Origin of the sequence: Streptomyces sp. NPDC008092 (genome assembly GCF_042957285.1) — a bacterium.
Taxonomy (GTDB): domain Bacteria; phylum Actinomycetota; class Actinomycetes; order Streptomycetales; family Streptomycetaceae; genus Streptomyces.
In genome coordinates this window covers 280471-337458 of record NZ_JBIBHY010000009.1, presented here as the reverse complement: position 1 = coordinate 337458, position 56988 = coordinate 280471, and the positions used below count along the sequence as shown (strand labels likewise).

Below are 56988 nucleotides of genomic sequence, written 5' to 3'. Positions count from 1 at the left end.
GGTACGGCGTTCCTGGAGCTGGCGCAGCACGCGGGCGGGCAGCTCGGCTGCGACACGGTCGAGGAACTGACCCTGGAGGCGCCGCTGGTGCTGCCCGACCGCGGCGGACTCGCGGTCCAGCTGTCGGTGGGCGCGCCCGACGCGTCGGGGCGGCGCCCGCTCAACCTGTACGCGCGGGAGGAGGACGCACCCGCCGACCAGGAGTGGACCCGGCACGCGACCGGCGCGCTGGCCACCGGTGCCGCAACGGCCGACGCCCTGGGCGGACAGTGGCCCCCGGCCGGCGCCGAACCCCTGGACACCACCGACCTGTACTCCCGCTTCGCCGAGCAGGGATACCAGTACGGTCCCGGCTTTCAAGGACTCCGGGCGGCCTGGCACCGCGGTGACGACGTCTACGCCGAGGTCGCCCTGCCCGAGGCACAGCGTGATCGCGCGCGGTCGTTCGGCCTGCACCCGGCGCTGCTGGACGCGGCGCTGCACGCCCTGTGGCTGGCGGCCGTCGAGGCCGGACCGTCCGCGGGCGAGACCGGTGGCGTCCGGCTGCCGTTCAGCTGGGGCGGGACGAGCCTGTACGCGTCGGGCGCGACGACCCTGCGGGTGCGGCTGATGACGACGGGCACCAACGAGGTCGCGATCACCGTCGCCGATGCCGCCGGATCCCCGGTCGCGGCCGTCGAGTCGCTGGTGATGCGCCCGCTGGTGGCGGGGCAGCTGGAGGCCGCCCGGGTGCGGTCGCTGTACCGGGTCGACTGGCATCCGGTGACGGCCGACGGCACCGCCGTGACGCCGTACGAGGTGGCGGACTTCACCGGATCCGGCGACGACGTGCACGCCGTCGCGCATCGGGCGCTCGCCCGGGTCCAGGAGTGGCTGGCCGAGGAGCACGACGACGACCGGCGTCTGGTGTTCGTCACCCGCGGCGCCGCCGGGCCCGACACCCGGGACGCGGTCCACGCGGCGGTGTGGGGCCTGGTCAGGACGGCGCAGAGCGAACACCCCGACCAGTTCGTCCTGCTGGACCTCGGTCCGGCCGACGACGTCACCCGGTGCGTGCCGGCCGCCGTGGCCTGCGGTGAACCGCAGCTCGCGGTCCGGGACGGTGCCGTACTCGCCGCCCGGCTGGTGCGGGCCGCGCCGAGCGGCGAGGAGCCGAAGTGGGACCCGAACGGCACGGTGCTCATCACCGGAGCCGGCGGCGTCCTCGGCGGGCTGACCGCGCGACACCTGGTGGACCGGCACGGAGTACGCGACCTCGTACTGGTCGGACGCTCCGGGCCGGACCCGGAACTGGTCGAGGCACTCACGGCCGCGGGCGCCCGGGTGGTGGCCGTCAGCTGTGACGCAGCCGACCGGACCGCGATGGCCGGCGTCGTCGCCGGCATCCCGGCCGACCGGCCGCTGACCGGGGTCGTACACGCGGCCGGGGTGCTCGACGACGCCCCGGTCACGTCGCTGACGCCGGAGCAGGTCGACCGCGTCCTGCGGCCCAAGGCCGACGCGGCGCTGCTGCTCGACGAGTTGACCCGTGACCAGCGGCTCACCGCGTTCGTGCTGTTCTCCTCGGCGTCGGCGACCTTCGGCGCGGCCGGCCAGGCCAACTACGCCGCCGCCAACGCCTTCCTCGACGCGCTGGCCGAGCGGCGGCGCGCCGCGGGCCTGCCGGCCCAGTCGCTGGGCTGGGGCTTCTGGGAGCAGCGCAGCGCCATGACCGGCGGGCTCGGCGACCGCGAGGTGGCCAGGCTGACCAGTGGCGGTGTACGGCCCATCGGCTCGGCAGACGGGTTGGCGCTGTTCGACGCCGCGTCCGCCATGGACGACGCCGTGCTGGTGCCGATCCACCTGGACCTGTCACCCCGCGGCGGGGAGATCCCGCCGCTGCTGCGGCACCTGGTGCGGCCCGCCGTGCGGCGGACCCCGGCCGTGGCCGCGGGACCGGCGGACGGGACGACGTTCCGGCAGCGGCTGGAGGGGCTGCCGGAGGAGGCGCAGCGAGACAGCCTGCTGGATCTGGTGCGCTCGACCGTGGCCGCGGTCATCGCCTACGACGGGCCCGCCGCCGTCGACCCGGACGTGACGTTCATGAGCCTCGGCTTCGACTCGCTGATGGCCGTCGAACTGCGCAACCGGCTCTCCGCCGCCGTGGGCACCCGGCTCACGCCGACCCTGGTGTTCGACTACCCGACCGCATCGGGACTCGCCGGATACCTCTACGACAAGCTGGGACTGGCCCCGGCCGCATCTCCCGCATCTCCCGCCTCTCCCGTGTCTCCGGCATCTTCCACGGCGCCGGGCGGGGACGCGGACGACGACGAGATCCGCGAGGCCGTCGCGTCCGTCTCCGTGGCGCAACTGCGCGCGGCCGGCGTGCTCGACGTGATCCTGCGGCTGGCGGAAGCGGGGCGGCAGCAGACGACGGCCGACCGGATCGACCACATCCAGAACATGGACGTGGACGATCTCGTCCGCTGGGCCAGCGCCCTCGGTAATGACGAATCCTGATCCGGATCGACGTGTGTGGAGCCCATGATGACTGCCCCTCAGGACCAGGTGATCACTGCCCTGCGCAGCGCACTGGTGGACAACGAACGCCTCAGAGAGGCCAACCAGCGTCTGTCGAAGCGGACCGACGAGCCGGTCGCCATCGTCGCCATGGGCTGCCGCTACCCCGGCGGGGTCGCCTCGCCCGACGACCTGTGGACCCTGGTCGGCGAGGCGAGGGACGCCATCTCCCCGTTCCCGGAGGACCGCGGCTGGGACACCCGCCGGCTGTTCGGGGAAGGGGCGCCCGGCACGCTCACGTCCAGCGCCCGCGAGGGCGGCTTCCTCGCCGAGGCGGCCGACTTCGACCCCGGTTTCTTCGGCATCAGCCCGCGCGAGGCGCTGGCGATGGACCCGCAGCAGCGGCTGCTCCTGGAGACCAGCTGGGAGACGTTCGAACGCGCGGGCATCGACCCGGGCACCCTGCGCGGCAGCAGGACGGGCGTCTTCGTCGGCCTGATGGGCACCGACTACGGCGGCCCCCTGCACCACGTCCCGGACGGCGTCGAGGCGTTCCTGGGCATGGGCACCCAGTCCAGCGTGGGCTCCGGCCGGATCGCGTACGCCTTCGGCCTGGAGGGCCCGGCCGTCACCGTCGACACCGCCTGCTCCTCCTCCCTGGTGGCGATCCACCTCGCCGCGCAGTCCCTGCGCGCGGGCGACAGCACGCTGGCCCTGGCCGGCGGCGCGACCGTGATGGCGGGCCCCGGCCTGTTCGTGGGGCTCAGCCAGCAGGGCGGCGTCGCCGCCGACGGCCGCTGCAAGTCCTTCGCGGAGGGCGCCGACGGCGCCGGTTTCGGTGAGGGCGTGGGTGTGGTCTTGCTGGAGCGGCTCTCGGACGCGCGGCGCCATGGTCATCCGGTGCTGGCGGTGATCCGTGGCAGTGCGGTGAATCAGGACGGTGCGTCGAACGGTCTGTCGGCGCCGAACGGTCCGTCGCAGCAGCGGGTGATCCGGCAGGCGTTGGCGAATGCCGGTGTGAGGCCGTCCGAGGTGGACGCGGTGGAGGCGCACGGTACGGGTACGTCGTTGGGTGACCCGATCGAGGCGCAGGCCCTGCTGGCCACGTACGGTCAGGAGCGGGAGACGGACCGGCCGTTGTGGCTGGGGTCGCTGAAGTCGAACATCGGCCACACCCAGGCGGCCGCTGGTGTGGCCGGTGTGATCAAGATGGTGCAGGCGATGCGGCACGGTGTGCTGCCCAGGACCCTGCACGTGGAAGCGCCGTCGACCCACATCGACTGGTCGGAGGGCGACGTCCGGCTGCTCTCCGAGGCGGTCGACTGGCCCGAGTACGGGCACCCCCGGCGCGCCGGCGTCTCGTCCTTCGGGGTGAGCGGCACCAACGCCCACCTCGTCCTGGAGCAGGCCCCAGAAGCCGACGACGAGCCCGCCGCAGCGGCGCCCGCGCCCGGCACGGCGGTTCCCTGGCTGCTCTCCGGGCGGACGGCCGACGCCCTGCGCGACCAGGCCGACCGGCTGCGCACCCACTTGGCGACCCGCCCCGGCCTCCGGCCGGCCGACATCGGGTTCTCGACCGCGACCGCCAGGGCCGCGCTGGCACACCGAGCGGTCGTCGTCGGCGCCGACCGCCACGCCCTCGACCACGAACTGGACCTGCTGGCCCGCGGCGAGCTCTCCGACCACGCCGTCCGCGGCACCACGGCACCCGCCGGGAAGAGGGTCTTCGTCTTCCCCGGCCAGGGTGCGCAGTGGGCGGGGATGGCGGTGGAACTCCTTGAGTCGTCGCCGGTGTTCGCGGAGCGGTTCGCGGAGTGTGAGCGGGCGTTGGCGCCGTTTGTCGACTGGCAGTTGACGGGGGTGGTGCGGTCGGGGGAGTTCGGCCGGGTGGATCGTGTGCAGCCGGTGTTGTGGGCGGTGATGGTGTCGTTGGCGGCGTTGTGGCGGTCGTTCGGTGTCGAGCCGGCTGCGGTGGTGGGGCATTCGCAGGGTGAGATCGCGGCTGCTGTGGTGGCGGGTGCGTTGTCGTTGGAGGACGGGGCGCGGGTGGTGGCGCTGCGGTCGAAGGCGATCACGGCGTTGGCGGGACGCGGTGGGATGGTGTCGGTGCCGCTGCCGGTGGACGAGGTCCGTGGGTTGTTGCCGGAGGGTGTGTCCGTCGCCACGGTCAACGGCCCGTCGTCGGTCGTGGTCTCCGGTGATCCGGCCGGTCTGGAGCAGGTGCTGGGCCTGGTGGAGCGGGCGAAGCGGGTGCCCGTGGACTACGCGTCGCACTCGGCGCACGTGGAGGAGATCCGCGAGGAGATCCTGCGGGTGCTGGAGGGCGTGTCGCCGCGCAGCGGTGAGGTCCCCTTCTACTCGACGGTGACCGGGGGTCTGCTGGACACCGCGGCGCTCGATGCCGAGTACTGGTATCGCAACCTGCGGCAGACGGTCGAGCTGGAGACCGCTGTGCGGGCGTTGGGCGCGGCGGGGCACGGTGTGTTCGTCGAGGTCAGTCCGCATCCGGTGCTGACCTCGGCGGTCGAGGAGACGGTCGGCGGGATCGTGGTGGGCACGCTGCGGCGGAACGCGGGGGGCCGGGACCGGTTCCTGCTCTCCCTCGCCGAACTCCACGTGGCCGGCGTGCCCGTCGACTGGAGCGCGGCCTTCCCCGCCGCCCGGCGGGTCGAACTGCCCACCTACGCCTTCCAGCACCAGCGGTACTGGCTGGACCCGGCCATCGAGCACCTCGGCGCCGCGGCCGACGGCCACCCGCTGATCGGACGGCCGCAGCCGGTCGCCGACAGCGGCACCCTGCTGCACACCGGCAGCCTGTCGCTGCGCACCCACCCGTGGCTGGCCGACCACGCCGTCGGAGGCACCGTGGTCGTGCCCGGCGCGGCCCTGGTGGAGACGGTGCTGCACGCCGGCCGGGACCTGGGGTGCGGCCTGCTCGAAGAGCTGACCGTGGAGACCCCGCTGCTGCTCGGCCCCGCCGGGCCGCTGACCGTCCAGCTGTCCGTGGAGGGCCCCGACAGCGGGGGGCGGCGCCCGTTCGCCGTCCACGCCACGTCCGGCGGGCAACCCTGGACCCGGCACGCCACCGGATGGCTCGCGCCCGGCGGGGCCGAGGACACGGCCGAGGACCCGGCCGCGGACCAGGACGGCGCCCAGTGGCCGCCGGCCGGCGCCGAACCCGTCGACATCGACGACCTCTACGGCAGGTTCGCCGAGGGCGGCATCGAGTACGGCCCGGCGTTCCAGGGGATGACCGCCGCCTGGCGCTTGGACGACCGGATCTACGCCGAGGTGACGCTGCCCGAGCAGCAGCGGTCCGGACTGCGGCGGTTCGGCGTCCACCCGGCGCTCCTCGACGCGGCGCTGCAGACCGTCGGCCTGTCCCGCGACGGCGACGGGGGCGGGCCCGTCCTGCCGTTCTCCTTCGGCGGTGTCGTCGTACACGGCGAGGCCGGCGGCGACCTGCGGGTCGAGACCACGGTGCGGGGCGAGAACGAGGTGTCCGTGCGCGCCACCGACCGCGACGGCCGGCCCGTGCTCACCGTGGACTCCCTCGCACTGCGCCGCCTCACCGGCCTGGTCCGCCACGACTCGCTGTACGAGGTGTCCTGGGTGACGCGCCCGCTGCCGCAGGCCGTGGAGCGCACCGACACCGTGGTGCGCGTCGACACCGTGGTGCGCGTCGAGCCGGGCCCGCCCACCGCGGCGGCGGCCCACGAGACCACCGGCCGGATGCTGGGCCGGCTGCAGGAGTGGCTGGCCGCCGACCACGCCGACGGCGCCCGCCTGGTCGTCGTCACCCGGGGCGCGGTGGCCACCGCGCCCGACGAGGACGTGACCGACCTGGCCGGCTCCCCGGTGTGGGGGCTGCTCAGGTCCGCCCAGTCGGAGAACCCCGGTGTCTTCGTCGTCGTCGACACCGACGAGGAGAGCGAGCACCTGCTGGACGCCGCGCTCTCCTGCGACGAACCCCAACTTGCGCTGCGCGGCGGCGAGTTGCGCGTACCCCGGCTGCACCGGTCCACCCACGAGAACACCGAGCGGGAACTCGACCGGGACGGCACCGTTCTCGTCACCGGCAGTGCCGACGGCCTGGCCGGTCTGGTGGTCCGCCACCTCGCCACCGAGCACGGCGTCCGCCGCATCGTGCTGGCCAGCCGGCGGGGCCCCGGCGCGGCGGAGATCCAGCGGCTCGGCGCGGACCTCGACGCCGAGATCGTCGGCGCCGCCTGCGACATGGCCGACCGGGACGCCGTGGCCGAACTGCTGGCGTCCGTACCGGAGCGGTCGCCGCTGACCGCGGTCGTGCACACCGCGGCCGTGCTCGCCGACGGTGTCCTCGCCTCGCTCACCCCCGAGCAGGTCGGCACCGCGCTGCGGCCCAAGGTCGACGCGGCGCTCAACCTGCACGAGCTGACGCGCGGCCTCGGGCTGCGCGAGTTCGTCCTCTTCTCCTCGGTCGCGGGCGTCCTGGGCGCCCCCGGCCAGGGCAACTACGCGGCGGCCAACGCCTTCCTCGACGCCCTGGCACACCACCGGCGGGCCCAGGGCCTGCCCGCCCAGTCCCTCGCCTGGGGCCTGTGGGAGCACAGCGGCGGCCTCACCCAGAACCTGGACGAGGCCGACGTGGCGCGGATCTCCCGTGGGGGAGTGGTGCCGTTCGACACCAAGCAGGGGCTGGCGATCATGGACCTGGTGCGCGGCACGGACGCGCCCGCGCTCGTCCCGGTGACCCTGGCGGCCACCATGCTGGACACCACACCCGAGGAGGCCCCCGTCCTGCTCAGGGACCTGGTGCGCGCCCCGGCCAGGCGTGCCGGGGCCGGCCCCGAGCGGCGGAGCGCCGACGAGCTGCGGAGCACCCTCGGCGCTCTGGACGAGGCGGGCGGCGACGCGCTGCTCGGCGAGATCGTGCGGGGCCACCTCGCGACCGTGCTCGGTCACGCCTCGGCCGACGACGTCGACGAGACCGCCGCGTTCCTCGCGCTGGGCCTGGACTCGCTCACCGCCGTCGAACTGCGCAACCGGCTGACCTCGGTCACCGGCCTGCGGCTGCGGCCCACCGTCGCCTTCGACTGCGCCACCCCCCGGGAACTCGCCCGGTTCCTGCGCACCGCGCTGCTCGCCGCGCCCGTGGCGGAGCCGGCGGCGCCGGCGGTCTCGTCCCGGCGGGCCGGCCCGCTGGACGCGGCCGGCGAGCTCTTCCGGTACGCCGCCGAGCGGGGCCAGCTGAAGACGGGCGTCAAGATGCTGCACCAGGCCGCCCAGCTGCGGCCCATGTTCACCGCGACGGAGGGCCGCGAGGGCATACCCGGACCGCTGCGGCTGACCACCGGCGCCCAGCGGCCGCGGATCATCTGCCTCTCCGCCTTCGTCGCCCTCGGCGGCGCCCACCAGTTCGTCCGGTTCGCCTCGTTCTTCGGGGACGAGTACGACGTCGCCGCGCTCGACGTCCCCGGCTTCCAGAACGACGAGCCGCTCGCCGCCGACGCGGAGGCGCTGGCCGACGTGTACTGCGACATGATCGCGGAGCTGGTCGGCGACGACCCGTTCGTCCTGCTCGGCTCCTCCTCCGGAGGCGTGCTCGCGCACGCGACCGGCGAACGGATGAGCCGGCGCGGCGTCGCCCCCGCCGGAGTCGTGGTCATCGACGGCTACCCGATGACCAGCCCGCACATCAACCGGGTCCAGGACCAGCTGCTCAAGGGCATGTTCGAGCGCGAGGAGCGGTTCGTCAGCCTGGACGGCACCCGTCTCACGGCCATGGGCTGGTACTGCGGGATGTACGAGTTCTGGGAGCCGCGCGCCGTGCGGACGCCGACGCTGCTGCTGCGGGCCACCGTTCCCCTGGAGGGCATGACGGACGACCCGTCGAGTGAGGAGTGGCGCGCCGTGTGGCCCGCCACCGAGGTGCTGGACATCCCCGGCGACCACTTCACGGTCATGGAAGACCACCTGGAGACGACCACACAGGCCGTCAAGGACTGGCTGGCGGCCCTCTGACTGGCTGGCGGCCCTCTGACGCAAGGGTCCCGCCCGGCCGGGCGGGACCCGCGCACCACGATCCACCCCCGGCAGCGCCCCCGCGCGCCACCGAGGTGCAGTTCCCCCTTCGGACAACCGGACCGGCCGGGTCCGGCACACCATGTATGGAGATCCCCATGGCACTGGGTTACTTGCTCGGCGGCGGAGTCGGCACCGAGCCGCACGGCATCGAGCTGCACCGCGCCTACCCCGTGATGCAGCGGCTGTACGAGCAGATCGCCGAGTGGACCGGCCTGACCGTCGGCCAGATCCTGGAGGAGGACCTGCCGGAGGCCCAGGAAGAGCGGCAGAGCGCCGGCTCCATCAGGGAGACCGCACTCGCCCTGGCCGTGCACGACATCCTCGCCGAGCAGGGCGTGCACCCCTCCGCCCTCGGCGGCCTGAGCCTGGGCGCCATGACGAGCAGCTGCCTGGCCGGCGCCCTCACCCGTCAGGAGCTGTTCGGCCTGCTCCGCAGCACCCGCCTGTGCCCCGACCCGGACCCGTCGGAGCCGGCCCACGCCCTCGCCATCGCGGCCGTCCCGGCCGGGCAGACCATAGAGGCGTTCGTCGGGGGCGCCGAGGGCGTCTACGTCGCCGGTGACATGGGCGACACCGCCGACGGCGCGCTCCGCATCTACATGCTGGGCGGCCTGCACGAGCCCATGGCCGCGCTCGCGGGCTCGCTGCCCGAGGGCCTGGTGACGCTGATGCCGGGCCGGGGCATCGCCCAGCACACCCCGCTGCGCGCCCCGTTCCGGGAGTTCGTCGAGCCGCACATCGACGCCATCGGCTTCGGCGCCCCCAAGCTGCCGGTGCTGTCCTGCCTGGATCCCCGGCAGCTGGCCTCGGCCGAGGACGTGCGGGACCTGTTCAAGCGCAACCCCACCACCCCGATCAGCCTGCCGTACGTGTACGACGGCATGCACGAGCTGGGCGTCCAGCTCGGCGTGGTGGTCGGCCCCGCGATCCCCGCCGGACTGCTGCGCATACCCTTCCCCGTGGTCCACGTCGAGCAGCCCGAGCACATCGAGAAGGTCGTCTCCACCGTGTTCGAGCTCGGCATCGAGTACCCCGAGACCGGACTCGCACCGTGCTGACCTCCGGCCTGTCCGCGGCCGACTGCGACAAGCTCGTCGACGGCTGGCTGGACACGGATCCCGACGACTGGACCCGGCGGGTGGTCCGGCGGCACTTCGACCCGGAGACCGGCAGCCCCTACTGGCTGGAGCGGGCGAAGGAGCTGCCGTTCGACCCGCGGGACATCGAGCGCCACGCGGACCTGACCGCGTTCGGGCCGTTCGACCTCGACGTGCTGCGCACGCGCGACCCGCGGGACTTCGTGCCGCTGGCCGTGGACCGCCCGCTCGCCGGCCGGGTGTGGGAGTCGGGCGGCACCACGGGCGCGCCGTGCCGGGTCTTCTACACCCCGGACATGATCGTCCACCGGGGCGTGTGGCGCCGCTGGTCGTTCGCCACCGAGGGCTTCGAGCCGCACCGCACCTGGCTCCAGGCGACACCCACCGGACCCCACCTGATCGGCAACGGGGTCTGGGAGGCCGGGGACCTGCACCAAGGGGTCGTGTACGCGATCGACATGGATCCCCGCTGGGTGAAGCGTCTGCTGCGCACCGCGCGGATGCCCGTCGCGCGGGACTACACCGAGCACCTGCTCGACCAGATCCTGGACGTCCTGGGGACCCGCGAGGTGGACTACGTCAACACCACCCCGGCGCTGATGGTGGCGCTGGTCAAGCGGGCCCCCGAGCGGGTCGCGGCGCTGCGCGGCGTCCGGCTGAGCGGCACCCACCTGGTCCCCTCGGTCTACCGGCAGATCGTGGCCGCCCTGGACGGGGGCATCTGCGGCCTGAGCTACGGCAACACCTTCGGCAACGCGGCCGGTCTGCCGGTGGAGCAGGACGGCGGACTCATGCCGTATCTGCCGAACTTCCCGCAGGTGACGATGGCGGTCGTCGACAAGGCCGACCCGATGACGGCGGTGCCGTACGGCTCGGTGGGCCGGGTCCGGCTGACCGTGCTCCACGAGGACCTGTTCCTGCCCAACGTGCTGGAGCGCGACGAGGCGGTGCGGTACGACACCGGCGGCCGCTTCCCCACGGACGGCGTCGCCAACGTCCGCCCGCTGGAGACCGCGAGCACCGCGGTCGAAGGGCTCTACTGATCCGCCTGCGCACGCCTCCCGAGCCGGTACCCGGGTACCCGGCCGGGAGGCCCGCTCTCTGCTTCGGGGACCTCACGGGCAGCTGATCCCGCACCCGCACCCGGCGGCAGGGAGAAGGGCCAACTAGCTTTCCTCGGCCGGGTGTTGATTGAATCAGGCAGCATGCCCCTCGTATCGGATACCGACCTCTGGTTGCGCCGTTTCCACGATGAGCCGCAAGGTCCCGCGCCACGCGTGGTGTGCTTCCCGCACGCCGGTGGCGCCGCCAGCTGGTACCGGCCGCTCTCCACCGCACTGGCATCGCGCGCCGAGGTGCTGGTGGTGCAGTACCCGGGCCGCCAGGACCGCCACACCGAACCCCTCATCGACGACATACACGTCCTGGCCCGGCGCATCACCGACCTGGTCGCCCCGCTGCGCGACCGCCCGCTGGTGCTCTTCGGGCACAGCATGGGCGCCTCCGTGGCCTTCGAGGTCGCCACCGAACTGCAGGCCAGATCGCTGGAGGTGGCGCACCTCGTCGTATCCGGGCGCCGCGCCCCGCAGCACCCCCACGAAGAGAAGGTGCACCGTCTCGACGACGCAGGCGTGATCGCGGAGGTGCGCCGCCTGGCCGGCACCGACTCGCGCATCTTCGACGACGAGGACCTGGTACGCATGGTGCTGCCCGCGATCCGCGGCGACTACCGGGCCGCCGAGACCTACCGCTACCGGCCGGGACCCCCGCTGACCTGCCCCGTCACGGCACTCACTGGCGACGACGACCCCAAGACCACGGTCAAGGAGGCAGCGGACTGGGAGGAGCGCACCACGGGCCCCTTCCAGCTGCGGGTGTTCCCCGGCGGGCACTTCTTCCTCACCGAACACAAGAAGGCGGTGGCGGAGCTGCTTGCCTAGCGGCTGCGCCGGGCGGGCACCGACCCCCTGCGGCGGCGTCTCGAAGTCCACGGCCCACCACCGGTGTCCGGGGGCCTCAGGAGACGACCGCCGCCCGCACGCACAGCACGTCCGGCAGATGGGAGGCCAACTGGCGCCAGCTGTCGCCGTCGTCGGCCGAGGCGAACACCTCGCCGTTGCGGTTGCCGAAGTACACCCCGGCCGGGTCCGCGTCGTCCGTGCAGAGCGCGTCGCGCAGCACCGTGCCGTAGTGGTCCTCCGGCGGCAGGCCCGCCGACAGCGGCTCCCAGCTCCTGCCCGCGTCGGCCGTGCGGAAGACCCGGCACCGGTGCTGGGCGGGCACCCGGTCGGCGTCCGCGTTGATCGGGAAGACGTACGCCGTCTCCCCGCGGCGCGGATGAGCGGCCGCCGCGAACCCGAACGTGGACGGCAGCCCCTCGCCGATGTCGGTCCAGTGCGCCCCCGCGTCGTCGCTCCGGTACACCCCCCAGTGGTTCTGCAGATACAGCCGGTCCGGATCCCCCGCGTCCTGGGCGATCTTGTGCACGCACTGGCCGAACTCCGGATCGGGTTCCGGCAGGAACACCGCGGAGACACCGGAGTTGGACGGCGTCCAGCTCGCGCCGCCGTCGGCGGTGCGGAACACGCCGGCCGTCGAGACGGCGACCGTCACCGCCTTCGGGTCGCGCCGGTCGGTGACCACGGTGTGCAGGCCCTCACCGCCGCCGCCCGGCACCCACCTGTCGCGCGTCGGGTGCTCCCACAGCGGCCGGACCAGCTCGAAGCTCTCCCCGCGGTCCTCCGACCGGTACAGCGCGGCCGGTTCCGTGCCCGCGTAGACCACGTCCGGCTCGGCGGCGGCCGGGTGCAGCTGCCAGACCCGCTCCAGCGAGGCACCGGTGTCCCTGGGGAACTTCACGGCGGGCCGGGCCGGTTCGGTCCAGGTGCGGCCCAGGTCGTCGGAGTGGAAGACCGAGGGCCCCCAGTGCGCGCTGTCGCCGCCCGCCAGGAGCCGGGGCCGTTCGCCCCGGGTGTCGACGGCGACCGAGTAGATCGCCTGCGCGTTGAAGTAGGGGCTCTCGTCGAACTCCCAGGCGCCACCGCGCCGCCTCCCGAGGAAGAGCCCCTTGCGGGTGCCCACGGCGAGCAGTACCTCGGTCATGCCGATCACCTCCACGACGTCCTTGTCACAGCCGGCCCTCAGTCGTCAGCCAGTCTGCACCCCACCACTGACAGTCAGCCGGGGGCCGGCATCGGCGCAGGTCGCAGCCGCCGTGTCGGCCGGCCGGACAAGTCGGCGGAACGCGTTCCGGGAGACGCCTGCGCGAGCGGGGTCAGTCGTGCGACCGTCGACTCGGAGTTCGCCGTGAGCAACAGGGCGGCCGCTCCCGTATGGGAGGGCGGTCCGGGCTGTCCGTGCGCGCGTGAGGAGGATGCCTTTGAAGGCGTTCCGTGGTCCGAAGGTCTGGCTGTGGCGCTGGCGGCGCAACCCGCTGAAGCGCCGTGCCGACACGATGGAGGCCTGGGTGCTGCTCGGCGCCTGGCTGCTCACCCTGCTGGCCGGGGTGCTCGCCGGGCTCGCGGCGGCCCGGTCGGTCGAGGGCGGACTGGCCCGCGAGCGCGTCGAATGGCACCCGGTCGTGGCCCGTGTCATGGACAAGGCCCCCGGCTCGGCGCGACCCGAGTCCGGCTCGTCCTCGGACTCCTCGAACGGCGAACGGGTCTGGGCACGCGTGGGCTGGACCGTCGCCGACGGCTCCGCGCACAGCGGCCAGGCACGGGTCCCGGCCGGCAGCACGGTGGGCACCCCGGTCACCGTCTGGACCGACCCCCAGGGGCACCTGGTCTCCCGGCCCGCCACCGCCACCGAGGCCCACTTCCGCTCCGCGCTGGTCGGCGGCCTGGTCGGGCTGAGCGCGGCCGCCGTCCCGTTCGTCGCCGGACTGGTGGCGCGCGGCCGGCTGGAGCGGCGGCGGATGGACCGCTGGGACGCCGAGTGGGCACGGCTCGGACCGCAGTGGGGCCGGATGACCGGCTGACGCCGGCGCCCTGCGGCCCCGGCGCCGGTGCCCTGCGGCCCGGCCGCCGGTCACCGGGACTGCCGAGCCAGGGCCCGGCGGCAGTCGGCGAGCAGCCGCTCGTCCTGGGCGATGTCGTGGCTGCCGTACCCGCCCGGCCGCGCCGTGTGCCGCCGGGCGTCGGCGAGTTCGGCCGTCACCAGGTCGTGCAGCGGGGCACCCGCCGGGCCCATCGCGGCCAGACACCCGGCGATCGCGCCCCGGGTGTACGGGTTCTCCGACCAGGCGGCCCGGAACACCGGAAGTACGGGTTCCGGATCCCCGTCGATCCGCCACCACGCCTCGGCCGCCGCCGCCCGCTCCCACACCCGGCCCGACCCGGCCAGCCGGCGCAGCGCGGGCAGCGCACCACGCGCGGCCGGCCCCAGCCGGCCCAGCTGCTCGGCAGCCGTCCGGGCGCTGCGGGTCCGGCCGTGCGTCAGCTCCCGCAGCAGCACCGGGAGTACGGCGGCCGCGTCCCCCTCCGCCGACCACAGGGCCCCCGCCGCCAGGGCGGCGTGCCGGGTGTCCAGCAGCCCGCGCAGGACCGGTGCCGCCGCCCGGGCAGCCGTACCCAGGACATCGAGCGTCCGTACCGCCTGCCCGACAAGGGCTTCCCGGGCCCCCAGCCCGTCCGGTGCGCCGCGCAGCAGCCGCAGCACCTCCGGCACCGCCGCCGGATCCCTGAGGGCGGTGACCGCCGCCAGCAGCGGAGCGGCCAGTTCGGCGGCCTCGGGCGAGTCCGGGTCGACCTGGCCGAGCCGGCGCCGCAGCGCGGGCGCGAGCGGGGCGGCCGCCGGGCCCAGGTGGACGATCTCGAAGCCCAGCCCGCCGGGCACCACCGGTCTCGCCAGCAGCTGGGACAGGGCCGGCACCGCGCGCGGATCGCCACTTCTGGCCAGCGCCTTCAGCGGACCGCCCAGCGAGGGTCTGCCGCGCTCCCAGGTGTGCACCCACAGGTCGGGCCGCACCGTCACCAGCGCGTGCAGCTCGTCGGCGGCCGGCGCGGCCAGCCCGAACAGCTCCACCAGCACCGTGACCGCCGCGTCCCGCAACTGGTCCTGTTCCCGGCCCAGTTGCCTGCCTATCAGCGCCACCGGCGCCGTGAAGTCCGCCCGCCAGCCACGGAACAGCCCGGCGGACATCCACACCGCGTTGCACCGGTCCATCGGGTCCGGGCTGCTCAACTGGCCGACGAGGAGCGCGATCCGGTCCGCCACCCGGTCGCCCAGCGCCCGGTGCAGGGTGCGCAGCAGATACGAACCCTCCTCGTCGGAGGGCCGCAGCCGTCGGATCCGGCCGACCAGCGTGTCCGTGTCCGCCCGCTCCGGACCGGCCGGCCGCCGCTCCGACCGCTCCCTGAGCAGCCGGACCGCGGTCGGCACCAGATCGGCGGGCAGCCGCTCCGGCGCGCCGAGGCCCAACTGCCCGAGGGCGGCCAGCCGCGCCGTCGGGGCGTACGGCGGCCGGCTCTGCGCGGCCAGCAGCCGCACCGCCCCGGCGGCCCGGTCGGGACGGCACCGCACGAACAGCCCGAGGGCCTCGGTCAGGGCGAGCAGCACCTGTTCGTCGCGCTCGACCGTGATCCGCCGCCGTAACAGCGCCAGCACCCGCTCCGGTTCGTCGAGGAACCGGACCAGCGCCCCGGGCACCGCGCGGCGCACCCCGGGGCACGCGTCGTCGGCCAGCGGCACCAGCGCCTCGGCGCCGGCGCGGACGGCGGCCCCGGCCCGCGAACCGGCGCTCTCCGTACCGATGCTGACCAGCAGCTCCACTATGGCGCCCCGGTCCTGCACCTCCGGACGGGAAGCCAGCGCGAAGAGGAACGGGACGCAGGCGAGCGTCGAGTCGTACACGTTCCCCTGGTGGTGCACCGAGCCGTACATCCCGTCGAGCGCGACCTCCCGTTCGGCCGCGTCCGCCGAGGCCAGTCCGCGCAGCAGACCGGGTACGTCCGCCGCGCTGCCGTACGCGTGCCGCAGCGAGGCCCAGTCGACCTCGTCGATCCCCGTGAACACCGTTGTCCTCCCCAGGCGAGTACCACCTGTTCCGGAGTCTGCACCACGGGACTGACAACGATGCGGAATCGGACGGCGACTGTGCGCGATCCGTCCGCGGTCAGCGGCCGGCGGCGCTTCGCACAGGGATCAGTTCCGGCCAGGCAGCGCCCGCTCCAGGATCGCGTCGAACCCGGTACCGGCCGGCAGGGTGCCGAACGCGTACCCCCAGTCGCCGCCGAGCCGGGTCGCGCAGAAGGCGTCCGCCACGGCGGCCGGGGCGTACCGGACCAGCAGCGAGGCCTGCAGCGCCAGCGCCATCCGCTCGACCAGCCGGCGCGCCCCCGCCTGGTCGGTCTCGGCCAATTCGTTCTTCAGCCGGGTCACGGCCGCGTCCAGCCGGGCGTCCGCGCCGCGCGCGTGCGCGAGTTCGCCGAACAGGGCGTCGGCGGCGCCGGGTTCGCGGGACAGCGCGCGCAGCACGTCGAGCGCGTTGACGTTCCCCGAGCCCTCCCAGATCGACAGCAGCGGAGCCTCGCGGTAGTGCCGGGGCATGCCGGAGTCCTCGACGTAGCCGTTGCCGCCCAGGCACTCCAGGGCCTCCGCGGTGAAGGCCGGACCGCGCTTGGTGACCCAGTACTTGCCGACGGCGGTCGCGATCCGCCGGAAGGCCCGCTCCTCCTCGTCCCCGCGCACCGCGCGGTCCGCCGCGCCCGCCAGCCGCAGGGTCAGCGTGGTCGCGGCCTCCGACTCGACGGCCAGGTCGGCCAGCACGTTGCGCATCAGCGGCTGGTCGACGAGGCGTGCGCCGAACGCGCTGCGATGGCGCACATGGTGACCGGCCTCGACGAGCGTCTTGCGCATCAGGGTCGCCGAGTTCATCACGCAGTCCAGCCGGGTGCAGTTGACCATCTCGATGATGGTCTTCACCCCCCGCCCCTCGGGTCCGACCAGCCAGGCCACGGTCCCGTCGAACTCCGGCTCGGAGGACGCGTTGGAGCGGTTGCCGAGCTTGTCCTTCAGCCGCTGGATGCGGAACGCGTTGCGGCTGCCGTCCGGCAGCACGCGCGGGACGAGGAAGCAGGACAGGCCGCCCGGTGCCTGGGCCAGCACCAGGAAGACGTCGCACATGGGCGCCGAGGTGAACCACTTGTGCCCGCGCAGGGTGTAGACGCCCGGCTCGGCGGTGGGCGTGGCGGCCGTCGTGTTCGTCCGGACGTCGGAGCCGCCCTGCTTCTCGGTCATGCCCATCCCGGCGAGCAGCCCCGGCTTCTCCGCCGGCACGCGCAGCCCCGGCTCGTACTCCCGGCTCGTCAGCAGCGGTTCGTACACCTTGGCCAGTTCGGGCTGGGCGCGCAGCGCCGGCACGGCGGCGTACGTCATGGACGTGGGACACCCGTGGCCGGATTCGGTGTGCCCCCAGACCAGTCCGCCCGCCGTCCGCGCGACATGGGCCCCCGCCCGGTCGTCCGCCCAGGCGGCCCCGGCCAGCCCCTCCGCCACCGCCGTCCGCATCAGGTGGTGCCAGCTGGGGTGGAAGTCGACCTCGTCGATCCGGTTGCCGTACCGGTCGTGGCTGCGCAGCTCCGGCTCGTGCCGGTTGGCCAGCTCACCCCACTCCTGCGCCTGCGCGCTCCCGGCGCGTACCCCGAGCAGCCGGATCCCCTCCTCGGCCCACTCCGCGCCCTCCCGGCGCAGCCCCTCAAGCAGCGCCCGGTCGTCGGAGGCGTCGTAGGGGGCGAGCGGGGGTGCCTGGTTGGTGACGTCGTGGGTGGCGTACTGCGGCTGCGGGAGCGCGGCGGTCGAGTCCATGGCTCCATGTTGCAGTAATCCTGCGACCGCAGCAATAGTGCAACATGGCACCGCACGTACAGTACGTGACCATGCGCATGAAGGATGTGTCCGCCGAGGCCGCCGAGCCCGCCGACGCCGGCCTGCGGCCCCTGTCCGCCCGGTCGGTCGTGCTGAGCCTGCTGCTGGGCACGCATCCGCCGGAGCTGCCGGTGAAGGACCTGATCCGGTTCGTGGAGCCCTTCGGGGTCGGCGGCTCCACGCTCCGGGCCGCGCTCAGCCGCATGACGGCGGCCGGCGACCTGCGCCGTGGCGACGACGCCGTGTACGGCCTCAGCGACCGGCTGCTGGCCCGCCAGCGCCGCCAGGACGAGGCGGTACGGCCCCGTACGCGCGCGTGGCGGGGCGACTGGGAGATGCTGGTCGTCACGGCCACGGGCCGCGGCCCCGCCGCACGGGCCGACCTGCGCACCCGCCTGGCCGCCTTGCGGCTGGCCGAACTCCGCGAGGGCGTCTGGCTCCGTCCGGCGAACCTGGCGAGGCCGATTCCCGCCGACCTGGCGGCGACCGCCCAGGCCTACACGGCCCGCCCCGACCGCCCCGCACCCGGACTGGCCGCCGACCTCTGGCCGTTGACCACCTGGTCGGCCACCGCCCGCGCCCTCCTGGCCCGGGCGTCGGAGTCCCGCCTCCCCGCCGACCGCTTCACGGTCTTCGCCGCCGCGGTACGGCACCTGCTGGCCGACCCCGTCCTGCCCCCGGAGCTCCTGCCCGCCGACTGGCCGGGCGACGAACTGCGGGCCGCCTACGCGGAGTACCGCGCGGAACTGAGCCGGCCGGCTGAGCACCCGGCCGGCTGATCCCCGGCGGCAGGCTCGGGTGGCAGGTTCCGGTGGCAGGTTCCGGCACGGCGGCTTGACCTTACCCTCGGGGGCAGGGTTTAGCGTGCGTCGAGGTGAGAGACATGCGGATCAGTGAGCTAGCCCGCCGGGCGGGCGTGACGGTCAAGGCGGTGCGCTACTACGAGTCGCTGGGACTGCTCGCGCCCGACCGGCTGGCCAACGGCTACCGGGACTACGGCGAGGGCGACGTACGGCTCGCGCGGGAGATCCGGGCGCTCGGCAGGCTCGGCATCCCGGTGGAGCGCACCCGTCCCTTCCTGGACTGTCTCGTGGTCGGGCATCGGCACGCCGACGACTGTCCCGCCTCGCTGGCCGAGTACCGGGAGGCGATCGACGAGATCACCCGGCGCATCGACGGGCTCACCGCCCGCCGGACCGCTCTGCTGGCGCACCTGCACGAGGCCGCTCACCGCAACAGCCGTGTCCCACCGCCCGGCCGTGCCGAAGGAGAGGACCCGATGACCGACTACCTGCGTCTGCCCGCCGACCTGCCCGTCCCCGAGGACGACGGCGCCGCCGCCCATCTGCCCGGCACGAAGCTGCCGCACCTCGAACTGCGGGCCACCGGCGGAGCGACGGTCGGCCTCGACGCGCTCGGGGCGGGCCGGACGGTCGTCTACGTCTACCCGCTCACCGGACGCCCGGGCACCGACCTGCCCGAGGGGTGGAACGCGATCCCCGGGGCGCGCGGCTGCACGCCGGAGGCGTGCGGCTTCCGCGACCACCACCAGGAGCTGCTGGCCGCCGGAGCGGCCGGCGTGTTCGGCCTCTCCAGCCAGGACACCGACTACCAGCAGGAGGTCGTCGAACGCCTCCGCCTGCCGTTCCGGATGCTCTCCGACCCCACGCACAGCCTGACCCGCACCCTCGGCCTGCCGACGTTCGACACCGCCGGGCAGACGCTCTACAAGCGGCTCACGCTGATCGTCCGGGACGGCGTGATCGAGCACGTCTTCTACCCGGTCTTCCCGCCCGACGAGCACGCCGGCCAGGTGCTGACCTGGCTGCGTGCCAACCCCCGATAAGCCGAACGACCCTTGGAGTCAACCGTGTTCACCGGTCTGAGTGCCTTTCCGCTGACCCCGTTCGCCGCCGGCGGGGACATCGACGAGGAGGCGTTCGCCCGCCTGGTACGGCGCCTCGCCGTGGCCGGCGTCGACTCGATCGGCGCGCTGGGCTCCACGGGGTCGTACGCCTACCTCACGCTCCGGGAACGGGCCCGAGCCGCCCGTATCGCGGTGGAGCAGGCCGACGGCGTCCCGGTCCTCGTGGGCATCGGGGCGCTGCGCACCCGGGACGTGCTCGCGGCGGCCGAGGACGCGCAGCACGCCGGGGCCGCGGGCGTGCTGCTGGCCCCGGTGTCGTACCAGCCGCTGACCGACGACGAGGTGTTCGGGCTGTACGAGGACGTCACCGCGCACCTCTCTGTGCCGCTGGTGGTCTACGACAACCCGCGCACCACCCGGTTCACCTTCACCGACGAGCTGTACGCGCGGGTGGGCCGGCTGCCCCGCGTCGCGTCGGTCAAGATTCCCGGGGTCCCCGCCGACCCGGCCGCGGCCCGGGCCCGGGTGGCGCGGCTGCGCGAGATCCTGCCGCCGCACGTGACCGTGGGGGTGAGCGGGGACGCGCTCGGAGCGGCCGGGCTGGTCGCCGGCTGCGACGCCTGGTACTCGGTGACCGCCGGTACCTTCCCCGGACCCGCCCTCGCCATCACCAGGGCGGCCCGGGCGGGGTGGGCGGACCGGGCCCGGGAGGAGTCGGAGCGGCTCCGGCCGCTGTGGGACCTCTTCGCCCGGCACGGATCCCTGCGGGTCATCGCGGCAGCGGCCGCCGAACTCGGCCTCACGCCGCACGACAGCCTGCCCCGCCCGCTGCGCGACCTGTCGGGCGACGACCACCAGCAGGTCGCCGACGTACTGCGGCGGCTCGGGCTCGACGTGTGAGACCGGGCGGAGAACGGTTGCCCCGCGGGCCCGTCGCACGGACGTGCCGGTGCTGGGGGAGCGGTGTACGGTCGATCTACCGTGTGCATGCGCTTCGCAGCCGACCTCAGGCCAGTGGCCCAGATGCTCCGGGAGTGCCCATGGCTCAGCAGACGAACATCGCCGCGCAGACCGCTTTCGGAGAGGCCGTCGTCGCCGGCGACCTCGATGCCCTCGACGGGATCGTCGCGGCCGACTCGACCGACCACGATCCCGCCCCGGGGCAGACGCAGGGGCCCGAAGGGTACAAGACCATGTTCGGCGAACTGCGGACGGCCTTTCCCGACTTGACTCTCCAGGTGGAGCACCTGGTGGCCACCGACGACGAGTTGGCCTTCGCCTACATCATCTCCGGGACGAACCTGGGGCCGCTGATGGGGCATCCGGCGACCGGCAGGAAGGCCAGTTACCGGGGCATGCAGATCAGCCGGTTCGACGGCGACGGCAGACTCGTCGAACGCTGGGGCAGCAGCGACGAACTCGGCATGCTGCGGCAGCTCGGCCTCGTCGAGGTGTGAGACGGGCGCGGGCCGGCGGGGTCGCCGCCGGGCAGGAGGCGGCCCCGCCGCTCCGGCTCACTTGTAGGTGATGTCGGAGCTCGCGTACCTGCAGTACGTCCCGTCCGGCCCGCTCCCGTTCGTCGTCGGTTCCGCGCCCGTGTTGTTGCCGATGTACTTCTGGCAGGGCACGACCTTCCTGCTGCTGTCCCCGACGATCGTGATGTTCTTCAGCGTCGCGCTGTCCCCGTAGTTGGTGTTGATCCCGACCAGCGCGCTGCCCTTGTACGTCGCCTCGATGGTGTTGAGGTTGATCGTGCGTTTGTACTGCGTGGAGCAGTTGCCGCAGGAGCGGACCAGTTTGCCGAAGTTCTGCACCGCGAAGCCGGACACGTTCAGCGTCCCGGCGCCGTTGAACTGGAACACCTTGTCGCCGGCTTCCTTCGCCCCGCCGCCGGAGACGGTGTAGACGTTGGACGAGGAGGAGCCGCGGAAGGTCGCGGCGTCCTCGCCGACGTCCTCCCACCACACGTTCTGCAGGGTGCAGCTGCCCTCGCAGTGGATGCCGTCCGCGGCGGGCGCGCCGATGATGACGTTCTTCAGGACGGTGCCGGCCGCCAGATCGAGGATCGGGTCCTGGTCCTCGCTCTGCCCGCCGGTGCCCAGGTCACCGCTGCCGTACAGGCGCTTCATCCCGTAGTCCTTCGTGCCGGACAGCTTGATCGTCGCGGTGACGGCCTGGCTGCCGGTCGCTGTGGGCCAGGTGGCCGCGCTCGCCGACGGTCCGTCGGTCATGAGCATGCCAAACGAGAGCCCCAGGACCGCCAGGCCGCCCATCAGCGCGCGTGCACTGCTCCGTGCTCGTGAAGTCATGTCCCGTATGCCTTCTCTCGGGTGGGGGGTTCTGTCGACGTTCCGTCTGGATGGTCAGCAGAGTGAAGCGTGTTCATCCTCTGGAACATCGGGGACTGGCACCTGCGCGAATGGAAGCCCTTCGAGGCTCATCGGTCAGGTTCCTGAACGGAACGTAGGATGCAAGCGCTTTCTAGTCAACGCCTCGCGCGCCATCCGTTCCAGTCGTTCGCGGCGTCCCGCAAAGTGACGTGGGAGCGCTTCCATGGATGGCCGTGTCCATGCCACCATGCCGGGAGTTCCCCGCACGCCGCCGCACCGGGCCGCGCTCGGAAGGGTTCCCCGCACGGCCAGTTGACGACAGATCAGCCACCGCCCCCGCGCGCCAGGAAGGCCCCCGTGAAGCCACAGCCCGGCAGAACGCCGCTCGGCACGCTCCTCGGCACCTGTGTCCTCGCCCTCGCCCTGGTGGTGACCGCCACGGCCGTCACCGCGCTCGTGCGCAGTCCGCACCCGGTCGCGCCGGCCACCCGCCAGGGCGGTCACTGGGTGAACACCTGGACCGGGATGCCCCAGCTCACCGAGACCGGCAACCTGCCGCCCGCACCCTTCACGGGGGAGCACTCGGTGCTGGCCGACACCACTCTGCGCCAGACTGTCCGCGTGACCGTCGGTTCCCACCGGCTCCGGCTGCGCTTCTCCAACGCCTACGGCGACACCGCGCTCCCGCTCACCTCGGTGACCGTGGCGCTGCCGGCGGGGGGACGGGCCGGGGTCGGCGCGATCGTTCCGGGCAGCCTGCACCGGGTGACGTTCTCCGGGCGCGCCGCGACCGTCGTACCCGTCGGGGCCCAGGTCGTCTCCGATCCCGTGGACTTCGAGCTGGCCCCGGGGTCCAACCTCACGGTCACCGCGTACACCGCGCAGGGCCAGCCCGATCTGGCGCTCACCTCGCACCCGGGCTCGCGCACCACGTCGTACCTCGTCGCCGGTGACCACACCGGGGACCCGGAGCTGACGGGCGCGACCGCGGTCGACCACTGGTACCTGCTGAGCGACGTCGAGGTCCTGGCGCCCGCCGCGACCCGGGCCGTGGCCGTCCTCGGCGACTCCCTCACCGACGGCCGGGGCTCCACGACCAACGGCAACGACCGCTGGCCGGACCAGTTCTTCGACCGTCTCCAGTCCCGCGCCGGTACGTCCGGCATCGCCGTGCTCAACCAGGCGGCCGGCGGCAACCGTGTCCTCGCCGACGGCCTCGGCCCCAACGTCCTGGCCCGCCTCGACCGCGACGTCCTGTCCCGCAGCGGGGTCTCCTGGCTGATCGTCTTCGAGGGCGTCAACGACATCGGCACCGCCGCCGCCACCCCGCAGGCCCAGCAGGCCGTCGCCGACGACCTGGTCGCCGCCTACCGGCAGATCGTCGTCCGCGCCCACGCCCAGGGCATCCGCGTCTACGGCGCCACCCTGCTGCCCTTCGGCGGCAACGCCTACGACGACGGCGCGGGGGTACGCGAGGCGGCCCGGCAGCGCGTCAACGACTGGATCCGCGGGCCCGGGCACTTCGACGCGGTGATCGACTTCGACCGGGCGGTACGGGACCCGGCCGATCCGGGCCGCCTGCGGGCCGACCTCCAGGTGGGGGACTGGCTGCACCTCAACCCGACCGGGTACGGGGCGCTGGCGGCCGCGGTGCCCGCGGGACTGTTCGGCGGGCGGTGAGCGCTAGGCGGACTCGGCTCCGGTGGGGACCGCCCCCGGGGCCGCATCCGCCCGCGACGGCAGGTGGTTGAAGAGCAGGTTCAGGACGATCGCCGTCAGGCAGCCCGCGCTGATGCCGCTGTTCATCACCGTCTGGAACCAGTCGGGGAACTTCTCGTAGACCGTCGGCACACCCACCGGCAGCATGCCGACCGCCACCGAGACGGCCACCACCGTCAGGTTGTTGTTGCCGTGGAAGTCGACGGAGGCGAGGGTCCGCAGGCCGCTCGCCGCGACCGTCCCGAACATCACCAGGCCCGCGCCGCCCAGCACCGGAGCCGGGACCGCCGCGACCACCGCGCCCAGCTTGGGCAGCAGACCGAGCAGCACCAGGATGCCGCCGGCCGCCGCGACCACCCAGCGGCTGCGCACCCGGGTCATGCCGACCAGGCCCACGTTCTGCGCGAACGCCGTGTACGGGAAGGTGTTGAAGACACCGCCGAGGACGGTCGAGAGGCCGTCCGCGCGCAGGCCGTCGGCGAGGGAACGCGGCTCGACGGGGCGGCCGGTCAGCTCGCCGACCGCGAGCAGGTCACCGGTGGTCTCGGTCATCGTGACCAGGGCCACCACCAGCATGGAGACGATCGCCGAGGCCCGGAACGTCGGCGTCCCGAAGTGGAACGGCGTGCTGATGCCGAGCCAGTCGGCGTCCCCGACCCCGCTGAAGTCCGTGAACCCGAAGGGCACCGCCACCGCCAGACCCACCGCGATGCCGATCAGGACCGCGATCCGGGCGAGGTAGGCGGGCGCGAACCGCTGCACGCCGAGCACCACCGCGAGCACGAAGGCCGCCAGCGCCAGGTTCTTCGGCTCCCCGAAGTCCTTCGCACCGGCGCCGCCCGCCGCCCAGTTGCCGGCCACCGGCAGCAGCGAGACGCCGATGACCAGGATCACCGTGCCGGTGACCAGGGGCGGGAAGAAGCGCAGCAGCCTGCCGAAGACGGGTGCGAGGAGCATGATCGCGAGGCCCGCCACGATCACCGAGCCGTAGATCGCGGGGAGCCCGCCGCCCGTCGTGCCGATGAGGACCATCGGCGAGACCGCCGCGAACGTGCAGCCCTGCATGATCGGCAGCCGGACGCCGAAGCGCCAGAAGCCGACGCACTGGATGAGCGTGGCGATGCCGCACACCAGCAGGTCGGCGGTGATCAGGTACGCCAGGTCGGCGGGCGACAGCTTCATCGCGCCGCCCACGATCAGCGGGACGGCGACCGCGCCCGCGTACATCGCGAGCACGTGCTGGAGGCCGAACGCGGTCAACTGCCGTACGGGTGGGACCTCGTCGACGGGATGGACGGAGGCGCTGGTGGTGGCCATGGGGACTCCAGAGCGGGGACGACATCCGGACAGCACGAGACCGTAAGCGGTTTGAACAGTTTGTTGATTTCCGGTCTGTTGCCGATACGTGTCATGCCCACCTGGACGCGGGCGGATTCGGCTCCGCTACGCCCCGGTCCGCGCCGCCGACAGCAGGGAGTCCCAGTCGGCCAGCTTGACCACGCTCCGGCCGAGCCGGGCGCCGAGCGCCGCCTCGGCCCGCTCGATCGCCTGCCATCCCGTCCACGGGACGGGCTCGACGCCCGCCGAGCGCAGCGCGGCGACCGGATCCTCCGGCACCTCCTTGCGCAGCAGCGCGGGCGCGTCCTCCAGCAGGGAGGCCACCGTCTCCTTGGCGTCGGGCCGGTTGGTGCCGATGACGCCGGTCGGGCCGCGCTTGATCCAGCCGGCCACGTAGTCGCCGGGCACACCGAAGCAGCTGTCCAGGACCCGGCCCGCCTCGTGCGGCACGGTGCCGCTCTCCTCGTCGAACGGGAGCCCGTCCAGCGGCACTCCGCGGTAGCCGACCGACCGCAGCACCAGCTGCGCCTCGACCGTCTCGTACCGCCCGGTGCCGCGCACCCCGCCCCTGCCGTCCGGCTCGGTGCGTTCGAAGACGACCGCGCCCACCCGGCCGCCGTCGTCGAGCAGTTCGACCGGGCGCAGGAAGAAGCGCAGCCGGATGACGCGGTCCGCGCCCCGGCCGCCGGCCTCGCCCCAGCCGCGCAGCACCTCCACGTTGCGGCGCTGGGCGGCAGGCAGCGCGGACGGGTCGGCGCAGGCCGGGTCGAGCGCCAACTCGGCTTCCTCCACCCGGACTTCGGTCTCCGGCAACCCGGCCAGCTCGCGCAGCTCCTTCGTGGTGAACCGGGCCTGCGAGGGGCCCCGCCGGCCCACCACGTGGACCTCTCCTATCCGGCTCGCCGCCAGCGCCGTCAGGGCCGCCTGCGGCATGTCGGTGGGGCTCAGCTCCGCCACGCCGCGGGCCAGCATCCGGGCCACGTCCACTGCGACGTTGCCGACCCCGATGACCACCGCCGACCGGGCGTCCCGCACGAACCCGGCGTCGATCGCGTCCGGATGCGCGCTGTACCAGGACACGAACTCGGTGGCCGACCAGCTGCCCGGCAGCTCCTCGCCGGGAATGCCGAGCCGCCGGTCGGTCGCCGCGCCCACGCAGTACACGACCGCGTGGTACAGCTCCCGCAGCCGCTCCACGGGCAGCCCGCCCGTGCCCCCGACCCGGACCCCGCCGAGGAACCGCACCCGCTCGTGCTCCAGCACGGTGCGCAGGTTCCCCTGGAGGGACTTGATCTTCTCGTGGTCAGGGGCGACGCCGTACCGCACCAGTCCGTACGGGCACGGCAACCGGTCCAGGACGTCCACACGCACCGTGGGGTCGAGCTGGACGAGGTTCTGGGCGGTGTAGCACCCGCTCGGCCCGGAGCCGACGACGGCGACACGCAACACAGGGGGACTCCTTGCCCGAGGGGCTGGTGTCTCCAGCATCCCACCGGCCCGGTCGTCCAGACAGGGGCCGCTGGGGTGACGTGGACGCGCGTCCGGGTGCCGTGAGTGTGATCATGTGATTACGCTGCGCGTCTGCCGGAAACCGCAAGCCGGAAGCCGGGAGTCCGGCCCGCCTTCGGGGTCAGCGGTTCGCCCGTTCCGCCGCGCTGCGTTCCACGCAGAACTCGTTGCCCTCCGGGTCGTACAGCGTCACCCACCCGGTTCCGTCGGGCCGCCGGTGGTCCCCCTGGAGCGTGGCGCCGAGCGAGAGCAGGCGCTCGACCTCCTCGTCCCGGGTGCGGTCCTGGGGCTGCAGATCCAGATGCACGCGGTTCTTCACCGCCTTGCGGTCCTCGACCCTGACGAACAGCAGGGTGGCGGCAGCGGTCGTGACCACGGCCTCCGGATCTCCGGGAAAGTCGTCGTCGGCCAGCGAGCCGTCCAGGGCCTCGGCCCAGAAGCCCGCAAGGGCGAACGGGTCGGCGGCGTCGACGGTGACATGGCGTATCAGGGAAGTCATGCCCGAAGCCGATCATGAATGCCTGTCACCGTCCAGAGGCGGCCGGCCCGGACGTTCCGACATGGGCTTCGACTCGGGCTCGGGCTCGTACTTGGGCTAGGGCTCGGACCCGGGCTCGGTCCGGTCCTCGGTGGCGAAGAACCGGGAGAGGTCCCGCCGTTCGCTCGCGGGCGTCGACTCGGGCGGCAGGCCCAGCTCCCAGCCGAGCCCGTAGCGCTCGAACAGCTCCGCGCGCAGCGCCGGGATCGGCATCGGCACACCCGGCACCAGCGCCGCGTACACCGCGCCCATCAGCATGGCGCGCAGCATGGGGTAGTCGGCCTCGACGTGGTGCGAGCCGTACCGGGCGACGGTGTCGCCCAGCAGCTCCGCCAGCCGCCGCTGCTCGGGGCACTGCACGAAGCCCTCGGCCTGCAGCAGGCCCGCCATGTGCTGGCGCATCAGCACCGGCCGGTCCTGGGCGAGACCCAGGATCGAGTCGATGGCCCGGGCCAGTCGCTCCCGCCCGTCCTCGGTGTGCGGCTCGTGCTCCAGCGCCTCCTCCAGCGTGCGGTGCATCAGCCGGTGCACGGCGGACTGGACCAGCTGGCGCTTGCCGGGGAAGTAGTACGACACCAGTCCGCGCGCCGACCCCGCCCGGTCCGCGATGGCGCCCAGGGTGGTCGCTTCGAAGCCGTGCTCGTCGACCAGCTCGACCGCGGCCTGGAGCAGCCGCTCGCGCGAACGCCTGCGCAATTCTTCATTGACCGAGGGGCTGCGCGGGGACATCCTGGAACTCCTGCGTTGACTGGCTGCCAGCCAACTATAATCGACGCAGCGGGCACCGCCCTGCGCGGGGCCTGTTCAGGGCTGCCGTCCGTCCGGGGCGACACGGGGGAGCGTCTCGGGCGGACGGCGCGACGGATCAGGCCTGGGTGGGCGTGGCCGGTCGGCGGGCCGCGCCCACCAGGTCCAGGACGGGCAGCAGCGCGTCCGGCCGTTCGGCCACGGGCAGGTGGTCCACGAAGTGCACCCGGCAGCCGAGCGCCGCCGCGCCGCCGTCGGCGGGCCTGCTGTCCCCGACCATCACCGTCTCGCCCGGCTCGGCCCCGAGGGCCTGGAGGGCCACCGTGAAGAGCCGCGGATCCGGCTTCTGGACGCCGTGCTCGTACGACAGGACGTACGTGTCCACGTAGGCGTCGAGCCCGTGCTCGCGGAAGACCGGGCGCAGGTCCCAGCCGATGTTGCTGACCACGCCGACGCCGATGCCGTGCTCGCGCAGCGTGCGCAGGACCAGGGCCGCGTCCGGGTACGGCGACCAGGCCTCCGGGTCCATGTGCCGTTCGTAGAGGGCGTCGTGCAGGCCGGGGTCCGGCAGCGGCACCCGCCGGGACAGGCCGGTGTACGCGGCCCGGTGCAGCTCCGCGCTCTCGTCCCGCACCGCCCACACCCCGGACAGCTCCTCGGGCACCGCGACCGGGAAGGCCCCGCCGGGCTGCGCTCCGGCCACTTCGAGCGCGGCTGCCGCCTCCGCCAACCGGCCTTCGGAAAGCAGTACTCGGGACCTGGCGAGCACCGCCCGCAGCCAGGATTCGGTGGACTCGATGCGGAAGAGGGTTCCGGAGAAGTCGAAGAGCACAGCAGTCATGCGCCGGACTCTACCGACGGCCGCCGTGGCGCGGGCTACGGGTGAGGGGGTTCCCGGCCGTCGCGCTCCCACTCGTACGCCAGCACCGCCAGCGCCACCACCAGGGCCCCGAGCAGCCAGCCGCCCAGCACGTCCGAGGGCCAGTGGACACCGAGCCACACCCGGGTCAGGCCGACGCCCAGGACCGAGATACCGCCCGCGACCAGGGCGGTGCGCCGTATCGCGGGACCGGCGCCGCAGCGGTGCAGCAGCCACAGCAGCAGGCCGCAGACCACCGTCGCCGTCATGGCGTGCCCGGACGGGAAGGCCGCGTAGCGGGCGGAGTCGACCGGGTCGGGCCACACCGGTCGCGGGCGGCCGACGGCGGCCTTGAGGGACTGCTGGGCGACCGTCCCGAGCGCGCAGGTCAGGGTCAGCCAGAGCGCGGTCCGCCACGCCGAGTGCCGCCACACCAGCCACACCGCGACCGCGGCGCACAGCAGGCGCATGGTCAGCGGGTCCCAGACCCAGTCCGCCAGGACGCGCAGCACCTGTGTGGTGCCGTGGTCCGCCACGGCCCAGCGGTGGGTGGCGTCGGCGATGCCCTCGTCCACCGCGACCAGGGGAGGCCACTCGCCGGCGACGAGGGCCAGCAGCAGCGCCGAGGACAGGGCGAGAACGGCGGTCGTGAGAAGGGGGGCAGGGCGGTCGCCGGGCGGGGGAAACATGACGTGATCTTTGCCGAATCATTGCCCGCAGGGCAATTCCCCTGACGGGTACGGCTTTACGCGAGGGCGCGCAGGCTCGGTACGAGCGCCACCAGCACCGGGATCACCGGGACCAGGGCGGCCGTCGCGGTCAGCCGCAGCCGGTGCCACGCGGGGAGCCGGTCCGGGGCCGCGAGCAACCGGTCGACGCGCTGCGGGACATGGGCGTGCGGGGTCGGCCCCGGGCCGAACACCCCCCGGTCCTCGTTGAGTTCGACCAGGGCGAGCGCGGTGGTGAGACGGCCGTGGCGCCGGGAGGCCACGTCGTCGGCGGCCAGTTCGACCAGCCGGTGCATCTCGTCGCGGAACGCGGCGAACACCGGGATCTGCGGGAACCCGCCCGCCAGTGCGGCCGAGCAGTGCAGCAGCCAGTCGTGCCGGGCCCGGGCGTGGCCCTGCTCGTGGGCGAGGACCGCGTCCAGCTGACGCCCCTTCAGGCGACGCAACGCGGCTGTCGTCACGACGAGTTGGGGCGCCGCTCCGGGGAGCCACCAGGCATCCGGGCGCTCGCCCTCCAGCACGACGAGCCTGCCGTCGGCCGGTTCCTCGCCGGGCAACAGCGGCGACCGGACCAGCAGTTCGGCGTGCTGCCGGTTGCGCCTGGCCCTGGCCCGCGCGATCTCCCGTACCAGCATCGCCCCGCTCCACAGCCCGGCGCAGGCGAGGGCCACCGCGGTCACCGCCGCCCACGGGCCGGCCGTACCGAGCGCGTAGGCGTCCACCACCCCGCTCGGGGCGGTCGCGAACACGTGCCCGCGCACCGCCTGCCAGGCCGCCGCCGCGCTCAGCGTCATCGACAGCGCGCAGCACAGCAGAACGGCCGCCACCACGCACTGCCACACCCACAGCGAGACCACCGGCTCCCGGTCCGTCCAGTCGGCCCGGGCGAGCAGCCGGGGGCCGACGACGGCGGTCAGGGCGCCGAGCAGCAGCAGTGCCGCGGGGACCATCATGGCCAGCACCCTATGAGCGGAGGACCGTTCACGGGTACAGGCCATTACGCCAAAGTGACGCAGGCAACGTCGGCGCCGCGCGCCGTCACGTCCTCACAGCGCGAGCAGCATCGCCACCATGCCGATCCCCATCGACAACCGGCACGCCCGCGCCAGCTCGGGCCGGTCGCCCCACCTGACCGCGCCCGGCCCTGCGGCCACCGTGACCGGCCCGGCGGCCACCGCGCCCGGCACGAGCCGCGCGCCCGACAGCAGCACGTAGCCCGTGAAGTAGACCAGCAACGGCCCGGTCACCAAAGGGACTCCGGCACCGCCGTGATGGTGGGCGCCGGGGGCCGCCGCCATCGCCACCGCCATGTAGACCATCGCCGCCGCCCCCACCAGATGGTGCAGATGGTGCGCGCTGCCGCGGGCGCTCCACAGGGCGTGCAGCGCGGCCGCGCCGAACACCGCCGCGTACAGCGGCCACGCCCACCCCGGCGGGGTGAACACCGTCGCGGGCACGGCCATGACGGCCATGCCGAACCCCATCAGCGCCTCGCCGCCCGCGGCGCGCCGCTGTTCCCGGACGCTGCTGCGCATCCGCAGCAGGCAGTAGGCCCCGGTCGCCGCGCACAGCGCCACCAGCAGCCAGCCGGGCGAAGCCGGTCCGTGCACGGCGCACCTCCCCGCTCGACGTCGCGTCGATGGATGCGATGCCCCGGCCGTACGGCGCGCACGCGAGCGCAAGGGTGTACACGGGGAGCATTCGCCGGAGCACAGCCTGTGACCAGGACCGTTCGAGAATGTTTTACGAGTAAAACACATGCTAAATTGATGGGTATGAGCACCGCGACCCCTGCGACCACCCGCCGTCTGCCCCTAGCCGGTGTGCTGCGCCTCGGCCGGCCCTCCGACATCTGGTTCAAGCCCGCCTTCAGCGTGGTCGCCGCGGTCGCCCCGCCCAACCTGGCCCTGCTGGCCCTCGGCCGCCTCGACCTGGCGATGTACACGATGGCCGGATCCCTGTGCGCCCTCTACGGCCACAACCGCCCCTACCCCGCCCGCGCCCGCACCCTGGCCCGGGTGGTCCTCGGCATGGCCGGCGGCCTCGCCGTCGCCCTGATCGCCGCCTCGCTCACCACGGACGCCGTCGTCCTCGTCACCGTCGGCGCGCTCATGGCCGCGGTGCAGAAGGTCCTCTGCGACGCCACCCGCGTCGGCCCGCCCGGGAACGTGGTCCTCACCTTCATCAGCTCCGCCTCCCTGTTCGCCCCGCAGACCCTCGGCCAGGTGCCCGGCCACGTCGGCCTCGCCCTCGCGGCCGGCGCCTGGGCCTGGCTGGTCGGCATGGCCCCCGGGCTGCTGCGCCCGCACGGCCCCGAACGCCGGGCCACCGCCCACGCCCTGAACGCCACCGCTGCCTACGCCGACACCCGCCGCACGGGCCCAGGCACCGGCACCGGCACAGGCACCGGCACCGGCCACGACCGGGCCCGCGCCGCCGCGGCCGCCGCCGTGCAGGCCGCCTGGCAGTCCCTGCTCGCCACCGGCGCCCGCACCGACCGCACCCGCCGCGCCCTCGAACACCTCGTCGTCCGCGCCGAGGTCGCCCTCGCCGCCCCGGCGGACGCCGACCCGGCGCTGCTGCGCGGCTGGGCCCGCGCGCTGCGCGGCACCGGACGCGTCCCGCGCGTCGCGGGCGCCGACGACGACCTCCTCGGCATCGACGCCGAACTCTCCCTCCCGCAGCGCCCGTTGTGGCACCGGCTGGGCCCGCTCGCCCCCCTCGCCGCCCGCACCGCGCTCGGCTGCGCCCTGGCCGGCTACGCCTCCCTCGCCCTCGGGGTCGGCCGCCCCTACTGGGCGCTGGTCACCGCCGCCTCCCTCTACCAGGCCAACGTCACCCTCACCTGGAGCCGGGGCGTACAGCGCGTCGTCGGCAACCTCCTCGGCGTCCTTGTCTTCGCCGCCGTCGTACCGCTCGCCCACCTCCACCCGGCCGCGCTGGTGCTGTGCTGCCTCGCCTTCAACTTCGGCGCCGAGGCGCTGATCGGCCGCAACTACTGGCTCGGCAGCGTCTGCGTCACCCCGATGGCGCTGCTCGTCACCGAGTTCGCCCGCACCCAGGACGCGGGGCAGCTGATCACCGAGCGGGTCGTGGACACCCTGGTCGGCGCGCTCGTCGGTTTCGGCACCGCCGTGGTCGTCACCAACCGCCGGGCCGGCGACCGCATCGAACACGCACTCGGCGCCGTCGAGCGGGCCCGTGAACAGGCCGCCCGCCTGCTCGCCGGACCGCAGCCGGCGCCGCGCGCCCTGGAGGCCGCCCGCCGCACCCTGTCCGCCGCCCTGGCCGACCTGCGCGCCACGGCGGACGCCGCGTCCGGCGAGTGGTGGCAGCGCGCGCTGCCCCAGGAGCGGGTCGTGCTCGCCGAGCAGTCCGGACACCGTACGCTCGCCGCGACGGTACGACGCCAGGGAACGCACTCCTGGGACGGCGCGAGGACAACGGAGGACGTACGGCCATGACGGCGACCAACGGACGACCGGCGGCCGGGAGCGACGCGGGCAGCGGCCCCGGAGAGGGTGCGGGCCGGGGCGTCGGCAGGGACGACACGGTCGCGGCCGTCGTCCGGCAGTGGCGGAGTGTCCATCCCGCGCTGGACACGGGTCCCATGGAGGTCATCGGCCGCATCAACCGCTGTGCCGCCCTCCTCCAGCAGGCCGAGGACGCCCCGCTGCGCCGGGCCGGTCTCAGCCGCCCCGAGTTCGACCTGCTCGGCGCGCTCCGCCGCACCGGCCACGAGCTGACCCCGAGCGAGCTCGCCAAGGAGACCTTCTCCTCCGGCGCCGCCGTCACCAAACGCCTCAAGCAGCTGACCGAACGCGGCCTGGTCGAGCGGCGCGGCGACGCCCGTGACCGCAGGGTCGCCCACCTCCGCCTCACCGACACGGGCCGCGACCTCGTCGACGGCATCCTGCCCGAGCAGCTCGCCTACGAGACGGCCGTGCTGTCCGTCCTCGCCCCCGAGGGACAGGGCGAACTCGCCGGGCTCCTTGCGGAGTTGCTGGGCCGCCTGGAGGGCAGGACGGGCGCCCTGCGGGCCTGACCGCCGACCCGGGGCCCGGAGGCCGGGGGAGGAACAGCGCGACCGGCCACCACGGCGCCGCAGGCGACCGACGGCCTGGCACGGAGCTTCGAGCCGGGCGGTCAGATCCCCGGCCGGTAGCGCAGCGGATGGTCGGCCGGCACCTCCACCAGCACGATCCTGATCCCGTCCGGATCGGCGGTCCACATCTCGACCAGGCCCCACGGCTCCTTCACGGGCGGGCGCACGATCGCGACGCCCTTCGCCACCAGCTCCTCGTGCGCCGCCGCCACGTCCGCGACCTGCAGCCACAGCTGCACGGCCGGTGCGGGCGGGGTGTCCGAGCGTCCGGATACCTCCAGGAACCCGCCGCCGAGGAAGTAGACCGTGCCGCGCTCCGGGCCCTCACCGAACTCGCGGTAGACGGCCAGGCCGAGCTGCTCGCCGTAGAAGGCGCGGGACCGCTCGGGATCGGTGGGGTGGATCAGCGTGCGGCCGCTCAGTACATGCACCATGCCACCGGAGCGTAGTGGCAGGGTGGCGGGGGAGCCGGAAGGGGCGGCGGCCGGTCAGCGGTGCCGCGGGGCGGGGATAGGCTCGTGGGCGGCCGAGTCGCGCCCGAGAATCGGAGAACCCACCCATGGAGAACGCCGCCGCCGGACTGATCTTCCGCGACGCCACCGACGCCGACGTGGACGTCCTGGTCGCGTTGGTCGAGTCGGCCTACCGGGGCGACGACAGCCGGGTCGGCTGGACCACCGAGGCGGACATCCTGGAGGGGCAGCGCACCGACCCGGAGGGCGTCCTCGAAGTGATCAAGGCGCCGGACGGCAAGCTGCTCGTCGTCGAGCGGGACGGCGGGGTCGTCGCCTGCTGTCAGCTCGAACACCGCGGTGACCACGCCTACTTCGGCATGTTCGCGGTGAGCCCCGCCCTCCAGGGCGCCGGCCTCGGCAAGGTCGTCATCGCCGAGGCGGAGCGCCGGGCACGTGAGGACTGGGGCGTGACCGACATGCACATGACGGTGATCTCGGTGCGCGACGACCTGATCGCCTGGTACGAGCGGCGCGGCTACCGCCGTACGGGAAAGATGACGCCGTTCCCGTACGGCGAGGAGCGCTTCGGCATTCCCCAGCGTGACGACCTGCAGTTCGAGCTGCTGGTCAAGCCGTTGGCGTGAGGCGCGGGCCGGCGTTCAGGCCGTGAAGCGGGCGGTGCGTTTGATCTCCGGGTAGTCGGTCGTCGCGCCGTCCAGCTGCAGCGCGCGCACCAGCCGCAGATCGTCCTGGGTGTTCACCACCCAGCCGAGCACCCGGAGGTCCGCCTTGCGGGCGTGCTCGACGACCTCCAGGGTCAGCCGCCGGATGTTCAGGCACAGGGTCGCGGCCCCCGCCTCCTGGGCCCGCTCCACCACGTCGGTGCCGTAGCGGCTGGCGATCAGCGCGGTGCGCACCCCCGGCACCAGCCGGGCGATCTCGGCGACCGCCTCGTCGTGGAACGAGGAGACCTCCACCCGGGAGACCAGGTCCCGCCGCTGCATGACCTCGGCCAGCGCCCGGGCCGCCGCGATGTCCTTGATCTCGGCCTGCAGCGGGGTCCGCACCGAGTCCAGGACCTCCTCGAACACCGGCACCCGCTCGCCCCGGCCCGCGTCCAGCGCGCGCAGCTCCTCCAGGGTCTTCTCGGCGATCGGGCCGGTGCCGTCGGTCGTGCGGTCCACCTCCGCGTCGTGCATGACGACCAGGGCGCCGTCCTTGCTGAGGTGGAGATCGAGTTCGATCAGGTCGAGGCCGGCCTGCTGGGCGGCGACGAAGGAACGGAGGGTGTTCTCGGGCTCGACGCCCATGACTCCGCGGTGACCGATGGTAAGGAAGTTCAAGATTCAACTCGCTTCCGTCGACGGCGGCGATGGGTGCAGGCGCGCGAACCGTACGACGGACGTCGCTGTCCACGCGGCTGGGCGCAGCCTAATGGCCGCCCGTCGGGATGAACCCGTACGTACACGGGGGGATTGGCGTGCCGGGTGCGCGGCGCCTGGCCCGTGCCCCGGTCGGCGGTCACCCGGTGGTGGGCGCGTCCCCTCGCGCATTGACCGGCCGGATCCGTGCGGTCCTCCGGAGCTGACGCCTCGTCACCGGTCGTAGTGAATGTGAGCGCCTTCACGGTTTCACACAGGAAAAAGCGCGGTGAAGTCGGGATGCCGCAGGATAATTTCCTGAGCACCCCCTTGCTGGGAGAAAGCCCGTATGCATACGGTGTCCTTACGGAAGCTTCTCCCGTGGAGGATGGGTCATGACGGAAATTCTTGTGCAGGTGGGTTCGGAGGAGCAGGTTCCTCCCGTGACCAGGGTGGTCGAGCACCCGGCGTGGCCCGTGCTCAAGGATGCCGTGGAGCAGATCCGGCCATGGCAGTCGAAGGACGGCTCCATCGACTTCGAGGCCGAGGGCGCGCCCGCGCGGGCCGGCGCCGAGGCGGCCGTACGGCGTGTCGTCGAGGCCGTGGAGGAGCTGTCCCCGCTGCTCCCGCACGACGCCGACTACCACCACGCGCTGGTCACGGACCTGCGGCGCTGGGCCGTCGGCGGTTTCCAGGTGCCCGACTTCCTCGACTCGCTGCTGGCCTTCCAGCCCGCCGCGGGCCGCGCGGACGGCCTCCAGCACCTGGTCGTCTTCCCGATGTACACGCAGAACGGCAACCCGGACCGCAACCTGGAGGCGGTCGTGCTGCGCATGGTCTGGCCGGACTGGCTGGCCGAGCTGGAGCGCACCCGGTACGACAACCCGCTCTTCTGTGGCATCAAGTTCGAGGACTTCACGGCCGGCTACGACACCAACTCGGCCGTCCTCTTCCCCGAGACCATCGCCGTACGCGAGGCGCCGGAACGATTCTCCTGGGGCGGTATCTTCTGCGACCGCGAGGCCGCCCGCTTCCGCCGGGTCACCGACGCGGCCGTCGGCATCCTGGGCCTGAACCTGCCCGAGGACATCGCCGCCATGGTCCACGACCAGAAGCGCTGCGAGGAGGCCTTCGTGCTGTGGGACATGGTCCACGACCGCACCCACAGCCACGGCGACCTGCCGTTCGACCCGTTCATGATCAAGCAGCGCCAGCCGTTCTGGATGTACGGCCTGGAGGAGCTGCGCTGCGACCTCACCGCCTTCAAGGAGGCCGTGAAGCTGGCGGCCGACGGCGTCCCGCAGGCCCGTGACGTGCAGTACGCGGTCCTCTTCGACCGCATGTTCCGGTTCCCGGTCACCGGCGACCGGGTCCGCAACTACGACGGGCTCGGCGGCCAGCTGCTCTTCGCCTACCTGCACAAGCACGACGTGGTCCGCTGGACCGACAACAAGCTCGCCATCGACTGGGAGCGTGCCCCGCAGGTCACCAACCAGCTGTGCGCCGAGATCGAGAAGCTGTACAAGGACGGCATCGACCGCCCGAAGCTCGTCCACTGGTTCGCCGGGTACGAGCTGGTCGCCACCTACCTCGCCCCGCACCCCGGCTCCAAGTGGGCCAAGGGTCCCGACGCCCTGGACCTGACCCTGCCGCCGCGCAAGCTCGTGGACGACGTGCTTCCCGACGAGTTTCCGCTGAGCATGTTCTACGAGGCCCTGTCCAAGAAGCTCAAGAACGTGATCGCCGAGACCAAGGGCATCACCGCGGACAGCGCCGAGCCGGTCGCCGCGTGAGCGACCGGCTGCGGAACACTGTTCAAGAGCTGCGGAACACTGGTCAAGAGGGGAAGCACATGGCGGGCAACGGGTCTCTCAGTGGTGCGGTGATCGCGGTGGCCGGGGCGGGCGGACCCGCCGGGCACGCGACCCTGGTCAGGCTGGCCGAGGCGGGCGCGACCGTCGTCGGCGCCGACAACAGTCCCGAGCGCCTCGCGGAGGCCGTGGACGCGGCCCGCTACGCGGGCGGCGGCGCCGTGGTCACCGGTGAGACGGTCGACCTGCTCGACCTGGACTCGACCCGGGCCTGGGCCGGCCGCATCGAGAAGGACCACGGCCGCATCGACGGCCTGGTCCACCTGGTCGGCGGCTGGCGCGGCAGCGCCGCCTTCACCGAGACCGACCTCGCCGACTGGGACCTGCTGGAGAAGCTGCTGATCCGCACCGTCCAGCACACCTCCCTGGCCTTCTACGACGCCCTGGAGCGCAGCGAGCGCGGCCGGTACGTGCTGATCAGCGCCGCCGGCGCGTCGAAGCCCACCGCCGGCAACGCCGCCTACTCCGCCGCCAAGGCGGCCGCCGAGGCCTGGACGCTCGCCATGGCCGACGGCTTCCGCAAGGCCGGGGGCGAGGCGGGCCCCACCTCCGCCGCTGCGATCCTGGTGGTGAAGGCGTTGGTGCACGACGCGATGCGCGCCGAGCGGCCCAACGCGAAGTTCGCGGGCTTCACGGACGTCAAGGACCTCGCCGAGGCCGTCGAGGGCGTCTGGAGCAAGACCGCCGCCGAAGTGAACGGAAACCGTCTGTGGCTGACCGAGAAGCCGTGAACCCTCCCAGGACCGACGCGCGTCGCCACCACGACCCGCAGGTCCGCGGTTTCGCCAGTGACAACTACGCCGGAGCCCACCCCGAGGTGCTGGCCGCCCTGGCCCTCGCCAACGGCGGCCATCAGGTGGCCTACGGCGAGGACGAGTACACCGAGAACCTCCAGCGGATCGTCCGCAGCCACTTCGGGGCCACCGCGGAGGCCTTCCCGGTCTTCAACGGCACCGGCGCGAACGTCGTCGCGCTCCAGGCGGTCACCGACCGCTGGGGCGCGGTGATCTGCGCCGAGAGCGCGCACATCAACGTCGACGAGGGCGGCGCCCCCGAGCGCATGGGCGGCCTCAAGCTGCTCACCGTGCCCACCCCGGACGGCAAACTCACCCCGGATCTCATCGACCGGCAGGCGTACGGCTGGGACGACGAGCACCGCGCGATGCCGCAGGCGGTCTCCATCACCCAGAGCACCGAGCTGGGCACCCTCTACACGCCGGACGAGATCCGCGCGATCTGCGAGCACGCCCACGCGCACGGCATGAAGGTGCATCTGGACGGCTCCCGGATAGCCAACGCGGCGGCCTCCCTGGACGTCCCGATGCGCACGTTCACCAACGCCGTCGGCGTCGACATCCTCTCCCTGGGAGGCACCAAGAACGGCGCCGTGTTCGGCGAGGCGGTCGTGGTGATCAACCAGGACGCCGTCAGCCACATGAAGCACCTGCGCAAGCTGTCCATGCAGCTCGCCTCCAAGATGCGCTTCGTGTCGGTGCAGCTGGAGGCCCTGCTCGCCAGGGACCTGTGGCTGCGCAACGCCCGGCACGCCAACGAGATGGCCCAGCGGCTCGCCGAGGGCGTCCGGGCCGTGCACGGCGTGGAGATCCTGTACCCGGTGCAGGCCAACGGCGTCTTCGCGCGGCTCCCGCACGACGTGAGCCTGCGCCTGCAGAAGCGCTTCCGGTTCTACTTCTGGGACGAGGCGGCCGGGGACGTGCGCTGGATGTGCGCCTTCGACACGACCGAGGAGGACGTGGACGCGTTCGTGGCGGCGGTCAAGGAGGAGATGGCGCGCTAGCCCGGCTCGATGCATAGGTATGCGATCACCTGAAAAGTCATTGACGCTCGGGTGATCGCATTCCTATGCTCTGCGGACATGGAGCTGATCCAGAACACCGCCGACCTCTCCGCCTACCTGGCCGCTGACGAGGTCATCGACCATCACCATCCGCTGGTCCGGGAGACGGCCGCCCGACTGGCGGCGAGTGCCGACGACTCGTATGACTATGCACGCGCCGCGTACGAGTTCGTACGGGACGCCATCCCGCACTCCCAGGACTCCGGCGACCTGCGCGTGACCTGGCGGGCGTCGGACGTGCTGGCGCAGCGCACCGGCATCTGTTACGCCAAGGCCCACGCCCTGGCCGCACTGCTGCGGGCCGAGGACATCCCCGCGGCACTGTGCTACCAGCGGCTGGCGGCCGACGACGGCGCGGGCCATGTCGTGCACGGCCTGGTCGCCGTCCGCTTCAACGGTGCCTGGCACCGGCAGGACCCGCGCGGCAACAAACCGGGCGTCGACGCCCGGTTCTCCCTCGACGGCGAACAACTGGCCTGGGTCCCCGACCCTCGGTCCAGTGAGATGGACTATCCGGTCCTGTACGCTGAACCTCATCCGGTCGTGCTCGGCGCCCTCGAAGCGGCGCCGGACCGCCCGCACCTCTGGAAGACGCTCCCCACTGCACTCTGAGGCAAGCCAGATGACTCTCTCGCTCACCGTGTCCGACGAGGTGCGCGCCCTCGTACCCGGCTTCACGCACCTCGTCGTCGAGGCCCACGGCCTGGTCAACGGACCCAGTACGGAGGAGAGTTCGGCCCTCCTCGACGACGCGGCCCGCCGGCTGGCGGTACGTCTGGAGGGGCGCGCCCCGCACGAGGACCCGCACATGGTGGCCTGGCGGGCCGCCTACACGGCCTTCGGCTCCAAGCCCTCCCGCACCCGCAACTCGGCCGAGGCGCTGGCCAAGCGGGCCCTCGCGGACGGCGGCCTGCCCCGGATCAACGTGCTCGTGGACCTCTACAACGCCATCAGCGTCGCCCACCTGATCCCGGTCGGGGGCGAGGATCTCGACCTGATCCAGGGCGGTATGCGCCTCGTGCGGGCCACGGGCGAGGAGGACTTCACGACTGTGGCCGGGGGTGAGGAGACCGTCGAGCACCCCGACGCCGGCGAGATCGTGTGGTGCGACGACGCCGGAGTGACCTGCCGCCGCTGGAACTGGCGCCAGGGCCCCCGCACCCGCCTCACCGAACGGACCGTCTCGGCCCTCTTCCTGCTGGAGAGCCTCGCCCCGATGCCGGTGCCGGAAGTGGCGGCGGCGGGCGCCGAACTCGCCGAACTGCTGGAGAAGTTCAGTCCGGGCGCCCGCATCGAGGTGCGCGCGCCCGAGTCGGCGGGCTGAGGCTCAGACCGCCTCGGCGGCCTTCAGCTGATCCGCCGTGGGGGCCGTGCCGCCCAGGTGCGCCGGGAGCCACCAGCTGTCGGCCGCGTCCTTCGGCTGGGCCGGGTAGGCGCGCTGGGCGGCGTCCAGGAGATCCTGGACGCGCTCGCGCAGCCGGCGGGTGATGGCGCCCGCGTACTGGTCCCGGGGGGCGTCGACGGGCTCGCCGACCCGGATGGTGACGGGCAGGTGGTTCCGCTTGAAGTTGCGCGGCTGGCCCTTGGTCCAGATGCGCTGGGTGCCCCACAGTGCCATCGGGACGAGCGGGACGCCGGCCTCCTGCGCGAGGCGGGCGGCACCCGACTTGAAGCTCTTCAGCGTGAAGGACTGGGAGATCGTGGCCTCCGGGAAGACACCCACGATCTCACCGGACTTCAGCGAGTCCAGCGCGTGCTGGTAGGCGGCCTCGCCCTGCTTGCGGTCCACCGGGATGTGCTTCATGCCGCGCATCAGCGGGCCGGAGATCCGGTGCCGGAACACGGACTCCTTCGCCATGAACCGCACCAGGCGCTTCTGCGGAAGGGCCGCGAGGCCGTCGAAGACGAAGTCCAGGTAGCTGATGTGATTGCTCACCAGCACGGCGCCGCCCGAGCGCGGGATGTTCTCCGAACCCTGGCAGTCGATCTTGAGGTCCCAGACCTTGAACAACGTCTTGGCGAAACCGATGACGGGACGGTAGACCAGCTCTGCCATGGGCGGGGCGGACCCTTTCTGCTCTGCCTGGGAAAGGGGCTCCCGGCGGGAAGTTACGGAGCCGTAGGTTTACGGCGTCTCGCAGATGGTGCCCGAAGAACGGACGGGGAGCCAGCCCTGGTGCCCTGGCGCGGCGAGATCCTCGTCACGTTGGGCCCCTTGATCCACCTCGCGCTTTTAACGCACCTTTACTCCGGACGGGCCGCCAACCGCCGCATGAGCAGGAACATCTCGCAGCCCAGGCAGTACCCGAACGCCGCATTGAGGAAGGCCGCGGCGAGCGCGAACCCGGTCGCCACGAGGCCCAACCACGCCGGGCCCAGCCCGAATCCGACCAGACCGAGGCCGGCGAAGACCAGTCCGACCGCCTGTGCGAACCGCGGCGGCTCCGGCGGCTCGAACTCCGTCGGGGGAGCGAGGCGCGGCCGTACGAGCGTCCGGAACGCCCAGCCGTACGGCGACCTGGCCACGCCGCCGGCCGCGCCGAGCGCGAACACCAGTGTCTGCCAGGCGAGGAGCCAGGGGCTCCGGGTGATGAGCGCGGCGGCCAGTACGGCCGTCGTCACGGCCGCCGCGAACCGCGGCCCACGTGCGTCGATGTCCATGAACCAAGGATTCCGCCTCGCGGCCCGGCAGGGGAGCCGGGAATCTTTGCAGTCTCGTGAACGCTTTTCGCTGTGGTGAGCCGTCTCGTGGATGCTTGTCCGGTGATGACCGGACTCGTGGTGTGCGTGGCGGTGCTCGCGGCGGCGAGCGTCTACGGAGTGCTGCACAGGCGGCGGAGCGGGAGGGTACGGGTGCGCGGGCGGGACGACGGCAAGCGGCTCGGGGCGGCCGAACTCGGCGGCGAACTGGGCGAACGGGCCACACTGGTGCAGTTCTCCAGCGCCTTCTGCGCCCCCTGCCGGGCCACCCGGCGGGTGCTGGGCGAGGTCGCCGGGATGGTCCCCGGCGTCAGTCACCTGGAGATCGACGCCGAGGCCCGCCTGGACCTGGTGCGCGAGCTGGGGATCCTCAGGACCCCCACCGTGCTGGTGCTCGACGCGGACGGCCGGGTGGTGCGCCGGGCCACCGGACAGCCCCGCAAGGCGGACGTCATCGCGGCGCTCGGCGAGGCGGTCTGACGGCCATGCCGATGACGGTGAGGCACCTCCCATATCCCGGAACGTACTTGACTGGGCGTACCACCTATCGTCAGCCTGACCGTATGCCTCAGGAACTCCTTCTCTTCGGGCGGGTCCACGTGGACCTGGCCCGCACCGCGAGCGCGCGCTGTCCGGGCTGTTGAGCAGCTCCGGACCCGAAGACCGCCTCCCCCAGAAGGACAAGTCCATGACGGCCTCGCCCGACCTCGGCACTCCCCGGCTCGCCTCTCCCGACCTGCTCCGCTCCGCCTTCCGGCGGCACGCGGCCGGTGTGGCGGTGATCACCGCGCGTGGCGCCGACGGCCCGGTCGGCTTCACCGCCACCTCCCTCACCTCCGTCTCCGCCGAGCCCCCGATGGTCTCCTTCGGGGTCGGCACGGGCGCCTCCAGCTGGCCCGCGATATCCACCGCCGAGCACATCGGCGTCCACATCCTCGGGGAGCACCAGGCGGAGCTCGCGGCCACCTTCGCGCGCAGCGGCGCCGACCGGTTCGGGGCGCCCACCGGTTGGCGCGACGGCCACGAGGGCGTCCCGGTCCTCGACGACGTACTGGTGTGGCTGGTGTGCCGGATCGTGGCGCGGGTGCCGGCCGGCGACCACCGCATCGTGCTGGCCGAGGTGCTCGCCGGCGACCCCTCCCGCGCCGGCCGGCCGCTCCTGTACCACCAGGGCGCCTTCAACGGGCTGCGGGACTGATCACACAGGTCCCGTTCTGGGGATCACACGCCCCTCGTTCTGCGAACGCGTCGAGTTCCGGTTACGCTGCGTTGCGAAGGTCACAGTTCAAAGCGCTTGCTTAGCGGGCGTGAACTGGCTGTACTGGTGAGTAATATTTCGTTCGGAGCGCGCGGCCGCCCCGACCGGGATGAGCCGCTTGAGGCGCCTATGCTGCCTGCAAGAGGCAGCCCAGAAAAGACGATGCAGTAGGAGAGCCGGCGTGAGCCTGAGGATCGTTGTCACTGTGAAGTACGTGCCCGACGCCACTGGCGACCGGCACTTCGCCGATGACCTGACCGTCGACCGTGACGACGTGGACGGTCTGCTCTCCGAACTCGACGAGTACGCGGTCGAACAGGCGCTGCAGATCTCGGAGAACTCGGACGACGACGTCGAGGTCACCGTTCTGACGGTGGGTCCGGAGGACGCCAAGGACGCGCTGCGCAAGGCGCTGTCGATGGGCGCGGACAAGGCGATCCACGTCGAGGACGACGACCTGCACGGCACCGACGCCATCGGCACCTCGCTGGTGCTCGCCAAGGCGATCGAGAAGGCCGGCTTCGACCTGGTGGTCTCCGGCATGGCCTCCACCGACGGCACGGCCGGCATCGTCCCGGCCCTGCTCGCCGAGCGGCTGGGCGTCCCGCAGGTCACCCTGCTCTCCGAGGTCTCGGTCGAGGACGGCACGGTCAAGGGCCGTCGCGACGGCGACGCCGCGAGCGAGCGGCTGGAGGCCTCCCTGCCGGCCGTCGTGTCCGTCACCGACCAGTCGGGTGAGGCGCGTTACCCGTCCTTCAAGGGCATCATGGCCGCCAAGAAGAAGCCGGTTCAGTCCTGGGACCTGTCCGACCTCGACCTCGAGGCGGAGGAGGTCGGCCTGGAGGGCGCCTGGACCGCGGTCCAGGACGCCACCGCGCGTCCGGCCCGCACCGCGGGCACGATCGTCAAGGACGAGGGCGAGGGCGGCAAGCAGCTCGCCGAGTTCCTCGCGGGCCAGAAGTTCATCTGAGCCCCGCAGTCGCCGACCGCCCCTCAACTGATCCAAGCAGGAGAGCATTCCCATGGCTGAAGTCCTCGTCTACGTCGATCACGTGGACGGTGCCGTCCGCAAGCCCACCCTGGAGCTGCTGACCCTGGCCCGCCGTATCGGCGAGCCCGTCGCCGTCGCGCTGGGCAACGGTGCCGCCGACACCGCCGCCGCGCTGGCCGAGCACGGCGCCGTGAAGGTGCTGACCCACGACGCGTCCGAGTACGCCGACTACCTGGTCGTCCCGAAGGTGGACGCCCTGCAGGCCGCCGTCGGGGCCGTCTCCCCGGCCGCCGTCCTGGTCCCCTCCTCCGCCGAGGGCAAGGAGATCGCCGCCCGTCTGGCGCTGCGCATCGGCTCGGGCATCATCACCGACGCCGTCGACCTGGAGGCCGGTGACGAGGGTCCGGTGGCCACCCAGTCGGTGTTCGCCGCGTCCTTCACGACCAAGTCCCGTGTCTCCAAGGGCACCCCGGTCATCACGGTCAAGCCCAACAGCGCGGCCGTCGAGGCCGCCCCGGCCGCCGGTGCGGTCGAGGCCCTCGCGGTGACCTTCTCGGCGGCAGCCACCGGTACCAAGGTGACCGGCCGTACCCCGCGCGAGTCGACCGGACGTCCGGAGCTGACCGAGGCCGCGATCGTGGTCTCCGGCGGCCGTGGCGTCAACGGCGCCGAGAACTTCGCGATCATCGAGGCCCTCGCCGACTCCCTCGGTGCCGCTGTCGGTGCCTCGCGTGCCGCCGTCGACGCCGGCTGGTACCCGCACACCAACCAGGTCGGCCAGACCGGCAAGTCGGTCTCCCCGCAGCTGTACATCGCCAACGGCATCTCCGGCGCGATCCAGCACCGCGCGGGCATGCAGACCTCGAAGACCATCGTGGCCGTCAACAAGGACGCCGAGGCCCCGATCTTCGAGCTGGTCGACTTCGGCGTGGTCGGCGACCTCTTCGACGTCGTCCCGCAGCTGACCGAGGAGGTCAAGGCCCGCAAGGGCTGACCGCCGCCCCCAGGCTGTCCGAGGCCCCCGTGACCGGTTCCGGTCACGGGGGCCTCGCCGTGTCACCGCAGGCTCAGCGAGACCTGCACGGGCAGGTGGTCGCTCGGGAACTGGCCCTGCCACGAATAGGTGTCCATCGTCGCCCGGTGCGTGGTCACCCCCGGCGAGGTCAGGATCCAGTCGATCCGGTCGCCGTCCGGCTTGAGCCGGTGGTAGCCGTGGAAGGTCGCGTACTGGGGGCCGCGGTGCTCCGCCGCGTCCCAGGTGTCGACGAGCCCCGAGTCCACCAGGGTGTCGTAGGCCCGGTTCCGGTGGGCGTAGGCGTTGAAGTCCCCGGTCACCACGACCGGCAGTTTCGGGTCGAACTCCGCGATCCGCCGCACCAGGAGGGTGGCGCTGCGCTCGCGGGCGTACTGGCTCTTCTGGTCGAAGTGGGTGTTGGCGACGTAGAACTCCCGTCCGTCGTCGGCGAGGTCGCGGAAGCGGACCCAGGTGACGATGCGGGGGAAGGCGGCGCCCCAGGTGTTGGAGCGGATCACCTCCGGGGTGTCGGAGAGCCAGAAGGTGTAGTGCTCCAGCGGTTCCAGGCGCCGGAGGTCGTAGTAGATCGCGGTCGACTCGTCCCGGCTGCCGCCCTCGCGGCCGGTGCCGACCCAGTCGTAGTGCGGTCCGAGGTCGCTGTCGATGTCCCGCAGCTGCTGGTAGAGACCCTCCTGGGTGCCCATGACCTGGGGCTGTGCGCGGCGCAGCAGTTCGGCCATCACGGGCCTGCGGTCGGCCCAGCTGTTGGGTTCGGCGGTACTGGCGTACCGCAGGTTGAAGGTCATGACGTCGAGGCGGGGCGCCGGCCGGGACTGTGCCGCGCGGGTGGTGGCCCGGCGGACCCGGGACATGGCGGAGGAGGCGGAGGAGGTGGTGATCGCGGCACTGGAGAGGGGCACGGTGACCGCTGCGGCCAACAGGGCCTGCAGTCCCAGCCGGCGGGTGACTCGGCGCTGGTTCGGCACGACGGCTCCTTCAGGGGGCACAAGCCGGACGGGCGGGCGTTGAGCAGTCTGATACCCAGGTGTGTGATGAGCGTGAACATGCCCAGATGGGGGCGTGTCGCCCTGTGGACACGGTGTTGACCGCCGCGAAGGCGCCCGGATACCTTCATTCAACGGATTGTTGATTCCGTACAGTGGAAAACAGGAGGGTGCGGGATGGGCCAGAGTCGGCAGGAGAAGGTGGCTACGAGCCTCGCGGGCGCCGTCAGCGAGGAGATCAGCGCCTCCCTGGCACCCGTCGACGCCGAACTGGAGCGCCGCTATCCGGGTGATCCGGGGACCCGTCAGCCCGTCCACACCGTGTACGTCCCCGGCGACGCCTTCACGGTCGGCACGATCCGCTCCTGGGGTGACCAGGCCCTCGCCGCCCTCGACGAACACGCCCCCGACGCCGCCGCCTTCGCCGCCGTCCTCGGCCTGCCGGACGACCTCGCCGAGCCCGTCCACTCCCGGGTCCGCGCCAAGCTGGAGCAGGAGCCGATCGAGGACCTGCGCGTCGACTTCGAGGACGGCTACGGCCCCCGCCCCGACGCCGAGGAGGACGAGACGGCCGCCCGCGCCGCCCGGCTGATCGCCGAGGCGTACACCGAGGGCACGGCGGCCCCGTACATGGGCATCCGGATGAAGTGCATGGAGGCCGCGGTCCGCGACCGGGGCATCCGCACCCTCGACATCTTCCTCACCGGGCTGATCGAGGCCGGCGGCCTGCCCGACGGGCTGGTGCTCACCCTGCCCAAGGTGACCTACCCCGAACAGGTCACCGCGATGGTCCGGCTCCTGGAGGCCTTCGAGAAGGCCCACGGACTGGAGCCCGGCCGGATCGGGTTCGAGATCCAGATCGAGACCAGCCAGGCCGTCCTCGCCACCGACGGCACCGCCACCGTCGCCCGGATGATCCAGGCCGCCGAGGGCCGCGCCACCGGACTGCACTACGGCACCTTCGACTACAGCGCCTGCCTCGGGGTCTCCGCCGCCTACCAGGCCAGCGACCACCCGGCCGCCGACCACGCCAAGGCCGTCATGCAGGTCGCCGCCGCCGGCACCGGCGTACGGGTGTCGGACGGCTCCACCAACGTCCTGCCGGTCGGCCCGACGGACCGGGTGCACGACGCCTGGCGGCTGCACTACGGCCTCACCCGACGCGCCCTGGCCCGCGCCTACTACCAGGGCTGGGACATGCACCCCGGTCACCTCCCGACCCGGTACGCGGCCGTGTTCGCCTTCTACCGGGAGGGCCTGGAACAGGCGGCCGACCGGCTCGCCCGGTACGCCGACCGCGCCGGCGGCGACGTCATGGACGAGCCCGCCACCGCCAAGGCCCTCAGCGGTTACCTGCTGCGCGGCCTCGACTGCGGCGCCCTCGACGACGCCGAGGTGGCCCGGCTGACCGGTCTGACCCGGGCCGGCCTGGAGGGCTTCGCGATGCCCCGGCGCGGCGGCCTGACGGCCTCCGGGAAGTAGCGCGTACCGGTCAAGTCACAGCTTTTCCAGCCGACTTGAACCGACCCTGTCATTGCCCCGTACTCTGGTGCGCCATTCACGGACGTGTCTTGAGGAACGGGGCAGTGGTGTCGGGTTCGTACGGACAGGCTGACGGGACCGGTCGCCTGCTGGCAGGGCGGTACCGGGTCGTGGCCCGGCTCGGGCGCGGTGGTATGGGTGTGGTGTGGCGCGCCGTCGACGAGGTCCTCGGCCGTGAGGTCGCCGTCAAGGAACTGCGCGCCTACACCGACAGCGCCGGAGCCGAACTGGCCGACCTGCGGCTGCGGATGCAGCGCGAGGCGCGGGCCGCCGCCCGGGTGCGGCATCCCGGGGTGGTCATCGTGCACGACATCGCCGAGGTCGACGGCCGCCCGCTGATCGTCATGGAACTGGTCGACGGGCCCTCCCTGGACGACCTGCTGCGCGAGCGCGGCACGCTCGGGGCGCAGGAGGCCGCCCGCGTCGGCGCCGAGGTCATGGACGCCCTGGCCGCGGCCCACCGGGTCGGCGTCCTGCACCGCGACGTCAAGCCCGGCAACATCCTCCTGGACCGCTCGGGCCGGGTCGTCCTGACCGACTTCGGCATCGCCACCATGGCAGATCCCGGCGACGGCTCCGCCACCCAGCTGACCGGCAGCGGCGAACTCGTCGGTTCCCTCGACTACCTGGCGCCCGAACGGGCCAAGGGCGCCGCCCCCGGGCCGGCCTCCGACATCTGGGCTCTCGGCGCCGCCCTGTACGCGGCCGTGGAGGGCGACTCGCCCTTCCGCCGCACGTCCACCTTCTCCACGCTCACCGCGATCATCGACGAGCCCCTCCCGGAGCCCCGCAGGGCCGGCCCGCTGGCCCCCGTCCTGCGGCGCCTGATGGACAAGCTCCCCGACGCGCGCCCGGACGCGGAGGAGGCCTGCGCGCTGCTGCGGGCGGTGGCGCGGGAACCGGTCCCGGACAAGCCGACGACGGTCCTGCGGGAGCCCGCTCGGCCGGAGACCGGAACCGGCGTACCGGCGGTGCCCACGGGGTCCGCGGCCGCCGGGGGCGCCGGAGGCGCGGACGAGCAGCGCGCCGAAGGGGCGGTGGCCGGACCCGCGCAGGGGCTCGCCGAAGGGGATGTGGAGGGGCCCGTGCACGGGTTCGCCGCGAGGGCCGTGGAGGGCTCCGCCCGGGAATCCGCCGCCGGGGCTGCTCCGGAGCCCGCCGACGGGCGTCCGGTCCCCGTACCCGCTGCCGGACCCGCCGCGGGAGCCGCAACCCCGGAGCCCGGTTTCCTCGCCGCCGCGCGAAGATTAGATGCCGCGCCCGGACCGGGCGCACCGGACGAACAGCTGAGCCCCACCGGGCCGATCCGCACCCGCCGTCGGGCCCGGATGCTCGTGGTGGTGTCCGCGGCCGTCGTCCTCACGGCGACCGGGCTGACCGTCGCCCTGCACAACGACGGCGGGCAGACGGCGAAGCCGGACGCGGGGCCGCCCGCCCCGACCGTCACCGGCGCCTCGGAGAGCGGCCGCGGCTCCGGTGCCGGCCACCGGGCCGGGGCCGATCCCGTGGGGCAGGGCGAGGAGACGGGCGCCGTCCCCGTCTCCGGTGCCACGCGCTCCGCCGGAGGCGCACCGGCGGGCCCGGCGGACCGCGCCTCCGTCACACCGTCCGCGGCACGGACCTCCGGCCCCAGCCCCTCCGGCGGTTCCGGTACCGCCGGGGCCACCGCCCCCGCCACCGCGACGGCCAGTGCCTCCGCCACCCCCGTCCCGGTCTGCGTGTCCGCAGGAGACGGCACGTACACCTGCCGGGTGCGCAACGGCGGCGCCAAGTCCTACACCGCCGACGGCGTCAAGGCCGGCAAGGTCCGCCAGGGCGTCCACGCGTTCTACTGCCAGGCCGACCTGGGCCGCCGGGAGACTCACGGGCAGCGGACCAACGTCTGGTGGGCGCTGACCGATGACGACAAGGGCAACACCGGCGTGTACATCAGCGACGTCTACATCAAGGGCGGCACGAACGACGAGCCGCTCCCCGGACTCCCCGTCTGCTGACCGCGGACGTACCGCTCCAGACCCGACGCGACCGCCCACCTCCGCTCCGCGAACAGCCGGGTGCCCCGCCCGCACAGCGCCGCGTCGGATCGCGCCCGCGCGCAGAACTGCTCGGGTGTGACACCGAACAGCTCTCTCAACTCGGCATCCTCGGAAAGGAGTTCGGTGAGGAGGGCGCGCTCGCCGGGATGGCGGCGGGGCGCGCCGGTGCCGTCGTGCAGCACGCCGTGCCGGTTGACGTACGCGTGCACACCGGGGAGCGTCGTGCCGTCCGCGAGAGTGGCGCGGACGGCCGGGGCGGGCAGCCAGGCCCGCTCGAAGTTGCCGTTCGGCAGCGGTACGCCCTCGCTCGCGTCGACCACCTCCAGCTGCCGCCCGTCCAGCCAGAGGACGAACAACTCCCGTACCGCGGAAGGGGATGCGACCGGGGACGCCGACACGTAGCCGAGGCGGCTGACATGCGCGGAGACGCCCACGTCGAGGCCGCGCACCCGGGCGCGCACCATGGGGATGGCGCCGTCGACGCCGAACTCCGCCATCTTGTGCCGGAGTTGGGCGGGTGAGGCGTTGGAGCCGACCGCGAGCACCGGTACCCGGTCCTCGTCGTGCACCAGACGTTCGAGCGGCAGCAGCCGGTCGCCGTCGAGCAGCCCGGAGTCGGGCGGCCAGACACCGGGGTAGGCCAGCGGATGGTCGCGCGGCGCCTCGTCGAGGCCCAGTTCGGCGAGCGTACGGCCGGTCACGGGCGGCCCGGTCCGGCGGGCGCAGGACAGGGCGTCGTCCGGCGCGGTCCGGCGGGCATCGGGCAGGTGGCGGTGCCGCTCGGCCCCGTGCGCGTCCTGACCGGCATGCGCGGCTCAGTCCGCCGGGGGCAGCTCGCCCGAGCCGCGGGTGATCAGCCTGGTCGGCAGTTCGATGCGTTCCGGCGGCATGAGGGTGCCGTCCAGCTGGCGGAAGAGCCGCTCGGCGGCCGTGCGGCCGAGCAGCGCCGCGTCCTGGGCGACGACCGTGAGACCGGGGTGCAGCAGATCGGCGAGTTCGATGTCGTCGAAGCCGACGAGCGCGACCGGGCGGCTCTGTTCGGCGAGGACGCGGATCACGGTGACGGAGACACGGTTGTTGCCCGCGAAGATCGCGGTGATCGGGTCCGGCCCGGACAGCATCTCCTCGGCGGCCCGGCGCACCCGGTCCGGGTCCGTCACGCCCAGGGAGGTCCAGGCCTGCTCGACGGCTATCCCGGCGTCCTCCATCGCCGCCTGGTAGCCGCGCAGCCGCTCGGCCGCCGTGTGGATGTGGGGCATGTCGCCGATGAACCCGATCCGGCGGTGGCCGTGCGCGATCAGGTGGGCGACCCCGTCCCGGGCGCCGCCGTAGCTGTCGGACAGCACGACGTCGGCGTCGATCTTGCCGGCCGGGCGGTCCACGAACACCGTCGCCACGCCCGCCCTGATCTCCGGTTCCAGGTACCGGTGGTCGTCCCCGGCCGGGATCACCACCAGACCGTCCACCCGCCGCGCGCACAGCGCGAGCGCCAGCTCCTGCTCCCGCTCCGGGTCCTCGGCGCTGGAGCCGTTGATGAGCAACGCCCCGTGCGCCCGGGCCACTTCCTCCACCGCGCGGCTCAACGGGCCGTAGAACGGGTCGGCGAGGTCCTCCAGGACCAGGCCGATGCTCGCGGTACGGCCCTTGCGCAGCACCCGCGCGCTGTCGTTGCGGCGAAACCCCAGCGCGTCGATCGCCTCCTGGACCCGGCGCTCGGTGTCCGGGGTCACCCCGGGCTCGCCGTTGACCACCCGGGACACCGTCTTGAGGCCCACACCGGCCCGCGCCGCCACGTCCTTCATCGTCGGCCGGGTCCCGTAACGGGAGCCGGGGAGACGGTCTGCGCGGCGGGAGGTGTCGGGCACGATGCGGCGTCCTGTCCTGTCGTCCACGGGGTGCATGGGCCCATGGATTGTGTCTGGGCTCATGGGTTTGTATCAGGGATACACAGACTCGTGGGTTTGTATGAGGATGTGGCGTCGAGCATAGAGCCTGGACAACGTTGTCAGATGCAAGGGAGACTGTCCACCGCAATCTCCGGCCTGCGCCCCCACCGCTTGACCGGCCCGTTGTTTCACTCGGCTACTCATGGTTGACGGGGAGAACTGAATCTGATGCACACCGACCTCGTGGCGGCCCTCGACATCGGCGGCACCAAGATCGCCGGCGCGCTGGTGGACGGTCACGGACGGATCCAGGCGCGAGCCCAGCGCGCGACACCCGCCCAGCAGGACGGCGAGACGGTCATGGGGGCCGTCGAGGAGGTGGTCGGCGAACTCGCCGGTTCACCCCTGTGGGGGCGCGCCCGCTCGCTCGGGATCGGCAGCGCGGGCCCGGTGGACGCCTCCGCCGGCACCGTGAGCCCGGTCAACGTGCCCGGCTGGCGGGACTATCCGCTCGTCGAGCGGGTCCGGGCCGCCACCGGCGGGCTGCCGGTCGAACTGATCGGCGACGGCGTCGCCATCACGGCCGCCGAACACTGGCAGGGCGCGGCCCGCGGCCACGACAACGCGCTGTGCATGGTGGTGTCGACGGGCGTCGGCGGCGGCCTGGTGCTCGGCGGCAGGCTGCACCCCGGCCCGACCGGCAACGCCGGCCACATCGGCCACATCAGCGTCGACCTCGACGGGGATCCCTGCCCGTGCGGGTCGCGCGGCTGTGTCGAGCGCATCGCGAGCGGCCCCAACATCGCCCGCCGCGCGCTGGAGGGCGGCTGGCAGCCGGGTCCCGACGGCGACACCTCGGCGGCGGCGGTGGCGGCCGCGGCCCGGGCCGGCGACCCGGTCGCGGTGGCCTCCTTCGAGCGGGCCGCACAGGCGCTCGCGGCGGGGATCGCGGCCACCGCGACCCTGGTCGAGATCGACATCGCCGTGATCGGCGGGGGCGTCGGCAAGGCGGGGGACATCCTCTTCACGCCCCTGCGCAAGGCCCTCACCGACTACGCGACCCTCTCCTTCGTCCGGCGGCTGACGGTCGTACCGGCCCAGATGGGCACGGACGCGGGTCTGGTGGGCGCCGCCGCGGCCGCGCTGGCCGCGAGGCCGGACGCGGAGGCGGCGGGCGTCTGACGGGGCCGCCACGCCCCGCAGGAACGTTCAGGCCCGGTCGGCCGGTGTTCAGGACCTGCCGACCGGGCCGCGGGCGTACGCGCGGGACCTCAGCAGGTGATCCGCGCGTCCGCCCAGTCCCCGTGGTCGGAGGTGATGCCGTTGCCGCCGTCGGTGACGACGAGACGGACCACCTCGGCGCCGGTCACGTCGGCGGTGAGCGGCTGGGCGGGCATGTCGGTGGTCAGGACGCCGGTCGAGGCCACCTTCGTGCCGTCCGCCCAGACCTCGAAGGAGACGGAGCCGTTGGCGGCCTCCTCGTCGTCCACCCCGACCTCGGCGGTGACCTTCCCGCACGCCTTGCCGGTGTAGTAGTCGACCTCGCTCTGGGCATGGGTGCCGAGCCCCTTGGCGTACACCACCCCGCCGACGGTGATCGGATGTCCGTCGCCCGCGGCGGTCTCCCCGTTGCTGGTGTCGCGCTCCACCGGTCCCCAGCCGTTGGTGGCCGACAGCCAGGGCAGGTCACTGAGGTAGGAGCTGCCGGCGGGCGGTGGGTCCGCGACGGTCATCGTGACCGTCGTCGCGCTCCGTGCGCGCTCTCCGGCCGGCGACCGGTAACTCGCCCTGAGCTCAAGGTCGTACGACCCCTTCGGCGTCCCCGCGGGAGCGGTCACCTGCCAACTCGTCCGCAGAGCACGGCCGGTCGGCAGGGCGGCGGCCTTCGCCGGCGAGGCCGCCCTGACGGTCCAGCCCGCCGGGCCGGTGAGTGAGACGGAGACTTTCCTCGCCGTGGTGCGGCCGAGGTCGGTGACCGACGTGGTGAGCGCGGACGCCTTGCCGGGCTCGCTGAACCGGCTGCCGTCCAGGCCGAGTTCGACGGCCGGCGGGTGGGCCGCCCAGCGCCGGTCGGCCGCGACCCGCACCAGCACCGTGCCGTGCGCCGGGACGAGGGCGGAGACGGTGCCCGCCGTGTTGTAGCTCCGGTGCCGCCACAGGTCGCGCAGGGTGTAGCCGGCGGCCTTCGGAAGACCGACGGCCGTCGCCGACGTCGCGATGCGCTGAGGGGAGCCGGACTCGTTGAACAGGGCGACGGCGCGGCTGCCGTCCGCCATCTCCTTGGCGACGACCCAGCGCCCGCCCTCCGAGGACACCACCGTGCCCTGCCTGCCCAGCGGATCCTGGTCGACGGCGATGACCTCCTTGTTGTCCAGGATGTCGAAGGTCGCCGGGGAGGCCTTGCGCAGGTCGGTGCCGATGAGCAGCGGGGCGGCCATCACCGACCACATCGAGAAGTGCGAGCGGTACTCGGTGTCGGTCATGCCGCCGTTGCCGACCTCCAGCATGTCCGGGTCGTTCCAGTGCCCCGGGCCCGCGTACGGCGCGAGCGGCAGGTTCTGCTTCAGGATCGACACCATCGAGCCCCAGTCGTCACTGATGTCCCCGGTGGTGCGCCACAGTTGGCCGACGCCGGCGGCCCACTCCCAGGGCTTGTTCTCGCCCCATTCGCAGATGCTGAGGACGATGGGCCGGCCGGTCGCCCTCAGCGCGTCGCGCATGGTGGTGTACCGCAGCTTGGCGTCCACGCCCTGGTTGTTGCAGTTGTCGTACTTGAGGTAGTCGACGCCCCAGTCGGCGAACTGCCGGGCGTCGCTGTACTCGTGGCCGAGGGCGCCCGGAAAGCCCGCGTCGTTGCAGGTCTTGGTGCCGGCGCTGGTGTAGATGCCGAGCTTGAGGCCCTTGGCGTGCACGTAGTCGGCGACGGCCTTGATCCCGCCCGGGAACCGGGCCGGGTCCGGGACCAGCCTGCCGTCCGCGTCCCGTTCGGGCAGGGCCCAGCAGTCGTCGAGGTTGACGTACCGGTAGCCGGCGTCCTTGAGGCCCTTTGCCACGAAGAGGTCGGCGATGCCCTTGACCATCGCCTCGTCGAAGTCCGCGGAGCAGTGCGTGGAGTTCCAGTTGTTGAAGCCCATCGGCGGCGTCGTCGCGAGGCCGTCGGCCGGGGCGGGGGGCGCGGTCTTCGTTCCGGCCGCGGCGGGTGCGGCCAGGCCCGCCGTGCACAGCAGGGCCGCGGCCAGTGCTCCGACCACTCTTCGGCGGGTCGTGCGGGTGTGAGGGTGACGCATCGTTACGCTCCTCCGACTCGCGAATGGTGCGATGGCGCCATGTACGCGTCATCGCGTTGTGCGGTTACGTTAGAACCCGTCGGAGTGTGTTGGATAGAGAGCGGTGATGATGGTTCGACGCTCCAGGTGGGACTCTTCTGGTCCAGACCGGAATGAACCAGGTCATCCGATGTTCCGGTCGGCGGGGTGGAACTCGTGCACCACCTCGACCGTGCCGACGATGTGCGCGTCGGACCGGTCCGGATCCCCGGCCGCCGGGCCGGTCCGCGTTGCTCCCCTCGCGGGTACGCCCGTGACCCCCGGCCGCCGGCGCAGTTGAGACGGGCATGAAGAAGCGCAGCATGCTCGCCATCGCCAGCCTGGCCACCGGATTCGTCGTGGCCGCCATCACCCCGTCCCACGCGGCCGACGAAGGCCCGCTCGGTGACCTGCACGTCTCGGACGCCCTGGAGCACGTCGGCCACGTCGTCGGCGAGGACAGCTTCCAGACCGACCCGGACTTCCTGGGGCAGGAGTAGCCGGGCGGAGCCCGGGCGGACGACGGTGCCGGTGTTCCGGAAAGGGAACACCGGCACTCCGTTTGCGCACCCTCAACGGGAACTGGTTTCCGTGGCAGTGTGGAGCGGGCAAGCCACAGGGGGCCAACAGAAGAGGGGGAGTCCGTGATCGTCTGGGTCAACGGCGCGTTCGGTGCGGGTAAGACCACCACCGCACGTGAACTGATCGAACTGATCCCGAACAGCACGCTCTTCGACCCCGAGCTCATCGGCGGGGCGCTGACACACCTGCTGCCGGCCAAGCACCTCGCCGAGGCCGGCGACTTCCAGGATCTGCCGATCTGGCGCCGGCTGGTGATCGACACGGCGGCCGCGATGCTCGCGGAGCTGGGCGGAAGCCTGGTGGTTCCGATGACGCTGCTGCGCCAAGAGTACCGGGACGAGATCTTCGGCGGCCTCGCCGCCCGCCGGATCGCCGTCCGGCACCTGTGCCTCACCCCGGCGGAAACGATCCTGCGCGAGCGAATAGCCGACCGGGAGATCCCGCCCGACCTGCCCGACGGGGAGATGCGGGTCCGGCAGTGGTCGTACGACCAGATCGAGCCTTACCGCGCCGCCCTGGCCTCGTGGATCAGCGCCGACGCCCATCTCGTCGACACCAGCGCGCTCAGTCCGTACGAGACGGCGGTGCGGATCGCGGGGGCGGTGGGCAGTGGCGAAGCCGCGGTATGTGACATAGTACAAACCCCCGAACCCACCGCCGAGACCGTCGCCGCCGGCGTCCTCCTCTTCGACGAACAGAACCGCGTCCTCCTCGTGGACCCCACCTACAAGGCCGGCTGGGAGTTCCCCGGCGGTGTCGTCGAGCCCGGTGAGGCCCCCGCCCGGGCGGGCGTGCGGGAGGTCGAGGAGGAGACCGGGATACGGCTGGCGGAACTGCCGGGGCTGCTCGTCGTCGACTGGGAGCAGCCCGCCCCGCCCCGCTACGGCGGCCTGCGCCTGCTCTTCGACGGCGGCAGGCTGGACTCCGCCGAGGCCGCGCGGCTGGTGCTGCCGGGGCCGGAGCTGCGCGACTGGCGGTTCGTCACCGAGCAGGAGGCCGCCGACCTGCTGCCGCCGGTGCGGTACGAACGGCTCCGCTGGGCGCTGCGGGCCCGCGAGCGCGGTGCCGCGCTCTATCTGGAGGCCGGCGTCCCGGTCGGCTGACATTCCCTGACGTTTCGTCAAGTCCTCGCCGCATCTGTGATGTCGGCGGGGATTTCGGCGTTTCCCGGGTGTGTATAGGGGACTTTGCGCGGGGTGGAAGGTTCCTGGGGGAAAACGAGGGTGAATTGTCGCCGTCCCGGTATGAACAAGAACATGAAGGAGGTACACGGACGTTCTACCGTCGGTGCGCAGCTCAACTTCCTCGCGGCCGCTGGCCGCCGTGCACAGGCCGGAAAACCTCCGGCTGAAGGAGGGACATGCGCGCGCACTCTTCGGCCCTCACAAGGGGACTCGCACTGACCGCCGGGCTCGTCCTGGCGCTCGCCGCCTGCAGCAGCGGGGGAGGTGGCGGGGGTACCGGCAGCAAGGGCACCTCGGCCGGTCTCACGTCCTGCGCCACCCAGGGCAAGGCCGACACCTGCAACTCGGCCGCCACCAAGGCCGGCGGCACGTTCACCTATGTCATCGAGAAGAACATCCAGCAGTGGAACGTGCAGGACACCAACGGCAACACCTTCGAGAACGCCGAGGCGCTGAGCCCGGTGCTGCCCCAGGTGTACGTCCCGCAGCCGGACTTCAGCGTCAAGCTCAACACCGACCTGGTGAGTTCGGCGACCCAGACGAGCGCCGCCCCGCAGACCATCGTCTACAAGATCAACCCCAAGGCGTCCTGGAACGACGGGACCGCGATCACCGCCGACGACTTCGTCTACTACTGGCGCACCAACGACGGCAAGGACTGTCCGCCGC

At 73.0% G+C, this 56988-nt stretch carries 49 protein-coding genes (2 of these 49 cut by a window edge); 29 read left to right on the top strand and 20 right to left on the bottom strand.

All coding sequences use genetic code 11. From position 1 onward, the window contains the following. The 5 genes from ACFZB3_RS29535 to ACFZB3_RS29515 all read left to right on the top strand — a co-directional run. On the top strand, positions 1–2502 hold the end of the coding sequence (locus tag ACFZB3_RS29535) for an SDR family NAD(P)-dependent oxidoreductase (RefSeq protein WP_391380477.1). The gene continues 18177 nt to the left of window position 1, outside the view; only the last 2502 of its 20679 coding nucleotides appear in the window; its start codon lies beyond the left edge, outside the window; its stop codon occupies positions 2500–2502. Positions 2503–2529: 27 nt separating this feature from the next. Continuing rightward, positions 2530–8505, top strand: a complete 5976-nt coding sequence (locus ACFZB3_RS29530) for an SDR family NAD(P)-dependent oxidoreductase (RefSeq protein WP_391380474.1) — start codon at positions 2530–2532, stop codon at positions 8503–8505. A 158-nt stretch (positions 8506–8663) separates the two neighbouring features. Continuing rightward, positions 8664–9626: an ACP S-malonyltransferase gene (locus ACFZB3_RS29525; protein WP_391380471.1), complete on the top strand. Its 963-nt coding sequence runs from the start codon at positions 8664–8666 to the stop codon at positions 9624–9626. After that, entirely contained in the window at positions 9620–10708 is a 1089-nt protein-coding gene (locus ACFZB3_RS29520; RefSeq protein WP_391380469.1) for an arylcarboxylate reductase, read from the top strand. The genes ACFZB3_RS29525 and ACFZB3_RS29520 overlap by 7 nt, the downstream gene beginning before the upstream one ends. Positions 10709–10942: 234 nt before the next feature. Further along, positions 10943–11605, top strand: a complete 663-nt coding sequence (locus tag ACFZB3_RS29515; protein WP_391380467.1) for an alpha/beta fold hydrolase — start codon at positions 10943–10945, stop codon at positions 11603–11605. A 76-nt stretch (positions 11606–11681) separates the two neighbouring features. Here the strand turns inward: ACFZB3_RS29515 and ACFZB3_RS29510 are convergent, their stop codons facing one another. Next, on the bottom strand, positions 11682–12767 hold the full coding sequence (locus ACFZB3_RS29510; RefSeq protein ID WP_391380465.1) for a WD40/YVTN/BNR-like repeat-containing protein: 1086 nt from the start codon (positions 12765–12767) through the stop codon (positions 11682–11684). Positions 12768–13038: 271 nt separating this feature from the next. On the opposite strand from ACFZB3_RS29510, the gene ACFZB3_RS29505 reads away from it, so the two are divergent. Further along, entirely contained in the window at positions 13039–13644 is a 606-nt protein-coding gene (locus tag ACFZB3_RS29505; protein WP_391380464.1) for a hypothetical protein, read from the top strand. A gap of 50 nt (positions 13645–13694) precedes the next feature. On the opposite strand, the gene ACFZB3_RS29500 is transcribed toward ACFZB3_RS29505, so the two are convergent. Together ACFZB3_RS29500 and ACFZB3_RS29495 are read right to left on the bottom strand one after the other, a co-directional pair. Continuing rightward, positions 13695–15680 (bottom strand): HEAT repeat domain-containing protein, encoded by a 1986-nt coding sequence (locus ACFZB3_RS29500; protein ID WP_391380462.1) that lies wholly within the window; start codon positions 15678–15680, stop codon positions 13695–13697. A 129-nt stretch (positions 15681–15809) separates the two neighbouring features. Beyond that, positions 15810–17471, bottom strand: coding sequence for an acyl-CoA dehydrogenase family protein (locus tag ACFZB3_RS29495; protein WP_391380460.1), 1662 nt, complete (start codon positions 17469–17471; stop codon positions 15810–15812). A 71-nt stretch (positions 17472–17542) separates the two neighbouring features. On the opposite strand from ACFZB3_RS29495, the gene ACFZB3_RS29490 reads away from it, so the two are divergent. From ACFZB3_RS29490 to ACFZB3_RS29475, 4 genes are all read left to right on the top strand, one after another. Continuing rightward, positions 17543–18310 carry a PaaX family transcriptional regulator C-terminal domain-containing protein gene (locus ACFZB3_RS29490; RefSeq protein ID WP_391380457.1) on the top strand — a complete coding sequence of 256 codons (768 nt, stop codon included), beginning with the start codon at positions 17543–17545 and terminating at the stop codon, positions 18308–18310. Positions 18311–18414: 104 nt separating this feature from the next. After that, positions 18415–19377, top strand: a complete 963-nt coding sequence (locus ACFZB3_RS29485) for a redoxin family protein (RefSeq protein ID WP_391380455.1) — start codon at positions 18415–18417, stop codon at positions 19375–19377. Between the two features lie 24 nt (positions 19378–19401). Further along, positions 19402–20298, top strand: coding sequence for a dihydrodipicolinate synthase family protein (locus ACFZB3_RS29480; RefSeq protein ID WP_391380453.1), 897 nt, complete (start codon positions 19402–19404; stop codon positions 20296–20298). Positions 20299–20438: 140 nt separating this feature from the next. Next, on the top strand, positions 20439–20855 hold the full coding sequence (locus tag ACFZB3_RS29475; protein ID WP_391380451.1) for an ester cyclase: 417 nt from the start codon (positions 20439–20441) through the stop codon (positions 20853–20855). A 57-nt stretch (positions 20856–20912) separates the two neighbouring features. Here ACFZB3_RS29475 and ACFZB3_RS29470 read toward each other — a convergent pair whose 3' ends face one another. After that, positions 20913–21707 carry a pectate lyase gene (locus tag ACFZB3_RS29470; protein ID WP_391380449.1) on the bottom strand — a complete coding sequence of 265 codons (795 nt, stop codon included), beginning with the start codon at positions 21705–21707 and terminating at the stop codon, positions 20913–20915. 378 nt (positions 21708–22085) lie between these two features. Between ACFZB3_RS29470 and ACFZB3_RS29465 the strand changes: the two genes are divergently transcribed. Then, positions 22086–23408, top strand: coding sequence for a GDSL-type esterase/lipase family protein (locus tag ACFZB3_RS29465; protein WP_391380447.1), 1323 nt, complete (start codon positions 22086–22088; stop codon positions 23406–23408). Positions 23409–23411: 3 nt separating this feature from the next. Here the strand turns inward: ACFZB3_RS29465 and ACFZB3_RS29460 are convergent, their stop codons facing one another. The 8 genes from ACFZB3_RS29460 to ACFZB3_RS29425 form a co-directional block, all read right to left on the bottom strand. Next, on the bottom strand, positions 23412–24764 hold the full coding sequence (locus ACFZB3_RS29460) for a solute carrier family 23 protein (RefSeq protein WP_391380445.1): 1353 nt from the start codon (positions 24762–24764) through the stop codon (positions 23412–23414). A 126-nt stretch (positions 24765–24890) separates the two neighbouring features. Continuing rightward, a complete protein-coding gene (locus tag ACFZB3_RS29455) occupies positions 24891–26234 on the bottom strand; it encodes an FAD-dependent oxidoreductase (protein ID WP_391380442.1) in 1344 nt (447 codons plus the stop codon). A 181-nt stretch (positions 26235–26415) separates the two neighbouring features. Then, a complete protein-coding gene (locus tag ACFZB3_RS29450; RefSeq protein WP_391380440.1) occupies positions 26416–26793 on the bottom strand; it encodes a VOC family protein in 378 nt (125 codons plus the stop codon). 96 nt (positions 26794–26889) lie between these two features. Beyond that, positions 26890–27561, bottom strand: coding sequence for a TetR family transcriptional regulator (locus tag ACFZB3_RS29445; protein WP_391380438.1), 672 nt, complete (start codon positions 27559–27561; stop codon positions 26890–26892). A 136-nt stretch (positions 27562–27697) separates the two neighbouring features. Continuing rightward, complete coding sequence (locus ACFZB3_RS29440; RefSeq protein ID WP_391380435.1) at positions 27698–28420, bottom strand: HAD-IA family hydrolase; 723 nt, start codon at positions 28418–28420, stop codon at positions 27698–27700. Positions 28421–28455: 35 nt separating this feature from the next. Next, a complete protein-coding gene (locus ACFZB3_RS29435) occupies positions 28456–29127 on the bottom strand; it encodes a phosphatase PAP2 family protein (RefSeq protein WP_391380433.1) in 672 nt (223 codons plus the stop codon). A gap of 56 nt (positions 29128–29183) precedes the next feature. Further along, entirely contained in the window at positions 29184–30119 is a 936-nt protein-coding gene (locus tag ACFZB3_RS29430; protein ID WP_391380431.1) for a M48 family metalloprotease, read from the bottom strand. Between the two features lie 93 nt (positions 30120–30212). Further along, positions 30213–30776, bottom strand: coding sequence for a DUF5134 domain-containing protein (locus ACFZB3_RS29425; RefSeq protein ID WP_391380429.1), 564 nt, complete (start codon positions 30774–30776; stop codon positions 30213–30215). Positions 30777–30941: 165 nt separating this feature from the next. Between ACFZB3_RS29425 and ACFZB3_RS29420 the strand changes: the two genes are divergently transcribed. Both ACFZB3_RS29420 and ACFZB3_RS29415 read left to right on the top strand, forming a co-directional pair. Next, a complete protein-coding gene (locus ACFZB3_RS29420) occupies positions 30942–32630 on the top strand; it encodes an FUSC family protein (protein ID WP_391380427.1) in 1689 nt (562 codons plus the stop codon). Continuing rightward, the gene (locus ACFZB3_RS29415) at positions 32627–33211 is read left to right on the top strand and encodes a MarR family transcriptional regulator (RefSeq protein WP_391380425.1); all 585 of its coding nucleotides are present in this window, start codon (positions 32627–32629) and stop codon (positions 33209–33211) included. The genes ACFZB3_RS29420 and ACFZB3_RS29415 overlap by 4 nt, the downstream gene beginning before the upstream one ends. A 101-nt stretch (positions 33212–33312) precedes the next feature. On the opposite strand, the gene ACFZB3_RS29410 is transcribed toward ACFZB3_RS29415, so the two are convergent. After that, positions 33313–33705, bottom strand: a complete 393-nt coding sequence (locus ACFZB3_RS29410; protein ID WP_391380423.1) for a VOC family protein — start codon at positions 33703–33705, stop codon at positions 33313–33315. 125 nt (positions 33706–33830) lie between these two features. Here ACFZB3_RS29410 and ACFZB3_RS29405 point away from each other — a divergent pair, with 125 nt between their 5' ends. After that, entirely contained in the window at positions 33831–34370 is a 540-nt protein-coding gene (locus tag ACFZB3_RS29405) for a GNAT family N-acetyltransferase (RefSeq protein ID WP_391380420.1), read from the top strand. A 15-nt stretch (positions 34371–34385) separates the two neighbouring features. Here ACFZB3_RS29405 and ACFZB3_RS29400 read toward each other — a convergent pair whose 3' ends face one another. Beyond that, entirely contained in the window at positions 34386–35069 is a 684-nt protein-coding gene (locus ACFZB3_RS29400; protein WP_391380417.1) for a glycerophosphodiester phosphodiesterase family protein, read from the bottom strand. A 413-nt stretch (positions 35070–35482) separates the two neighbouring features. Between ACFZB3_RS29400 and ACFZB3_RS29395 the strand changes: the two genes are divergently transcribed. From ACFZB3_RS29395 to ACFZB3_RS29375, 5 genes are all read left to right on the top strand, one after another. Then, complete coding sequence (locus ACFZB3_RS29395) at positions 35483–36880, top strand: DUF6421 family protein (RefSeq protein ID WP_391380415.1); 1398 nt, start codon at positions 35483–35485, stop codon at positions 36878–36880. A 59-nt stretch (positions 36881–36939) separates the two neighbouring features. Then, positions 36940–37689 carry an SDR family NAD(P)-dependent oxidoreductase gene (locus ACFZB3_RS29390; protein ID WP_391380413.1) on the top strand — a complete coding sequence of 250 codons (750 nt, stop codon included), beginning with the start codon at positions 36940–36942 and terminating at the stop codon, positions 37687–37689. Next, on the top strand, positions 37686–38756 hold the full coding sequence (locus ACFZB3_RS29385; RefSeq protein ID WP_391380409.1) for a beta-eliminating lyase-related protein: 1071 nt from the start codon (positions 37686–37688) through the stop codon (positions 38754–38756). The genes ACFZB3_RS29390 and ACFZB3_RS29385 overlap by 4 nt, the downstream gene beginning before the upstream one ends. A 78-nt stretch (positions 38757–38834) precedes the next feature. Then, positions 38835–39428 (top strand): transglutaminase domain-containing protein, encoded by a 594-nt coding sequence (locus tag ACFZB3_RS29380; protein ID WP_391380407.1) that lies wholly within the window; start codon positions 38835–38837, stop codon positions 39426–39428. Positions 39429–39438: 10 nt separating this feature from the next. After that, positions 39439–40140: a phenylalanine--tRNA ligase beta subunit-related protein gene (locus ACFZB3_RS29375; RefSeq protein WP_391380405.1), complete on the top strand. Its 702-nt coding sequence runs from the start codon at positions 39439–39441 to the stop codon at positions 40138–40140. A 3-nt stretch (positions 40141–40143) separates the two neighbouring features. On the opposite strand, the gene ACFZB3_RS29370 is transcribed toward ACFZB3_RS29375, so the two are convergent. Both ACFZB3_RS29370 and ACFZB3_RS29365 read right to left on the bottom strand, forming a co-directional pair. Beyond that, positions 40144–40872: a 1-acyl-sn-glycerol-3-phosphate acyltransferase gene (locus ACFZB3_RS29370; RefSeq protein WP_391380403.1), complete on the bottom strand. Its 729-nt coding sequence runs from the start codon at positions 40870–40872 to the stop codon at positions 40144–40146. A 188-nt stretch (positions 40873–41060) separates the two neighbouring features. Continuing rightward, positions 41061–41477 (bottom strand): DUF4395 family protein, encoded by a 417-nt coding sequence (locus tag ACFZB3_RS29365; RefSeq protein ID WP_391380401.1) that lies wholly within the window; start codon positions 41475–41477, stop codon positions 41061–41063. Between the two features lie 105 nt (positions 41478–41582). Between ACFZB3_RS29365 and ACFZB3_RS29360 the strand changes: the two genes are divergently transcribed. The 4 genes from ACFZB3_RS29360 (at position 41583) to ACFZB3_RS29345 (ending at position 44759) form a co-directional block, all read left to right on the top strand. Beyond that, positions 41583–41996: a thioredoxin domain-containing protein gene (locus ACFZB3_RS29360; protein ID WP_391380399.1), complete on the top strand. Its 414-nt coding sequence runs from the start codon at positions 41583–41585 to the stop codon at positions 41994–41996. A 208-nt stretch (positions 41997–42204) separates the two neighbouring features. After that, the gene (locus ACFZB3_RS29355) at positions 42205–42714 is read left to right on the top strand and encodes a flavin reductase (protein WP_391380397.1); all 510 of its coding nucleotides are present in this window, start codon (positions 42205–42207) and stop codon (positions 42712–42714) included. Between the two features lie 241 nt (positions 42715–42955). Continuing rightward, a complete protein-coding gene (locus ACFZB3_RS29350) occupies positions 42956–43744 on the top strand; it encodes an electron transfer flavoprotein subunit beta/FixA family protein (RefSeq protein ID WP_391380395.1) in 789 nt (262 codons plus the stop codon). Positions 43745–43796: 52 nt separating this feature from the next. Beyond that, positions 43797–44759 (top strand): FAD-binding protein, encoded by a 963-nt coding sequence (locus ACFZB3_RS29345; protein WP_391380393.1) that lies wholly within the window; start codon positions 43797–43799, stop codon positions 44757–44759. A gap of 62 nt (positions 44760–44821) precedes the next feature. Here ACFZB3_RS29345 and ACFZB3_RS29340 read toward each other — a convergent pair whose 3' ends face one another. After that, positions 44822–45766 carry an endonuclease/exonuclease/phosphatase family protein gene (locus ACFZB3_RS29340; RefSeq protein WP_391380391.1) on the bottom strand — a complete coding sequence of 315 codons (945 nt, stop codon included), beginning with the start codon at positions 45764–45766 and terminating at the stop codon, positions 44822–44824. A gap of 195 nt (positions 45767–45961) precedes the next feature. Here ACFZB3_RS29340 and ACFZB3_RS29335 point away from each other — a divergent pair, with 195 nt between their 5' ends. Next, positions 45962–47266, top strand: coding sequence for a DUF6986 family protein (locus ACFZB3_RS29335; RefSeq protein WP_391380389.1), 1305 nt, complete (start codon positions 45962–45964; stop codon positions 47264–47266). 104 nt (positions 47267–47370) lie between these two features. Beyond that, a complete protein-coding gene (locus ACFZB3_RS29330; protein WP_391380387.1) occupies positions 47371–49320 on the top strand; it encodes a protein kinase in 1950 nt (649 codons plus the stop codon). Here ACFZB3_RS29330 and ACFZB3_RS29325 read toward each other — a convergent pair. Next, positions 49266–50063, bottom strand: coding sequence for a hypothetical protein (locus tag ACFZB3_RS29325; protein WP_391380385.1), 798 nt, complete (start codon positions 50061–50063; stop codon positions 49266–49268). The genes ACFZB3_RS29330 and ACFZB3_RS29325 overlap by 55 nt on opposite strands. Positions 50064–50177: 114 nt before the next feature. Next, positions 50178–51263 carry a substrate-binding domain-containing protein gene (locus ACFZB3_RS29320; protein WP_391380383.1) on the bottom strand — a complete coding sequence of 362 codons (1086 nt, stop codon included), beginning with the start codon at positions 51261–51263 and terminating at the stop codon, positions 50178–50180. A gap of 213 nt (positions 51264–51476) precedes the next feature. Between ACFZB3_RS29320 and ACFZB3_RS29315 the strand changes: the two genes are divergently transcribed. Next, positions 51477–52430 carry an ROK family protein gene (locus tag ACFZB3_RS29315; RefSeq protein WP_391380381.1) on the top strand — a complete coding sequence of 318 codons (954 nt, stop codon included), beginning with the start codon at positions 51477–51479 and terminating at the stop codon, positions 52428–52430. Between the two features lie 89 nt (positions 52431–52519). On the opposite strand, the gene ACFZB3_RS29310 is transcribed toward ACFZB3_RS29315, so the two are convergent. Beyond that, positions 52520–54535: an NPCBM/NEW2 domain-containing protein gene (locus tag ACFZB3_RS29310; RefSeq protein ID WP_391380378.1), complete on the bottom strand. Its 2016-nt coding sequence runs from the start codon at positions 54533–54535 to the stop codon at positions 52520–52522. Positions 54536–54861: 326 nt separating this feature from the next. On the opposite strand from ACFZB3_RS29310, the gene ACFZB3_RS29305 reads away from it, so the two are divergent. The 3 genes from ACFZB3_RS29305 to ACFZB3_RS29295 all read left to right on the top strand — a co-directional run. Further along, positions 54862–55053, top strand: a complete 192-nt coding sequence (locus ACFZB3_RS29305; RefSeq protein WP_351711705.1) for a hypothetical protein — start codon at positions 54862–54864, stop codon at positions 55051–55053. Positions 55054–55197: 144 nt separating this feature from the next. After that, positions 55198–56238, top strand: a complete 1041-nt coding sequence (locus tag ACFZB3_RS29300) for an NUDIX domain-containing protein (RefSeq protein WP_391380375.1) — start codon at positions 55198–55200, stop codon at positions 56236–56238. Positions 56239–56495: 257 nt separating this feature from the next. Beyond that, a protein-coding gene (locus tag ACFZB3_RS29295) for an ABC transporter substrate-binding protein (RefSeq protein ID WP_391380373.1) crosses the window boundary here: on the top strand, positions 56496–56988 show its start. The gene runs 1325 nt beyond the window's last position; the window shows 493 of its 1818 coding nt (coding positions 1–493); its start codon is at positions 56496–56498; its stop codon lies beyond the right edge, outside the window.

What these genes read in the sequence shown, in the direction of transcription:
- ACFZB3_RS29530 (WP_391380474.1), top strand. Translation starts at nt 2,530, where the DNA reads ATGACTGCCCCTCAGGACCAGGTGATCACTGCCCTGCGCAGCGCACTG.
- ACFZB3_RS29525 (WP_391380471.1), top strand. Translation starts at nt 8,664, where the DNA reads ATGGCACTGGGTTACTTGCTCGGCGGCGGAGTCGGCACCGAGCCGCAC.
- ACFZB3_RS29510 (WP_391380465.1), bottom strand. Translation starts at nt 12,767, where the DNA reads ATGACCGAGGTACTGCTCGCCGTGGGCACCCGCAAGGGGCTCTTCCTC.
- ACFZB3_RS29505 (WP_391380464.1), top strand. Translation starts at nt 13,039, where the DNA reads ATGCCTTTGAAGGCGTTCCGTGGTCCGAAGGTCTGGCTGTGGCGCTGG.
- ACFZB3_RS29495 (WP_391380460.1), bottom strand. Translation starts at nt 17,471, where the DNA reads ATGGACTCGACCGCCGCGCTCCCGCAGCCGCAGTACGCCACCCACGAC.
- ACFZB3_RS29490 (WP_391380457.1), top strand. Translation starts at nt 17,543, where the DNA reads ATGCGCATGAAGGATGTGTCCGCCGAGGCCGCCGAGCCCGCCGACGCC.
- ACFZB3_RS29485 (WP_391380455.1), top strand. Translation starts at nt 18,415, where the DNA reads ATGCGGATCAGTGAGCTAGCCCGCCGGGCGGGCGTGACGGTCAAGGCG.
- ACFZB3_RS29475 (WP_391380451.1), top strand. Translation starts at nt 20,439, where the DNA reads ATGGCTCAGCAGACGAACATCGCCGCGCAGACCGCTTTCGGAGAGGCC.
- ACFZB3_RS29470 (WP_391380449.1), bottom strand. Translation starts at nt 21,707, where the DNA reads ATGACTTCACGAGCACGGAGCAGTGCACGCGCGCTGATGGGCGGCCTG.
- ACFZB3_RS29460 (WP_391380445.1), bottom strand. Translation starts at nt 24,764, where the DNA reads ATGGCCACCACCAGCGCCTCCGTCCATCCCGTCGACGAGGTCCCACCC.
- ACFZB3_RS29450 (WP_391380440.1), bottom strand. Translation starts at nt 26,793, where the DNA reads ATGACTTCCCTGATACGCCATGTCACCGTCGACGCCGCCGACCCGTTC.
- ACFZB3_RS29445 (WP_391380438.1), bottom strand. Translation starts at nt 27,561, where the DNA reads ATGTCCCCGCGCAGCCCCTCGGTCAATGAAGAATTGCGCAGGCGTTCG.
- ACFZB3_RS29440 (WP_391380435.1), bottom strand. Translation starts at nt 28,420, where the DNA reads ATGACTGCTGTGCTCTTCGACTTCTCCGGAACCCTCTTCCGCATCGAG.
- ACFZB3_RS29435 (WP_391380433.1), bottom strand. Translation starts at nt 29,127, where the DNA reads ATGTTTCCCCCGCCCGGCGACCGCCCTGCCCCCCTTCTCACGACCGCC.
- ACFZB3_RS29430 (WP_391380431.1), bottom strand. Translation starts at nt 30,119, where the DNA reads ATGATGGTCCCCGCGGCACTGCTGCTGCTCGGCGCCCTGACCGCCGTC.
- ACFZB3_RS29420 (WP_391380427.1), top strand. Translation starts at nt 30,942, where the DNA reads ATGAGCACCGCGACCCCTGCGACCACCCGCCGTCTGCCCCTAGCCGGT.
- ACFZB3_RS29415 (WP_391380425.1), top strand. Translation starts at nt 32,627, where the DNA reads ATGACGGCGACCAACGGACGACCGGCGGCCGGGAGCGACGCGGGCAGC.
- ACFZB3_RS29410 (WP_391380423.1), bottom strand. Translation starts at nt 33,705, where the DNA reads ATGGTGCATGTACTGAGCGGCCGCACGCTGATCCACCCCACCGATCCC.
- ACFZB3_RS29405 (WP_391380420.1), top strand. Translation starts at nt 33,831, where the DNA reads ATGGAGAACGCCGCCGCCGGACTGATCTTCCGCGACGCCACCGACGCC.
- ACFZB3_RS29395 (WP_391380415.1), top strand. Translation starts at nt 35,483, where the DNA reads ATGACGGAAATTCTTGTGCAGGTGGGTTCGGAGGAGCAGGTTCCTCCC.
- ACFZB3_RS29390 (WP_391380413.1), top strand. Translation starts at nt 36,940, where the DNA reads ATGGCGGGCAACGGGTCTCTCAGTGGTGCGGTGATCGCGGTGGCCGGG.
- ACFZB3_RS29380 (WP_391380407.1), top strand. Translation starts at nt 38,835, where the DNA reads ATGGAGCTGATCCAGAACACCGCCGACCTCTCCGCCTACCTGGCCGCT.
- ACFZB3_RS29375 (WP_391380405.1), top strand. Translation starts at nt 39,439, where the DNA reads ATGACTCTCTCGCTCACCGTGTCCGACGAGGTGCGCGCCCTCGTACCC.
- ACFZB3_RS29370 (WP_391380403.1), bottom strand. Translation starts at nt 40,872, where the DNA reads ATGGCAGAGCTGGTCTACCGTCCCGTCATCGGTTTCGCCAAGACGTTG.
- ACFZB3_RS29365 (WP_391380401.1), bottom strand. Translation starts at nt 41,477, where the DNA reads ATGGACATCGACGCACGTGGGCCGCGGTTCGCGGCGGCCGTGACGACG.
- ACFZB3_RS29360 (WP_391380399.1), top strand. Translation starts at nt 41,583, where the DNA reads ATGACCGGACTCGTGGTGTGCGTGGCGGTGCTCGCGGCGGCGAGCGTC.
- ACFZB3_RS29355 (WP_391380397.1), top strand. Translation starts at nt 42,205, where the DNA reads ATGACGGCCTCGCCCGACCTCGGCACTCCCCGGCTCGCCTCTCCCGAC.
- ACFZB3_RS29345 (WP_391380393.1), top strand. Translation starts at nt 43,797, where the DNA reads ATGGCTGAAGTCCTCGTCTACGTCGATCACGTGGACGGTGCCGTCCGC.
- ACFZB3_RS29335 (WP_391380389.1), top strand. Translation starts at nt 45,962, where the DNA reads ATGGGCCAGAGTCGGCAGGAGAAGGTGGCTACGAGCCTCGCGGGCGCC.
- ACFZB3_RS29320 (WP_391380383.1), bottom strand. Translation starts at nt 51,263, where the DNA reads ATGCACCCCGTGGACGACAGGACAGGACGCCGCATCGTGCCCGACACC.
- ACFZB3_RS29315 (WP_391380381.1), top strand. Translation starts at nt 51,477, where the DNA reads ATGCACACCGACCTCGTGGCGGCCCTCGACATCGGCGGCACCAAGATC.
- ACFZB3_RS29310 (WP_391380378.1), bottom strand. Translation starts at nt 54,535, where the DNA reads ATGCGTCACCCTCACACCCGCACGACCCGCCGAAGAGTGGTCGGAGCA.
- ACFZB3_RS29305 (WP_351711705.1), top strand. Translation starts at nt 54,862, where the DNA reads ATGAAGAAGCGCAGCATGCTCGCCATCGCCAGCCTGGCCACCGGATTC.